At 65.5% G+C, this 57,671-nt stretch carries 46 protein-coding genes and 1 tRNA gene (2 of these 47 cut by a window edge); 27 read left to right on the forward strand and 20 right to left on the reverse strand.

What is annotated here, in order from left to right; translation table 11 throughout:
- The 5 genes from EYW47_RS17640 to EYW47_RS17660 all read right to left on the reverse strand — a co-directional run.
- Positions 1-100: the 5' end (the start) of a ribose-phosphate pyrophosphokinase gene (locus EYW47_RS17640; protein WP_133196317.1), read on the reverse strand. It extends 857 nt beyond the left edge of the window; only the first 100 of its 957 coding nucleotides appear in the window; it begins with the start codon at positions 98-100; the stop codon falls past the left edge of the window.
- A 63-nt stretch (positions 101-163) separates the two neighbouring features.
- Positions 164-240: transfer RNA gene (locus tag EYW47_RS17645), tRNA-Gln, on the reverse strand.
- Positions 241-290: 50 nt separating this feature from the next.
- Positions 291-1,172, reverse strand: a complete 882-nt coding sequence (gene ispE / locus EYW47_RS17650) for a 4-(cytidine 5'-diphospho)-2-C-methyl-D-erythritol kinase (protein ID WP_133196131.1) — start codon at positions 1,170-1,172, stop codon at positions 291-293.
- A 61-nt stretch (positions 1,173-1,233) separates the two neighbouring features.
- A complete protein-coding gene (gene lolB, locus EYW47_RS17655) occupies positions 1,234-1,929 on the reverse strand; it encodes a lipoprotein insertase outer membrane protein LolB (protein WP_133196132.1) in 696 nt (231 codons plus the stop codon).
- Positions 1,929-3,800 carry a tetratricopeptide repeat protein gene (locus EYW47_RS17660; protein ID WP_133196133.1) on the reverse strand — a complete coding sequence of 624 codons (1,872 nt, stop codon included), beginning with the start codon at positions 3,798-3,800 and terminating at the stop codon, positions 1,929-1,931. The genes lolB and EYW47_RS17660 overlap by 1 nt, the downstream gene beginning before the upstream one ends.
- A 131-nt stretch (positions 3,801-3,931) precedes the next feature.
- On the opposite strand from EYW47_RS17660, the gene mutM reads away from it, so the two are divergent.
- Both mutM and mutY read left to right on the forward strand, forming a co-directional pair.
- Positions 3,932-4,762: a bifunctional DNA-formamidopyrimidine glycosylase/DNA-(apurinic or apyrimidinic site) lyase gene (gene mutM, locus EYW47_RS17665; protein ID WP_133196134.1), complete on the forward strand. Its 831-nt coding sequence runs from the start codon at positions 3,932-3,934 to the stop codon at positions 4,760-4,762.
- A 15-nt stretch (positions 4,763-4,777) separates the two neighbouring features.
- Entirely contained in the window at positions 4,778-5,899 is a 1,122-nt protein-coding gene (gene mutY / locus EYW47_RS17670; RefSeq protein WP_133196135.1) for an A/G-specific adenine glycosylase, read from the forward strand.
- A 42-nt stretch (positions 5,900-5,941) separates the two neighbouring features.
- Here the strand turns inward: mutY and EYW47_RS17675 are convergent, their stop codons facing one another.
- From EYW47_RS17675 to kdsD, 11 genes are all read right to left on the reverse strand, one after another.
- On the reverse strand, positions 5,942-6,580 hold the full coding sequence (locus EYW47_RS17675; protein WP_133196136.1) for an LON peptidase substrate-binding domain-containing protein: 639 nt from the start codon (positions 6,578-6,580) through the stop codon (positions 5,942-5,944).
- Positions 6,581-6,620: 40 nt separating this feature from the next.
- Positions 6,621-7,514 (reverse strand): RNase adapter RapZ, encoded by an 894-nt coding sequence (gene rapZ, locus EYW47_RS17680; protein WP_133196137.1) that lies wholly within the window; start codon positions 7,512-7,514, stop codon positions 6,621-6,623.
- Between the two features lie 215 nt (positions 7,515-7,729).
- The gene (gene hprK / locus EYW47_RS17685; protein WP_027795920.1) at positions 7,730-8,698 is read right to left on the reverse strand and encodes an HPr(Ser) kinase/phosphatase; all 969 of its coding nucleotides are present in this window, start codon (positions 8,696-8,698) and stop codon (positions 7,730-7,732) included.
- 64 nt (positions 8,699-8,762) lie between these two features.
- Positions 8,763-9,290 (reverse strand): PTS IIA-like nitrogen regulatory protein PtsN, encoded by a 528-nt coding sequence (gene ptsN, locus EYW47_RS17690; RefSeq protein WP_133196318.1) that lies wholly within the window; start codon positions 9,288-9,290, stop codon positions 8,763-8,765.
- A gap of 358 nt (positions 9,291-9,648) precedes the next feature.
- Complete coding sequence (gene hpf / locus EYW47_RS17695; protein ID WP_133196138.1) at positions 9,649-10,005, reverse strand: ribosome hibernation-promoting factor, HPF/YfiA family; 357 nt, start codon at positions 10,003-10,005, stop codon at positions 9,649-9,651.
- A gap of 177 nt (positions 10,006-10,182) precedes the next feature.
- Entirely contained in the window at positions 10,183-11,703 is a 1,521-nt protein-coding gene (locus EYW47_RS17700; protein ID WP_133196139.1) for an RNA polymerase factor sigma-54, read from the reverse strand.
- Between the two features lie 340 nt (positions 11,704-12,043).
- Positions 12,044-12,811: an LPS export ABC transporter ATP-binding protein gene (gene lptB / locus EYW47_RS17705; RefSeq protein ID WP_133196319.1), complete on the reverse strand. Its 768-nt coding sequence runs from the start codon at positions 12,809-12,811 to the stop codon at positions 12,044-12,046.
- A 20-nt stretch (positions 12,812-12,831) separates the two neighbouring features.
- Positions 12,832-13,524, reverse strand: coding sequence for a lipopolysaccharide transport periplasmic protein LptA (gene lptA / locus EYW47_RS17710; RefSeq protein WP_133196140.1), 693 nt, complete (start codon positions 13,522-13,524; stop codon positions 12,832-12,834).
- A 33-nt stretch (positions 13,525-13,557) separates the two neighbouring features.
- On the reverse strand, positions 13,558-14,160 hold the full coding sequence (gene lptC / locus EYW47_RS17715; RefSeq protein ID WP_133196141.1) for an LPS export ABC transporter periplasmic protein LptC: 603 nt from the start codon (positions 14,158-14,160) through the stop codon (positions 13,558-13,560).
- The gene (locus EYW47_RS17720) at positions 14,160-14,726 is read right to left on the reverse strand and encodes a KdsC family phosphatase (RefSeq protein ID WP_133196142.1); all 567 of its coding nucleotides are present in this window, start codon (positions 14,724-14,726) and stop codon (positions 14,160-14,162) included. Before EYW47_RS17720 ends, lptC begins: the two co-directional genes overlap by 1 nt.
- Positions 14,726-15,712, reverse strand: coding sequence for an arabinose 5-phosphate isomerase KdsD (gene kdsD, locus EYW47_RS17725; RefSeq protein WP_133196143.1), 987 nt, complete (start codon positions 15,710-15,712; stop codon positions 14,726-14,728). Before kdsD ends, EYW47_RS17720 begins: the two co-directional genes overlap by 1 nt.
- Positions 15,713-15,956: 244 nt before the next feature.
- Between kdsD and EYW47_RS17730 the strand changes: the two genes are divergently transcribed.
- The 13 genes from EYW47_RS17730 to EYW47_RS17790 all read left to right on the forward strand — a co-directional run bounded on the left by EYW47_RS17730 (position 15,957) and on the right by EYW47_RS17790 (position 34,330).
- Positions 15,957-17,969 carry a monovalent cation:proton antiporter family protein gene (locus tag EYW47_RS17730; protein WP_133196144.1) on the forward strand — a complete coding sequence of 671 codons (2,013 nt, stop codon included), beginning with the start codon at positions 15,957-15,959 and terminating at the stop codon, positions 17,967-17,969.
- A gap of 130 nt (positions 17,970-18,099) precedes the next feature.
- A complete protein-coding gene (locus EYW47_RS17735) occupies positions 18,100-18,666 on the forward strand; it encodes an adenine phosphoribosyltransferase (RefSeq protein WP_133196145.1) in 567 nt (188 codons plus the stop codon).
- Between the two features lie 114 nt (positions 18,667-18,780).
- Positions 18,781-19,395, forward strand: coding sequence for a LysE family translocator (locus EYW47_RS17740; RefSeq protein WP_133196146.1), 615 nt, complete (start codon positions 18,781-18,783; stop codon positions 19,393-19,395).
- A 31-nt stretch (positions 19,396-19,426) separates the two neighbouring features.
- Positions 19,427-20,296, forward strand: a complete 870-nt coding sequence (locus EYW47_RS17745) for an NUDIX hydrolase (RefSeq protein ID WP_133196147.1) — start codon at positions 19,427-19,429, stop codon at positions 20,294-20,296.
- Between the two features lie 70 nt (positions 20,297-20,366).
- The gene (gene purU / locus EYW47_RS17750; protein ID WP_133196148.1) at positions 20,367-21,245 is read left to right on the forward strand and encodes a formyltetrahydrofolate deformylase; all 879 of its coding nucleotides are present in this window, start codon (positions 20,367-20,369) and stop codon (positions 21,243-21,245) included.
- A gap of 257 nt (positions 21,246-21,502) precedes the next feature.
- Entirely contained in the window at positions 21,503-22,828 is a 1,326-nt protein-coding gene (locus EYW47_RS17755) for an MFS transporter (RefSeq protein ID WP_133196149.1), read from the forward strand.
- A gap of 75 nt (positions 22,829-22,903) precedes the next feature.
- Positions 22,904-24,298 carry a NarK family nitrate/nitrite MFS transporter gene (locus EYW47_RS17760; RefSeq protein WP_133196150.1) on the forward strand — a complete coding sequence of 465 codons (1,395 nt, stop codon included), beginning with the start codon at positions 22,904-22,906 and terminating at the stop codon, positions 24,296-24,298.
- 221 nt (positions 24,299-24,519) lie between these two features.
- A complete protein-coding gene (locus tag EYW47_RS17765; protein ID WP_133196151.1) occupies positions 24,520-28,245 on the forward strand; it encodes a nitrate reductase subunit alpha in 3,726 nt (1,241 codons plus the stop codon).
- Positions 28,242-29,795 carry a nitrate reductase subunit beta gene (gene narH, locus EYW47_RS17770; protein ID WP_133196152.1) on the forward strand — a complete coding sequence of 518 codons (1,554 nt, stop codon included), beginning with the start codon at positions 28,242-28,244 and terminating at the stop codon, positions 29,793-29,795. The genes EYW47_RS17765 and narH overlap by 4 nt, the downstream gene beginning before the upstream one ends.
- A 13-nt stretch (positions 29,796-29,808) precedes the next feature.
- Positions 29,809-30,501: a nitrate reductase molybdenum cofactor assembly chaperone gene (gene narJ / locus EYW47_RS17775; RefSeq protein WP_133196153.1), complete on the forward strand. Its 693-nt coding sequence runs from the start codon at positions 29,809-29,811 to the stop codon at positions 30,499-30,501.
- Positions 30,498-31,181 (forward strand): respiratory nitrate reductase subunit gamma, encoded by a 684-nt coding sequence (narI, locus tag EYW47_RS17780; RefSeq protein WP_133196154.1) that lies wholly within the window; start codon positions 30,498-30,500, stop codon positions 31,179-31,181. Before narJ ends, narI begins: the two co-directional genes overlap by 4 nt.
- Positions 31,182-31,549: 368 nt before the next feature.
- On the forward strand, positions 31,550-33,589 hold the full coding sequence (locus EYW47_RS17785; RefSeq protein WP_133196155.1) for a type IV pili methyl-accepting chemotaxis transducer N-terminal domain-containing protein: 2,040 nt from the start codon (positions 31,550-31,552) through the stop codon (positions 33,587-33,589).
- A gap of 54 nt (positions 33,590-33,643) precedes the next feature.
- Complete coding sequence (locus tag EYW47_RS17790; protein WP_133196156.1) at positions 33,644-34,330, forward strand: response regulator; 687 nt, start codon at positions 33,644-33,646, stop codon at positions 34,328-34,330.
- Positions 34,331-34,411: 81 nt separating this feature from the next.
- On the opposite strand, the gene EYW47_RS17795 is transcribed toward EYW47_RS17790, so the two are convergent.
- Together EYW47_RS17795 and uvrA are read right to left on the reverse strand one after the other, a co-directional pair.
- Positions 34,412-35,497: an AI-2E family transporter gene (locus tag EYW47_RS17795; protein WP_133196157.1), complete on the reverse strand. Its 1,086-nt coding sequence runs from the start codon at positions 35,495-35,497 to the stop codon at positions 34,412-34,414.
- 136 nt (positions 35,498-35,633) lie between these two features.
- The gene (gene uvrA, locus EYW47_RS17800; protein WP_133196158.1) at positions 35,634-38,525 is read right to left on the reverse strand and encodes an excinuclease ABC subunit UvrA; all 2,892 of its coding nucleotides are present in this window, start codon (positions 38,523-38,525) and stop codon (positions 35,634-35,636) included.
- A 306-nt stretch (positions 38,526-38,831) separates the two neighbouring features.
- Between uvrA and EYW47_RS17805 the strand changes: the two genes are divergently transcribed.
- From EYW47_RS17805 to EYW47_RS17830, 6 genes are all read left to right on the forward strand, one after another.
- Complete coding sequence (locus tag EYW47_RS17805; protein WP_338117829.1) at positions 38,832-40,034, forward strand: MFS transporter; 1,203 nt, start codon at positions 38,832-38,834, stop codon at positions 40,032-40,034.
- 188 nt (positions 40,035-40,222) lie between these two features.
- Positions 40,223-40,768, forward strand: coding sequence for a single-stranded DNA-binding protein (locus EYW47_RS17810; RefSeq protein WP_133196159.1), 546 nt, complete (start codon positions 40,223-40,225; stop codon positions 40,766-40,768).
- 285 nt (positions 40,769-41,053) lie between these two features.
- A complete protein-coding gene (hcp, locus tag EYW47_RS17815) occupies positions 41,054-42,721 on the forward strand; it encodes a hydroxylamine reductase (protein WP_133196160.1) in 1,668 nt (555 codons plus the stop codon).
- Positions 42,722-42,794: 73 nt separating this feature from the next.
- Complete coding sequence (locus EYW47_RS17820; RefSeq protein ID WP_133196161.1) at positions 42,795-43,862, forward strand: 2Fe-2S iron-sulfur cluster binding domain-containing protein; 1,068 nt, start codon at positions 42,795-42,797, stop codon at positions 43,860-43,862.
- 152 nt (positions 43,863-44,014) lie between these two features.
- Positions 44,015-44,707 carry a helix-turn-helix transcriptional regulator gene (locus tag EYW47_RS17825; protein ID WP_133196162.1) on the forward strand — a complete coding sequence of 231 codons (693 nt, stop codon included), beginning with the start codon at positions 44,015-44,017 and terminating at the stop codon, positions 44,705-44,707.
- The gene (locus EYW47_RS17830; RefSeq protein ID WP_133196163.1) at positions 44,704-45,672 is read left to right on the forward strand and encodes a threo-3-hydroxy-L-aspartate ammonia-lyase; all 969 of its coding nucleotides are present in this window, start codon (positions 44,704-44,706) and stop codon (positions 45,670-45,672) included. Before EYW47_RS17825 ends, EYW47_RS17830 begins: the two co-directional genes overlap by 4 nt.
- Before the next feature lie 112 nt (positions 45,673-45,784).
- Here the strand turns inward: EYW47_RS17830 and EYW47_RS17835 are convergent, their stop codons facing one another.
- Positions 45,785-46,681, reverse strand: a complete 897-nt coding sequence (locus EYW47_RS17835) for a LysR family transcriptional regulator (RefSeq protein ID WP_133196321.1) — start codon at positions 46,679-46,681, stop codon at positions 45,785-45,787.
- A gap of 192 nt (positions 46,682-46,873) precedes the next feature.
- Between EYW47_RS17835 and EYW47_RS17840 the strand changes: the two genes are divergently transcribed.
- The 5 genes from EYW47_RS17840 (at position 46,874) to EYW47_RS17860 (ending at position 55,740) form a co-directional block, all read left to right on the forward strand.
- Positions 46,874-48,217 carry an MFS transporter gene (locus EYW47_RS17840; RefSeq protein WP_133196164.1) on the forward strand — a complete coding sequence of 448 codons (1,344 nt, stop codon included), beginning with the start codon at positions 46,874-46,876 and terminating at the stop codon, positions 48,215-48,217.
- A gap of 274 nt (positions 48,218-48,491) precedes the next feature.
- Positions 48,492-49,139: a response regulator gene (locus tag EYW47_RS17845; RefSeq protein WP_133196165.1), complete on the forward strand. Its 648-nt coding sequence runs from the start codon at positions 48,492-48,494 to the stop codon at positions 49,137-49,139.
- A 95-nt stretch (positions 49,140-49,234) separates the two neighbouring features.
- A complete protein-coding gene (locus EYW47_RS17850; protein WP_377785277.1) occupies positions 49,235-49,915 on the forward strand; it encodes a response regulator in 681 nt (226 codons plus the stop codon).
- Positions 49,916-50,278: 363 nt separating this feature from the next.
- Positions 50,279-51,019, forward strand: coding sequence for an aquaporin (locus EYW47_RS17855; protein ID WP_133196167.1), 741 nt, complete (start codon positions 50,279-50,281; stop codon positions 51,017-51,019).
- Positions 51,020-51,039: 20 nt separating this feature from the next.
- Positions 51,040-55,740 (forward strand): ATP-binding protein, encoded by a 4,701-nt coding sequence (locus EYW47_RS17860; RefSeq protein WP_133196168.1) that lies wholly within the window; start codon positions 51,040-51,042, stop codon positions 55,738-55,740.
- A gap of 246 nt (positions 55,741-55,986) precedes the next feature.
- On the opposite strand, the gene EYW47_RS17865 is transcribed toward EYW47_RS17860, so the two are convergent.
- Positions 55,987-56,928 (reverse strand): LysR family transcriptional regulator, encoded by a 942-nt coding sequence (locus EYW47_RS17865; protein ID WP_133196169.1) that lies wholly within the window; start codon positions 56,926-56,928, stop codon positions 55,987-55,989.
- Positions 56,929-57,406: 478 nt separating this feature from the next.
- On the opposite strand from EYW47_RS17865, the gene EYW47_RS17870 reads away from it, so the two are divergent.
- Positions 57,407-57,671, forward strand: partial view of a porin gene (locus tag EYW47_RS17870; protein ID WP_133196170.1) — the start only. 878 nt of this gene lie beyond the right edge of the window; 265 of the gene's 1,143 nt are visible here — the first part of the coding sequence; it begins with the start codon at positions 57,407-57,409; its stop codon lies beyond the right edge, outside the window.

Consider the following 57,671-nt stretch of genomic DNA (forward strand, 5'->3'; position numbering starts at 1 on the left):
TAGCCTTACCGAGGGGGATACCGAGGATCTTGACGACTTCCTGTGCAAGCGCGGGATTGGCGTTGCCAGTAAAAACCATCAGGCCGTCATGGCTGCTCATCATGCACCTGCTGCGGACTTGGGGGGCGAGAGGAATTACTTGGGTGAACTGCTTTAGAATTTTTGGCAGGGGAGGAAGGACTCGAACCCTCGCATGCCGGAATCAAAATCCGGTGCCTTAACCAACTTGGCGACTCCCCTACACTCAACTTCGAGCCTGACTGACCGGTAGGACGATCAGCCACGCAAAACTATGCCGCGAAAGCGAAGAGTGGATGCTTGTCCAGGCTCGATGCGACTGCGCTTCTCCAGTCTGCCGGAAGCCGCGCTTGCGCCGCTTCTGCTTCAGCCCGACTGGCGAACGCTGCGAAAACACTTGCGCCCGACCCGGTCATCCGCGCGGGTGCGATGTTTTCAAACCATCTCAGCACCTGCGCTACTTCCGCGTATTTTCCTGCGACAACCGCTTGCATATCGTTTCGGCCGAAACTGTCTGGCCATCCGTTCTGCGCTGCTTGCTGTGCAAGAAAGACTGCTATTGTGCAGGTCCTTGTGTCCCTTGTCAATGACTTTTCTGAAAAAATTTCAGCAGTAGGAACATGAACCCGCGGCGTCACGACCAAAAAATGACGCGGGGGCAATTGTACAGCCTCCAGCGCCTCGCCGACACCCTCCGCGAACGCATTTTTTCCGAACACGAAGAACGGCACATCGGCGCCCAGTTTGAGCGCGAGCGCCTGCAGTTCCCCGCGCGGCAAGTTGAGCTTCCACAGGCGATTGAGCGCGAGCAGCGTGGTGGCCGCATCCGAGCTGCCGCCGCCAAGACCCGCGCCCATCGGCAGACGCTTTTCGATGTCGATCTCGACACCCTCGTTCGTGCCGGTATGTTGCTTGAGCAACGTTGCGGCGCGCACGGTGAGGTCGTGTTCAGCCGGGACGCCGTCGACTTCCGTCGTACGCGTGATGCGGCCGTCGAGGCGGCGCGTGAAATGCAGCGTGTCGCCCCAGTCGAGCAACTGGAAGACGGTCTGCAGGTCGTGATAGCCATTGGGCCGACGGCCCGTGATGTGCAGGAAGAGATTGAGTTTCGCGGGCGCGAGGCAGTCGCGCAGCGAGTCCTGAGTTTCGGTCATGATACTGGGCGCCCAACGGCGGCAAGCGTTTCGCGCCTGCCGCCGCTCAAGCGCGATTCCTTTACTGGTCGAGCACGAGCTTGATCTGGAGCGGCGGATCTTCGCGCGTGAGGTTCACGCGCTTGACGCCGGTGGCGGGTGCGTCTGCGTAAGCGAGATAGTCGATCGTCCAGCCGTCTTGCTGGATCTGCGCGAGACGTTGCGGATCTTTCGGATCGGGCGTGGTCTGCGCGCGCGAGGTGGGCGCAACCGATGGCTGCAGCCAGTAGCGCAAGCCCTCCACGGGCAGCGCGAAGCCGAGCGCCTGCTGCATCAGCGTGCTGACGTTATCCGCGGTGAGCGGCTGCTTGTTCGGCAACTCGAGCATGGCCTCGGCCGGCGACGATGTGACGACGGCGAGCGTCTGCCCAAGCGGATTGAGCAGTTCCAGCGTCACGGTCGAGTCGGTTTCGCGCCAGTCGAAATTGCCGTAGGCATTGCGCTGCTGGCCGTTCTGGTCGTTGTACTGGACGGCGAAGCGGCCATGATAGGCGCGGCTCGTTTGCGCGGTGAGCGACGTCGTGGCGCGTGCGGTGGACGGCTCGTGCGGCAGTTGCGTCGCGCAGCCCCCGAGCGTGATCAACCCGGTGAGCAGCGCGGCCGCCGCCACGCCCAGCGCCGGCCGCCGGATCACGCCGCCGGCGATCCGGCGTGAGACAGAACTCGCAAATACGGCGGCAGTGGCGGCGGGGCGGCGATGCAGGGGAAATTCAGCCATCAGAGATCGTTGACCTGGAAGCGCTTGAGCGTCTTCAGGAGTGTGTCGTTATCGGGTTCGAGCTTGCGCGCCTCGCGCCAGGCCTGGAGCGCGCCGGCCTGGTCGCCGTTCTTCCACAGCACCTCGCCGAGGTGCGCGCCGATCTCGGCGTTCGGCTGCAGGTCGTAGGCCTTGCGCAGCAGCTTGATGGCGTCGGCGTTGTCGCCCAGGCGGTACTTCACCCAGCCCACGCTGTCCATGATGAACGCGTCGTCCGGGGCGAGCGCCGAAGCTTTTTCGACGAGCTTGTCCGCTTCCTGCAGGCGCAGGTTGCGGTCCGCGAGCGAGTAGCCGAGTGCGTTGTAGGCCTGCGGGTTGTCCGGCTGCGATTTGATCAACTGGCGCAACTGCGTTTCCATGACGTCGTAATGGCCGTTCTTTTCGGCGGCCATGGCGTAGTCATAAGCGAGATCGGGGTCGTCCGGGAAGTCGGCGGTGGCCTTGGCAAGGCGCGCCTCTGCCTCCGAATAGCGCTTCGCGTCGAACAGGATGGCGGCGTCCGTGCGGGCGATCAGCGCCTGGTCGCGCGGGTCGTCGGCCTGGATGCTCGCGAGCTGACGGCGTGCGTCGTCGACCTTGCCCTCTTTGTCGAGCATCTGCGCACGCGTGATTTGCGCGGGCACGTATTGCTGGCTGTTGGGCTGGATCTTGTCGAGCCACTGCTGCGCTTGCGCATTGTCCTTCTGCTCGGCCGCGAGCTGCGCAAGATAAATGTAGCCTTGGCCCGGATCCGCGCCCGGCGTTTTCTCCGCCACCTGCGAGTACTGCATCAGATATTGCCTGGCGTCGTCGTACTTCTTCTGCTGCACGTCGATGAGCGAAAGCGCCATCAGCGGCATCAGGTCCGTCGAGCTGGCTTTGTGCAGGATTTCGAACTGCTTTTTCGCGTCGTCGAGCCGGTCTGCGGCGAGGTAGGTTTGCGCAAGCGCAAGACGTCCTTCGCGCGACTTCGGATTCTGCTGAACATATTTTTCGATCGACGCGACGCCTTCCTGGCGCTCCTCCGGTCCCATCTGCGCGAGCATCAGCGCCGCGGGCAGGTAGTCGGGCTTGATCGCGAGCGCCTGCTCGAACGCTTTGCGCGCCGCGGGCACGTCGTCGACGAGCAGTTCCTGGCGGCCGAGGGCAAGCTGCGCCTCGGGGCGGTTCATGTCGTCCTTGAGCAGCGCCTTGAGCGTGTCGAGGCCGCCCGCACGATTCGGGCCGCGCGAGAGCAGCAGTTGCAGCGAGAGCAGCGCCTGGCCGCGGCTGTCGGCCGGCACGCGGGCCAGCTCGCGCGCAAGCAGCGGCTGCGCGTCGGCGGGCTTGCCGGAGAGCACGAGCAGCGATGCGTCGAGCTGCGCAGCGCGCTCGGAATCCGGCGCGTACTGTTGCCAGAGCTGCACCGCGGTGAGCGCGTCGGTGGGGCTTTGCGCAGCAAGCGCGATTTCCGTCGCACGCTGCGCCATGCGCGGGTCGTGCGTGTCGCGCGCGAGCGCGAGATAGGTCTGATAGGCCGGCGCCGGCTGGTCGCGCTGCAGCGCGATTTCGGCCGCGAGCACCTGGAAGACGATCTGGCTCGTGAGCGGTGCGCCTGGCAGGTCCTTCATCTCATCGGGCGAGGCGGGACCGAATGCATCCGGCATGGTGACGGAAGTGTCGTCCGTGTCGGGGGCCTGATCCTGTGCATACGCGCTCGACGCGCTCAGCGCCCACGCCGCGAGCGCCGCCGCCGCGATCAGGCGCCGGGGGCCGAACGCGCGCAGCGGCGACGCCTCGCGCAGACGCGGCGCTGCCGCTTTCGACTCGTGTGGCGAGCGCTTCGCAAACAGCTTTACGAAAGACAGTTCCATGGAATTCCGTCGAATGTTTCGGTCGATTGTAACGCGCTGGATACAATACGCGCACAACGATGCCGCAAGTTGCAGACCAGCCCTGCTACGCTCGCCGGAACATTTCAGCACAACCTCACAAGCCCTTAGACATGCCAGAGCTGCCAGAAGTTGAAGTTACCCGCAGGGGCATCGAGCCATGGGTCGCGGGCCGCCGTGTCGAGCGCGTCGACGTGCGCAATCCGGCCCTGCGCTGGCCCGTGCCGGCCACGCTCGCACGTACGCTGCGGGGCCGCACGATCCGTTCCGTGGGCCGACGAGGCAAGTATCTGCTATTCGAGGTCGATGAGGGCTGGTTCATTGTCCATCTTGGCATGACCGGGACGCTGCGCGTGTTACGTAATCTTCCAAAGCCGCCGGCGGCGGAGAAGCACGATCACGTCGACTGGCTCTTCGACGACTTCACACTGCGTTTTCGCGACCCACGCCGTTTCGGCGCCGTGCTCTGGCATCCGCGCGAGGCCGGCGATGTGCTGGGCCATCCGCTCCTTGCGAATCTCGGCATCGAGCCTTTCACGAGCGCGTTCTCGGGCGCACTGCTGTTTCGCGAGACGCGTGGCCGCAAGGTTTCCGTCAAGCAGGCGCTGCTCGCCGGCGACATCGTGGTGGGCGTTGGCAATATCTACGCGTCGGAAAGTCTTTTTCGCGCGGGCATCCGGCCAACCACGGCAGCGGGCCGCGTCTCGCTCGCGCGCTACGAATTGCTCGCGGACGCCGTGCGCGCCGTGCTGGCCTCGGCGATCGAGAAGGGCGGCAGCACCTTGCGCGACTTCGTCGGCAGCAACGGCGAAAGTGGCTACTTTCAGCTCGAATATTTCGTTTATGACCGCGCGGGCCAGCCTTGCCGCGTATGCGGCACGCCGATCAAGCAGATCGTGCAGGGCCAGCGGTCCACTTATTTCTGTCCGCGCTGTCAGCGCTGATTGGCAAGCTCTTCCATGTATCTCTCATCCGCTTCTACCGAAAAGCTCGCCCCGGGCACTTATCCCAACCACCTGCTCGCGAGCTTCGCCCCGCGCCTGATCGCATGGCAGCGCGAGCATGGCCGCCACGATCTGCCATGGCAGAACACGCGCGACCCCTATCGCATCTGGCTCTCGGAAATCATGCTGCAGCAGACGCAGGTTTCCACGGTGATTCCGTATTACGCGCGATTTCTCGAACGCTTTCCCACTGTAGAGGCGCTTGCCGCCGCTCCCATCGACGACGTGATGGCTCTCTGGGCCGGCCTCGGCTACTACTCGCGTGCGCGCAATCTGTATCGATGCGCGCAGGTGGTGGCCGGGGAGCACGGCGGCCAGTTTCCGTCGACGGTTGAAGGGCTCGCCGATTTGCCTGGCATCGGCCGCTCGACGGCGGCGGCGATCGCGTCGTTCGCGTTCGGCGCGCGCGCGACGATCCTCGATGGCAACGTGAAGCGCGTGCTTGCGCGCGTGTTCGGCGTGGAAGGCTTTCCCGGTGAGAAGCGCGTGGAGAACGCAATGTGGACGCTCGCCGAGTCGCTCGTGCCTGGCGCCGATGCAAGCGATGCGGACGTGAGCGCCTACACGCAAGGCCTGATGGATCTCGGCGCGACGCTGTGCACGCGCGGCAAGCCCGATTGCGAGCGCTGCCCCTTCGCGGGCGATTGTGTGGCGAAGACGACGGGCCGTCAGCGCCAACTGCCCGCCGCGCGTCCGAAGAAGGCGGTGCCCACGCGGCGCACGTGGATGCTCGTGCTGCTCGACGGCGATGCGGTGATGCTCGAGAAGCGCCCGCCTACGGGTATCTGGGGCGGCCTGTGGAGCCTGCCCGAGGCGGCTGGCGAAGCGGCGCTGGCTGAGCGCGCGCAGATGTTCGGCGCGACAGCGAAGGCCTCGCCGCTCGCGCCACTCACGCACACGTTCACGCACTTCAAGCTCGACATCGAGCCCCGCGTGGTCGAGTTCGAGCACAAGGGCGCCGTGCTTGCGGCGAACGAGGGGGAAACGGTGTGGGTCACGCTGCGCGAGATCGACGCCTATGGCGTGCCCGCGCCGGTGCGCAAGCTGCTCGATAGCCTGTGCGGCTCGTTAATTTGAGGCAAAAGCGCAGGCGCGGAGCGCGGCGCGAGGAAAGCCTCGTTACAGCAGCTGATGCTGCTGCATGTAGTGATGCACGACGTCGATGCGCGCACCGGCGTCGTCCAGTTCCATCAGTTTCTGTCGCGCGCGCAGCGCGATCGGCAGGACTTCCGCGAGTCGGTTCGACACCCACGACGGATCGTCGAAGCGGAACGGCTCCGCGAACGGCAGGCTTGCCGGGTCGCGCTCGCGTATCGTCGCGATGATGCGCTCGAGCACCTCGGCGCACGCGCCAAAGCGCGCGAGACGCTCAGAGCCTTCGAGCGGGATGTCCTCGGGCAGCGGCTCGGCCATGCCGACCAGCAAGCCGTCGGCTTCCGAGCGATGCGAGAGCAGCCTGAAGCGCCGCGTGCCATGCGCGCGGATGAGCAGCATGCCGAACGTTTCGACGTCGCACTGTTCGATTTCAGCGAGACAGCCCACGTTTTCGGGCACGGCTGCGGTTTCATCGGGCTGTGCGACTTCGGCGCCGCTCTTGAGCAGGCACACGCCGAACGGCGTGTTCTCGCGCAGGCATTCGCGCGCCATGTCCAGATAACGCGCTTCGAAGATCTTCAGCGGCAACAGGCCGCCGGGGAAGAGCACCGTATGCAGCGGAAAGAGCGGCAAATCGGCAAGCACGGCAGGAGAAGAGGACATGGCGCAACGCTTTCAGTTAAGGCCGCGCTTGCGCGGCCAGTTAGGCGATCAGCCGGGACGATTCTCCGACGTCGAGTGGCGCGTCGCGATGACGCACGATGACGTTCGACTCGCCGACAAAGCGCGTGGCGAGCGTCTGGGCAATGTAGACCGAGCGATGCTGGCCGCCGGTGCAGCCGATTGCGACGGTCAGATAGCTGCGGTTGTCGTCGCGAAAATGCGGCAACCATTTCGCGACGAACGCGTAGATGTCGTCGATCATTGTGTGGACGGCCGGCTGCGCATTCAGAAACTCGATCACGGGCTCATCGAGCCCGGTGAGCGGCCGTAGACGGGCGTCGTAGTGCGGGTTCGGCAGCGTGCGCACGTCGAACACGAGGTCTGCGTCGAGCGGCACGCCGCGCTTGAAGCCGAACGATTCGAAGGTGAGCATCAGCGAGCCGCGCCCGCCTTCGACAAACACCTTGATCCACTGGCGCAGCGAGTTGGCGCTCAGGTTGCTCGTGTCGACCTGATGGCCGAACTCGGCGAGATTCGCGACCAGCTCGCGCTCGTGCTCGATCGCCTCTTCAAGGGACTTGAGCATGCCGACGTTGGCGTCGTGCGTGACCGACCCGGAGAGTGGGTGGCGGCGGCGCGTCTCCGAAAAGCGCTGAATGAGCGACTGCGTGCTCGCATTGAGGAACAGCACGCGCACGTCGTGTTCGCGCGCGAGATCGCGAATCATCTCCGGCATATCTTCGAACGAGGAACTCGAGCGCGCGTCGATTGCAACCGCGAGACGCTCATAGCCGTCTTCGGAGAGATATTGGGCGAGCTGTGGCAAAAAGCGCGGTGGCAGATTGTCGACGCAAAAGTAGCCGACGTCTTCGAGCGCGTTCAGCGCCACTGACTTGCCGGAACCCGAGATGCCGGTGATCAGGATGATACGCATGGGAAAGTGGATGAACCCGATTGGGTCATCATAGCATCCGATCTGCGCCGCGGTGATGACGCTCCCGAGGCACATCGCGCGTCACGGGCTCGCGCACTGGGCCGGAAAGCGGTGGATAAGCGGTGAAAAAGCGGCCAGGCGTGCCCCCCAGAGCGCGACGACGGCCGTGTTTGCGGGAAGTACGCGGCGTGCGCGGCAGGACGCCGCGCGGCGCGTCAGATCAGCTTGCCGGGGAACTGGCTGTCCGGGTCCTGCATGGCGAGGCGCTGGCGGTCCATGAAGTCGCGTAGGGTGTCGATGCCGCGCAATTGCAGGATGGTGTTGCGCACGGCGGCCTCGACGAGCACGGCCAGGTTGCGGCCCGCCGCCACCTGAATCGTGACCTTGCTGATGGGCAGGCCGAGCACGTCCACCGTCTGGCTTTCCAGCGGCAGGCGCTGGAATTCGCCGTCGGGCCGGCGCACGAGCTGCACGATGAGCTTGAGCTTCATCTTCCGGCGCACTGCGGTCTCGCCGAAGATCGTCTTGATGTCGAGCAGACCCAGGCCGCGTACTTCGAGCAGGTTCTGCAACAGCGGCGGGCAACGGCCTTCGACGAAATCGGGGCCGAGGCGCACGAAGTCCACGGCGTCGTCGGCCACGAGGCCGTGGCCTCGGCTGATGAGCTCGAGACCCAGCTCGCTCTTGCCCAGGCCCGAGTCGCCGGTGAGCAGCACGCCCATGCCGAGAATGTCGAGGAACACGCCGTGCAGCGTCGCGCGCGGCGCGAGGATGCGTGACATGTACAGGCGCAGGCTGTCGATTACCGTCGCCGCTGACATCGGCGTGGTGAAGAGCGGCGTGGAGGAGCGTGTGCAGCGCAGGACCAGTTCGGGCGGTGCGGTCATGCCGTCGGCGACCACGAGGAACGGCGGCTCGAGCGCGATGAGCTCGGCCATGTGGCGCGAGCGGTCTTCGTCGGTCTGGCGCTGGTAGTAGTGGATCTCGGCGTCGCCGAGCACCTGGATGCGGTTCGGGTGGATCAGGTTCAGGTGGCCGACGAGGTCGGCACTGGCCGTCGCCGTTGCCACCGTCTCGGCCGAAAAGCCGCGTTCCCAGCCTTCGTGCCCCGTCAGCCAGCTGAGTTTCAGCGTGGTGGCGTTGTCGTCGAAGATGCTTTGGGCGTTGATGCTGGAAGTGTCCATGAGTCCTGGCGCAAAATGCGCAAAAAGCCACGAAAAGCCGCGCGTTACATCAACACGCGTTACATCAAGCTTGCCACTGGGTGAGCAGTCGATGCAACGTCTCGCGATCTTCTTCCGTGTGCAGCCGCTCGCGCGTTTCGCGATCCGACAGCAGTTGGGCGATCTCGGACAGAATTTCAAGATGCTGCTGCGTGGCCTGTTCCGGCACGAGCAGAAAGATGAGCAGCGAGACGGGCTGGCCGTCCGGTGCTTCGAAGGGAATCGGCTCGGCCAGGCGCACGAAGGCGGCGAGCGGCTGCTTCAGGCCCTTGATGCGCCCGTGCGGAATGGCCACGCCTTCACCGAGGCCGGTGGAGCCGAGGCGCTCGCGCGCGAACAGATTGTCGGTAACCGTGCTGCGGGCAATGCCGTTCTGGTTTTCGAAGATCAGGCCAGCTTGTTCGAAGACGCGTTTCTTGCTGGTAACGGACAGGCCGACGACGACGTTCTCGATGGGAAGTATTTTGGCTAAACGATTCATGTTGGCAGGCGAAAACGTGGCCTGAATGCTCCTCACACCGACATCAGGCGCAGTTGATGCGCGAGGCGGCATGCCGTTGCGCGCAAGAGAAACCCTGCGCAGCCGGCGCCTCGCCTGGCTCAATCAGCGCGGTGCCGGGACCGTGGGGACGTATTACCCCGAAAGCGACTGGACCATTATAGAACAAGCGTACTGGCCGATGGTGCGATGCGCCATGCATCGGCGCAACCATTGTTGCGTGGTTGCACCCCTGAGCACCGTTCGGTGCCGCTCGTTCATGCCTGGCACCCATCGAAAAGCTCGTCAAAAAGCTCATCAAAAAAAGCCGCCCGGCAAGGGCGGCTTCGTTTGCGGTCTGTTCGGGACCGCGTCTGCACTTTCGATCGTGCCTTGAAGCGGGGCCGCATCCGCAGCCCCGGCATTCAGCGCATCACTGCGGCGGGACTTCGATCGGGGCGGCCGGTTGATACTTCAGCGACTCGTGCTGATGCCCTTGCAGGCGGTCCTTGTGACGCACGACCTGACGATCGAGTTTGTCGACCATGAGATCAATGGCGGCATACATGTCGCCGTTTGCGCTCTCCACGAAAATATCCTTGCCTTTCAGATGAAGGTTCACTTCAACCTTCTGTCTCTTGTCCTTTTCCTTATGGTTGTCGACCGAGAGGACCACATTGCCATCGATGACCTGATCGAAATGTCTTAGCACCCTGTCCAGTTTGGTGATCACGTATTCTCGCAACGCTGGCGTTACTTCGAGATGGTGTCCACTGATCTTCAGATTCATAGTGCTTCTCCAGGCTATAGGCCGCGTGACGCGTGAAGCGCGGCTGTGCCGGTCGACTGACTTGCCCAGGTCGTACGGCTCCCCGAAAGGCCGTTACGAGGGGCTAGCTCGGCCGGCCCTATCCGCCAACTGGCGCCGCGGCCGGAAAATGCCCATTCCGTTAAGACCGGAACAGGCCTAAAGAGACTTGCGCAGGTTGACCGCCGGGATCTTCAGCGCTTCACGGTATTTCGCGACGGTCCGTCGCGCGACCACGAAGCCCTGTTCCGCCAGCAGTTCGGCTATGCGGCTGTCCGAAAGAGGGGATTTGGTGTTCTCGGCTCCTATGAGTTGCTTGATGAGAGCACGGATGGCGGTAGACGATGCAGCGCCTCCGGTGTCCGTTGAAACGTGCGATCCGAAGAAGTACTTAAATTCAAGTGTCCCGAATGGAGTCAGCATGTATTTACCGGTTGTCACACGCGAGACAGTTGATTCGTGTAGGCCCAGCGTATCAGCAATCTCCCTCAAAACCAAGGGGCGCATGGCAATCTCGCCGTGCGCGAAGAAGTTCTTCTGACGCTCGACGATCGCCTGCGCGACGCGCAGGATCGTTTCGAAGCGCTGCTGGATGTTCTTGATGAGCCAGCGCGCTTCCTGCAACTGCTGCCGCAGCGACCCGCTGCCCGGGTCGCCCCGGTTGTTGCGCAGGATGTTGGCGTACAGGTGGTTGATGCGCAGCTTCGGCACCACCTCCGGATTGAGCTCGGCGTGCCAGTTCTGGCCCGTCTTCTTCACGATGATGTCCGGCACCACGTAGTCGGCTTCGGCCTTGCCGTACGCCGCGCCCGGAAACGGCTCGAGCGAGCGGATCAGCGTATGCGCTTCGCGTAACTCGTCGTCGCCGGTCTTCAGTTGCTTGCGCAAGCGCGTGAAGTCGCGCGCGGCGAGCAGTTCCAGATGGTGCGACACGATCTCGAGCGCGAGCGTGCGTGTGGGCGACGAATTGACGCGCAGCAATTGCAGCTTCAGGCATTCCGACGCCGAGCGCGCACCCACGCCCGCCGGGTCGAAGCTGTGCAGGAGCGCCAGCGCCGCGTTCAGTTCGTCGGCATCGACTTCCAGCTCTTCCGGGATATCGGCAAGGATTTCCTCGCAGGTCGCCGAGAGATAGCCGTCGTCGTCGAGCGATTCGATCAGGAACGTAATGAGCGCGCGATCACGCTGGCTCGCATTGGTCTCGCGCAGTTGCGCCGTCAGATGGTCGCGCAGCGTGGTAGTCGATTCGTGGACTTGCAGCGGTGGCAGGTCGTCCTCGTCGGAGGCGCTGCCGGAGCGGCCGCCGTAGTCGTCGAGGTTCCACTGGCTGGCCTCGCCGTTCGCATCGCCGCCGAGGCCGTCGTATTCGTCTACGCCTCGCGGTTCGCCTTCGCCGCTTTCACTGCCGCTGCCCGACGACGTCGTGCCGTTGCCCGCGCCCTGCATCGGCTCGGCGCCCGCGGGCGTGGGCGGCTGGGCGATCACCGAGCCGTCCGCTGCCACGCGCAATGGGCTCGCGATCCAGTCGTCCTCGTTCTCGAGCAGGGGGTTCTGCGAGATCGCTGTGGCGACCTCTTGCTGCAGCTCAAGCGTCGACAGCTGCAGCAGCCGGATGGACTGCTGTAGCTGCGGGGTCAGCGCGAGATGCTGCGAGAGGCGGAGTTGGAGGCTGGCTTTCATGGCGGTGTGCGATTCATTGTAAAGAGTTTGCCACGCTCGCGATACCAGGCAACATTCGCGAAAACGCGTGTGCTCTGCGGTGGTGCGCGGGCTGCCGCAGGGACGAATTTGGTGCGCAAACAGGTGCGCGCGAGGCGCTCGCGCGCGAGCCTGCGCCTTTAGTAGCGCATGTGCCTCATTGGGCAATCACCAACGGGCAAACACAACAGAAAACTCAGGGGATTGGGGGCGAGGCGGACGATAGCTCGCCGGCCGCGCGTGGCCGGCGAGCTATTGCCCGGGTACGGCGAGCGGCATCCGGGGCGCGGGTCGTGTACCCGGCCCGCCCCGGATGGGCGTGTCACATGCGGAAGTGTTCGCCGAGATAGACGCGGCGCACGTTCTCGTTCTCGATGATCTCGCCGGGGGCGCCCGCGGCGAGCACGCTGCCGTCGCTGATGATGTACGCGTGGTCGCAGATGCCGAGCGTCTCGCGCACGTTGTGGTCCGTGATCAGCACGCCGATGTTGCGCTGCTTGAGGAACTTCACGATCTTCTGGATTTCCAGCACGGCGATCGGGTCGACGCCTGCAAACGGCTCGTCGAGCAGGATGAAGCTCGGATCGGTCGCGAGTGCGCGCGCGATTTCGACGCGGCGGCGCTCGCCGCCCGACAGCGAGAGCGCTGGATTGTCGCGCAGGTGTGCGATCTGGAGCTCGTCGAGGAGCGCGTCCGAGCGCGTGGCGATGGCGTCCTTCGACAGGCGTTTGCCGTGCTCGTCGGTCTGCAGCTCCAGCACCGCGCGGATGTTCTCTTCCACGGTGAGCTTGCGGAACACCGAAGCTTCCTGCGGCAGATACGAAAGGCCGAGCGCCGCGCGCTTGTGAATCGGCAAGAGGCTAATGGACTCGCCGTCCAGATCGATCTCGCCCGCGTCGAGCGGCACGAGGCCCACGATCATGTAGAACGACGTGGTCTTGCCGGCGCCGTTGGGCCCGAGCAGCCCGACCACTTCGCCGCTCTTCACGTCGAGCGAAACGTCCTTGACGACGGTGCGCGAGCCGTAGCGCTTCTTGAGGTTGCGTACGACGAGCGAGCTCGTCTTGCCTGCGGCCGTGCGCTGATGGATGGGGGAGGCGGTGGCGGTATTCACTGTTGCGGCGCTCCCTTGAGTGTCGTGGAGGGCACGAGCGTGGCCGACGCCCCGGCGAGCGGCTGTGCGCCGCCATTGCGCGGCGAAAGCGTCGCGCGCACGCGGCCCTTCGGGTTGCCGGGGCCGGCGACGTCCGAGCCCGACTTCGCGGTATAGAAGTCGTTCTGGCCGTCATAGGTGATGACGCTGCCATGCACCGTGTCCATCACCGTCGAGAGGCCTTGCAGGCGGCGCACCGTCGCGCGAGTCGTGAGCGTGGTGAGATCCTGCTTGCCGTCGTAGTCGATGCGCTCTGCCGTGCCGTCGACGTATTCGTCGATGCCTTCGCGCTTCTGGCGGAAGTAGGCGAGGTTGGCGTCCGGCGTGCCCGGCGCCACCGTGCCGGTCGCGTACTGGTAGCCCTGCGGGTCTTGCGTGACGACGAGCTTGTCGGCCTTGATCAGGATCGTGCCTTTCGTGGCGACCACATGGCCCGTGAAGATGGTCTGCTGCTTCAGGTCGTCATACGTCATGTTGTCCGCTTCGATGTTGAGCGGCTTGTCCTTGTCGGCGCGTTCGGCGTGCGCGGCGGGCGCCATGCACGCGAGCGGGATCGCGGCTGCGAACGCGGCCAGCGTCGCGATCGCAGCGCGGCGCCAGCCCTGCGCGAGCGGGCGGTCGGACAAAGGTCGTAGAAGCGAATCGTTCATGCAGTCGTGCCTTGGGGTGGACGGCCCGTGGGATCAGGACGAGCCGCCGGAGTCAGCCGGGGCGATCGCGCCGCGGACGTTGCCGAAGAGCTGGATGACCCGGGTGACGTTGTTGTAGTTCATGCCGCTGGTGGCCGTCATGACCGACGGGCCGCGACGAAGTTTAACCGGCTTTTCGGTCAGGATCACATCGTCGTTCACGAGCACGCGGAAATGCTCGGAATCAGCCTGCATATCGGGATCGCCGGCGCCGGCGGCACGCAGGATGCGCGCGTTGTCGTACAGGTCGACGATCGAGGCGTCGCCGTTGACCGTGCCGCGCTTGCCCGTGGCCGTGACCACCGGCTTGCCGGGCTGGAACGCGCGCACCGCGGGCATCGTGAGGTCGCTGTTCGAGTCGTCCTCGTAGTGCACCATGTGCACGGCGGTGAGACGGTATTGCGTGGAGCCCGACTGGTCGAGCTCGGACACCGAGAAGTTGTCGGCGAAATAGTCGGGCGTGTGCGTGAGCGGGCGCGGCGGGGCTTCGTTCTCGCGCGGCTTGACGGCCTGCATCAGCCACCAGGTGAAGCCGGCAAGCATGGCCACGCAGACGATCGGCACAAGCGAGGTGAGGCTGAATCGCGACTGTCTCATCAGGACTCCGCGGCGCGCGGGGAGGATGAGGCGCAAGCGGCCGCGAGCATGGCGTCGTAGTGACCCTGGGCGCGCAGGATCAGGTCGGTGACTTCGCGCACGGCGCCATGGCCGCCGGTTTTGTCGGTGACCCAGTGGGCGCGCGCGAGCACTTCCGGATGCGCGTTCGCGGGAGCCGCGCCAAAGCCGCATTGGAGCATGACGGCGAGGTCGGGCCAGTCGTCGCCCATGTAGCCGCATTGCTCGCGTGTGATGCCGGTCTCGGTGAGCAAGGCTTCGAACGCGACGCGCTTGTCCTCGACGCCCTGATAGAGATGCGTGATGCGCAGTTCCTTCGCGCGCACGGCGACGATCTCCGAGCGGCGCCCGGTGATGATGGCCGTGTCGATGCCCGCTTCGCGCAGGAGCTTGGCTCCATGGCCGTCGAGCGAGTTGAAGTCCTTCATCGTGTCGCCTGCGCCCGTGAACAGCAGGCCGCCGTCGGTGAGCACGCCGTCGACGTCGAAAATCATCAAGCGCACGCGCGCGGCGCGCGCGTTCGCATCAAGCCCGGGGGCCGCATTCATCAGATCACCTTCTTGGAGAACAGGTCGTGCATATTGAGTGCGCCGATGAGCGCGCCTTCGGCGTCGACCACCAGCATCTGATTGATGCGATGGCGCTCCATCAGTTCCACGGCTTCCACTGCGAGCCGGTCGGGACCGATGGTGCGCGGGCCTTTGGTCATGACCTGGGCGATCGGCAGGTCGCGGAAATCGCCCGCGCGCTCGAGCACGCGGCGCAGGTCGCCGTCGGTGAAGATGCCGGCCACGCGGTTCTCTTCGTCGACGATGGCGGTCATGCCCATGCGTTTGGCGGTGAGCTGGAAGAGCGCGTCGCGCACCGTGGCGTCCGCGCGCACCTTCGGAATGGCGTCGCCCGTGCGCATCACGTCGTGCACGTAAGTGAGCAGGCGCCGGCCGAGCGCGCCGCCCGGGTGCGAGCGCGCGAAGTCGTCGGCGCCGAAGCCGCGCGCGTCGAGCACCGCGACCGCGAGCGCGTCGGAGAGCGCGAGCGCCGCCGTCGTGCTCGCGGTGGGCGCGAGATTCAGCGGGCAGGCTTCCTTCTCGACGCCGGCGTTCAGATGCACGTCGGAGAGCTTGCCGAGCGTCGATTGCGGGCGGTTGCCGGTCATGCCGATGAGCTTCGCGCCGATGCGCTTGACGAGCGGCAGGATGGCCACGAGCTCTTCCGACTCGCCGGAATTGGACAGGCCGATGAAGACGTCGTCGGCGGTCACCATGCCGAGGTCGCCGTGGCTTGCTTCGGCGGGATGCACGAAGAACGCGGGCGTGCCCGTGGAGGCGAGAGTGGCCGCGAGTTTGCGGGCAATGTGGCCCGATTTGCCGATGCCGGAAACGACTACGCGTCCGCGGCAACTGAGGATGAGATCGACCGCGCCGACGAAGTCGTCGTCGAGCTGGTCGCGAAGCCCGCGCACGGCGTCAGCTTCGATGTCGAGCACGTCGCGAGCGAGCTTGAGCGCCCGGTCGCCATTGATTTTCGCTATCATTCGCGGAGTATAGCAAAGGCGTATGCGCGCCGCGCCGGCGCCCACAGCGTGAAAGTCCCGGCTTTTGCTGTCTTTGCACCTCTCTTCCGCAGTACTTCCTCAAGGGCCTGTTATTAGCGGGAACAGGCCCTGGATCCCGATTTGCGCCGATCATGGACTCGACCGGCGCGGGCAAAATTCGTGTTGCTGGCAACGCACGGTCAATAACGCTTCGGCAACGTATGGAACGAGGACGCTTCACACGATGATCTCCCCGCTGGAAATGACGTTGTTCCTGCTGCTCGCCTCGGTGGTTGGCGTCGTGCTGTTCCGTTATCTGAACCTGCCGCCGATGCTCGGCTATCTCACGGTCGGCATTCTGGTCGGTCCGCGCGCGCTCGGCATCGTGCCGGACACAGCGGGGGCGAAGAATCTGGCCGAGTTCGGCGTCGTGTTCCTGATGTTCTCCATCGGCCTCGAGTTCTCGCTCACGAAGCTGCGCGGCATGCGGCGCGCCGTGTTCGGCCTGGGGCTCTCGCAGGTCATGGGCACGATCGCCGTTGCGCTCTTGCTCGGGCTCGTGCTCCAGCCGTGGGTGCACATCACCTGGCAGGCGTGCGTCGCGCTCGGCGGCGCGCTCGCCATGTCGTCCACGGCCATCGTGAGCAAGATGCTGGCGGAGCGTCTGGAGATCGAATCCGAGCATGGCCGCAATATTCTCGGCGTGCTGCTGTTCCAGGATCTCGCCGTGGTGCCGCTGCTCATCGTCATCGCGGCGTTCGGTGGTTCGTCGGCATCGCTCGTCGAATCGCTTGGCATGGCCGCCATCAAGATCGTGCTCGCGCTCGGCATTCTGCTCATCGTCGGGCAGAAGTTCATGACGCGCTGGCTCACCGTGGTCGCGCGGCGGCGTTCGCAGGAGCTGTTCGTGCTGAACGTGCTGCTCATTACGCTGGGCGCGGCCTTCATCACCGACAAATTCGGCCTCTCGCTCGCGCTCGGCGCGTTCATCGCGGGCATGCTGATCGCCGAGACGCCGTACAAGCATCAGGTGGAAGAGGACATCAAGCCGTTTCGCGACGTGCTGCTGGGCCTGTTCTTCGTGACCACGGGCATGCTGCTCAATCCGCACGTGATCTGGCAGCACCCGTTGATGGTGGCCGCGTTCCTGATCGGGCCGGTCGTGCTCAAGGCCGTGCTCATCACGGCCCTCACGCGCCTCTTCGGCGCCTCGCCGGGCGTGGCGATGCGCACCGGGCTCGGTCTCGCGCAGGCCGGCGAATTCGGCTTCGTGCTGCTGAACCTCATTCTGGACAAGCATCTCGTCGATCCCACGCTGCTTCAGGCGATCTTGGCCGCGATGCTGCTTTCGATGCTGCTCGCGCCGTTCCTGATCCAGAACGCGGACCGCATCGTGCTGCGCCTGTCGTCCACGGAGTGGATGCAGCAGTCGCTGATGATGACGCGCATCGCCACGCAGAGCATCAAGCAGAGCGGCCACGTGATCATCTGCGGCTACGGCCGCGCGGGGCAGAACCTCGCGCGCATGCTCGAATACGAAGGGCTCTCGTACGTGGCGCTCGACCTCGACCCCGACCGCGTGGCCGCGGCGGCCGCGGCGGGCGAGTCGGTGGTGTTCGGCGACGCGGCGCGGCGCGAGTCGCTGGTGGCGGCGGGCATCCACCGTGCGGCGGCGGTGGCGATCACCTACGCGAATACGCAGTCGGCGCTGCGCGTGCTGCACCACATCCACGAACTGGAGCCCACGCTGCCCGTGATCGTGCGCACCGTGGACGACGCCGATCTCGAGCGCCTGCTCGCGGCCGGCGCGACCGAGGTGATTCCCGAGATCGTGGAGGGCAGCCTGATGCTCGCCTCGCACATGCTCGTGGTGATGGGCGTGCCGATGCGCCGCGTGGTGCGGCGCGTGGAGGAAATGCGCGACGAGCGCTACAGCCTGCTGCGTGGCTATTTCCACGGCACCGACGATGCAGGCGAGGACGGTCACGAGCAGGTGCGGCTACAATCCGTACCGGTCGACGCGCGCGCCGAGGCGGTGGGCCGCACGCTCGCCGATCTGGGCCTGTTCGACCTTGGCGTGGAGGTGACGGCGATCCGCCGGCACGGCATTCGCGGCGTGGAGCCCGACCCTTCGACGAAGCTGCGCGAAGCGGACATCGTCGTGCTGCGCGGTCTGCCCGAGCAACTGGCGCAAGCCGAGGAGCTCCTTTCGCGCCATCGCAAGACGGGCGCCGCCGGCGCGGGCGCGACGGCTTGAGCGACGCCGCCGCGGTGCGCAACCGCGCTATGCCACCGCAGTGCGCCGAAAGATGCGGTGCAACGCTTTAGGGGTCCTGCCCCGATTATCCGAATCCTGTTCTTTATTCTCGCCATTACCCGGAGAAATCATGTCCAACGCACCTGCGAACGCGAGCGCCGAAGCCTCACAGTTCGTCAACAGCCTGATCCGCACGGTGCCCGACTGGCCTCAGCCGGGAGTGCAGTTTCGCGACATCACGCCGCTCATTGGCCACCCGAAGGGCCTGCGCGTGTTGATCGACCTGTTCGTCGAGCGTTATGTCGATGCGAAGCTCGATTACGTGGCGGGCCTCGATGCTCGCGGCTTCATCATCGGGCCGATCGTCGCGTACGAACTGAATGTGGGCTTCATTCCGATTCGCAAGATCGGCAAGCTGCCGTACAAGACGGTTTCCGAGACCTACAAGCTTGAATATGGCGAATCCACTGTCGAGATCCATGAGGACGCTTGCCGCAAGGGCGACCGCGTCGTGATCGTCGACGACCTGATCGCCACGGGTGGCACCATGCTCGCGGGCAAGCTGCTGCTCGAGCGCCTTGGGGCGACGGTGGTGGAGGGCGCGGCCATCATCGACCTGCCGGACCTGGGCGGCTCGAAGCTGCTCACCGAAGCGGGCCTGCCGCTCTTCACCGTGACCGCGTTTGGTGGTCACTAAAGTGGCCACTGAGCGGCCCCTAAGCGGCCACTGAGCGGTCATTTCAAGCGGCCAACTTCGCGGTCGCCGCGTGCCCCTCGAGCGGCCACCGATTCCACGGATACCCTTCACGCCATGCCCAACTTCGCGCTGTTTCTCGCCACCTCGATTGCCATCACCTTCGCGCCCGGCCCCGACAACCTGCAAGTGCTCGCACGCGGCATCTCGCAGGGCCGCGCGGCGGGACTCGTCGCCGCGCTCGGCTTTGCCGCGGGCGTGACGTTTCACACGACGCTCGCGGCGCTCGGCATTGCCGCCGTGCTGCGCTCGTCGCCGCTCGCGTTCCAGATCCTCAAGCTCGCGGGCGCCGCATACCTCATCTGGATCGGCGTGAAGGCGCTACGCAGCCAGGGCCTGGCCGCCGCCGGCGACAAGCCGCGCCAGCCGCTTTCCGCGATCTTTCGCCAAAGCGTGCTCGGCAACGTGATGAATCCGAAGGTGACGCTTTTCTTCGTCGTGTTCCTGCCGCAGTTTGTCGATACGCACGGCGCGCAGAGCGTCACGCTGCAGATGCTCGAGCTCGGTCTCGTGTTCATGGCGCAGACCGTCGTGGTGTTCTCGGTGTTCGGTCTGTGCGCCGGCACCATCGGCGGCTGGCTCAAGCGCCGGCCGCGCGCGGGCCTGTGGCTCGACCGGCTCGCCGGGCTCACCTTCATCGCCATCGGCATGCGCATCGCGCTGCGCGACTGACGCATCCGCACGACGCCTGGAGCTTCACGAGATGACCTTGCCTTGCATCACCGACGCGCGCCGCTTCGACGCGAGCGCGCATCTGCCGTTTTTCTTCGGCGACGAACGCGTGGGCTGGATTCGCCGCGGCGACGTCGCGCTGCTCGCACGCTGGCCCGATGTCTTCGAGATCGCGGATACGGGTAAAAGCGCGCGCGTCACGCTCGCCGCGAAGTTCGACAACGTGACTGCACGTAGCGCCGCGCTGGGCGCCGTGATCGGCGCGCTCGCCGCCGAGGGCCGCATTCCCGGCTGGCGCGACGAGACCTACGCGATCCGCAACGCTTTCGACGCGCCGCCGCTCGCCTTTATCGAGCGCGCCGCCTCGCGCTTCTTCGGCACGATGACGTATGCGGTGCATTTGAACGGCGTCGTAGAATACGCGGGCTCTGCTTCGCCCCGCGCGCCGCAGTTGTGGATCGCGCGGCGCAGCGACACCAAGGCCACCGATCCCGGCATGCTGGACAACGTCGTGGCGGGCGGCATCGGCTGGGGCTTCGGCATCGAGGCCACGCTCGTGAAGGAGTGCTGGGAGGAGGCGGGCATTGCCGCCGAGCTTGCTGCGCGGGCCAAAGCCGGCCGCACCGTGCACGTGCTGCAGTCGCTGCCCGAGGGCACCCAGGCCGAGCAGATCTTCGTCCATGACCTCGCGCTGCCTGAGGACTTCGTGCCGCACAATCAGGACGGCGAAGTCGGCGAGCACCGCCTCGCGCGCATCGACGAAACCGCGCGCTGGATCGAAGAGGGCAAGATGACGGTGGACGCGAGCCTCGCGACGCTCGATCTGCTGTTGCGCCGCCAGTGGATAGACGAAGACGCGTGCGAGGGCATCGCCGCGATCTTCGAGCCGCCGACGCTGTGAAAGGGCGCCGGTTTTTGTATTTGGAAAGCCCTTCTAGATCACCAAGAATTTGACGGGAGTTACCTGGGTCATGTCGACCGATCACAGCTTCATTCTCAAACTGTCGTGCGCCGACCGGCCGGGCATCGTGCATGCCGTGTCGGGTTTTCTGTTCGAGCGCGGCAGCAACATTCTCGATTCGGCCCAGTTCGGCGACAGCCACACGGGCGAGTTCTTCATGCGCGTGCACTTCTTGCAAGTGGGCGGCGATCCGGGCAAGGAGGGGCTAGAGGGCCTGCGTGCCGCGTTCACGCCGCTCGCCGATGAGTTCGGCATGCGCTGGGAGCTGCACGATGCGAACGTGAAGCCGCGCGTGGTCATCATGGTCTCGAAGATCGGCCACTGCCTGAACGATCTGCTGTTCCGCTACCGCACCGGGCAGCTCTCCATCGAGATTCCCGCGATCATCTCGAATCACAAGGAGTTCTATCAACTCGCGGCGAGCTACAACATTCCGTTCCATCACTTCCCGCTGCTCGGCGGCAGCGAGGCCGACAAGGCCGCGCAGGAAGCGCGTGTGCTCGACGTGGTGAACGGCGAGCGCGCCGACCTCGTGGTGCTTGCGCGCTACATGCAGATTCTCTCGCCGCAGCTGTGCGATGCACTCAAAGGCCGTGCGATCAACATTCACCATTCGTTCCTGCCGAGCTTCAAGGGCGCGAAGCCGTACTACCAGGCGTTCGACCGCGGCGTGAAGCTGATCGGCGCGACGGCGCATTATGTGACGTCCGATCTCGACGAAGGCCCGATCATCGAACAGGAAGTCGAACGCGTCGATCACAACATGACGCCGGACCAGCTCACGGCAATCGGCCGGGACGTGGAATGCGTGACGCTCGCGCGCGCGGTGAAGTGGCACGTCGAGCATCGCATCGTGCTCAACGGGCACAAGACGGTGGTGTTCCGCTAATCCGCTGTCGTCAGAGCTCTCGTTGCTGCGACAACTTGCCGTAGCGTGTCACGCGGCACGCTACGGTGTTTCGAACTATTCTTATTGCACGACGGCGTAACCGCATCTGCGCGGCCCTCTCCTCCACGCCGTCCTATTCCCTCGTACTACTCCTTAAGACTTAGCGGCGGATCGTCGCGTCCTACCTGCGAGTAATAGTCTGCGGGCGCTGTGCTTCCTACTCTTGTTACGTCAATCCAACAAGAAGAGGAAACACCATGAAAGCCGCCCCATCCCCACCGGCGGACACCGTATCAGACAGCCGCGCCTGGCGCGTGCTTGGATCGAGCACCTTCGCGTTCACGATCTGCTTTGCCGTCTGGATGATGTTCGCAATCCTCGGCATTCCGCTCAAGAAGCAACTCCATCTCACCGATACCGAATTCGGTCTCATCGCCGCGATGCCGGTGCTCACCGGATCGCTCGCCCGCGTGCCGCTCGGCATCTGGACGGACCGCTTCGGCGGCCGGATCGTTTTCTTCCTCACCATGATCGCGACGATCGTTCCGATCTGGCTCGTGTCGTATGCGACGCAACTGTGGCAATTCCTCGTGCTCGGCCTGTTCGTGGGTTTAGCGGGTGCCTCGTTCTCCGTCGGTACGCCCTATGTCGCGCGGTGGTTCCCGAAGTCGCGCCAGGGCTTCGCCATGGGTATCTTCGGCGCGGGCAACTCGGGTGCGGCGCTCAATAAATTCGTGGCGCCGGTGCTGATCGTCGCGGCCGGCACGTGGACCATCGTCCCGAAGGTCTACGCGGTTGCGATGCTCGTCACCGCACTGTTGTTCTGGGTGTTCTCGGCAAGCAATCCCGCCCATCTCGTGAAGGGCTCGACCAGCGTGGCGAGCCAGATGCGCGTGCTCGCCGACCCGCGTGTGCTGCGCTATTCGCAGTACTACTCGGTGGTGTTCGGCGGCTACGTGGGCCTTTCGCTGTGGATGCCGCAGTACTACGTGAACCAGTACGGCTTCGGCATCGAGCAGGCGGCCTTCCTCGCGGCGTGCTTCTCGTTGCCCGGCGGCGTGCTGCGCGCGATCGGCGGCTGGCTCTCCGACCGCTATGGCGCCTATCGCACGACGTGGGCCGTGATGTGGGTCTCGCTCGGCTGCTTCTTCCTGCTGAGCTACCCGCCGACCGACTTCGTGATCCACAGCGCGCATGGCCCGCTCGGCCTGCACATCAGCACGGGTCCGGTGTTCTACACGGTGCTCATGTTCATCGTGGGCATCGCGATGGCGGTGGGCAAGGCCTCGGTCTTCAAGTTCATCGGCGACGAATACAGCGAGAACATCGGCGCGGTTTCCGGTGTGGTGGGTCTGGCCGGCGGCCTCGCGGGCTTCATCCTGCCGATCCTGTTCGGCCTGCTGGTGGACCTCACCGGCGTGCGCACCACCTGTTTCATGCTGATGTTCGGTGCCACCGCGGTCAGTCTGCTGTTCATGCACTTCTCGTTCCGCCCAGAGGCGGTCGCACATGGCCGCGCAATGCTGGAGCGCAAGGAGGGAGGCGAAGTGGTTTCGCTGAAGGAAACGTCGCAGTCCGAATGACTGGCCAGCCGAGGCTGGGTCAACCCGGATGATTTCACGCGCCGCGTGTGCGGCGCCTACTGTACGAGCACTATCATGTCCAAATATCTTCTGACCAAGTGGGAGCCCGAGAACACCAGGTTCTGGGAGGCTTCCGGCGAGCAGATCGCCACCCGCAACCTGTGGATTTCGATTCCCGCGCTGATGCTGGCGTTCATTGTGTGGTCGCTGTGGAGCGTCACGGTCGTCAATCTCGACAAGGGCGGCTTCCACTTCACCAAGAACGAGCTGTTCTGGCTCACGGCGCTGCCCGCGCTCTCGGGCGCCACGCTGCGCATCTTCTACTCGTTTCTCGTGCCGATCTTCGGCGGCCGCCGCTTCACCGCGATCTCCACGGCGAGCCTGCTGATTCCGGCCATCGGCATGGGCTTCGCGCTGCGCGATCCGTCCACCTCGTATTCGACGCTGCTCGTGCTCGCGCTCCTGTGCGGCCTGGGCGGCGCGAACTTCAGCTCGTCGATGGCGAACATCAGCTTCTTCTTCCCGAAGGCGCGCAAGGGTTTCGCCACGGGCCTGAATGCGGGCATCGGCAACCTGGGTGTTTCGGTCGTGCAGTTCGTCACGCCCATCGTGATCTCGACGGCCGTGTTCGCGGGCCTGCTCGGTGACGGTCAGGCTTATGTGAAGGACGGCGTCGAACACAGCATCTGGCTGCAGAACGCAGGCTTCGTGTGGGTGCCGCTCATCATCGTGTCGTCGATCGCCGCATGGTTCGGCATGAACGACATCGCCGACGCGAAGGCATCGTTCAGCGAACAGGCCGTGATTTTCCGCCGCGCGCACAACTGGATCATGTGCTTCCTCTATGTCGGCACGTTCGGTTCGTTCATCGGCTTCTCGGCGGGTCTTGCGCTGCTGACCAAGGCTGAATTCCCCGCAATCAACCCGACCGCCTGGGCCTTCCTCGGGCCGCTCGCCGGTGCGCTGACGCGTCCTGTCGGCGGCTGGATCTCGGACAAGCTCGGCGGCGCACGCGTGACGCTCTGGACCTTCGTCGCGATGATCGTGGCCGTGATGGGCGTGATCACCTTCCTGCCGGGCGGCGCGCTCGGCGGTGCCGAGGGCAGCTTCGTCGGCTTCCTCGCGATGTTCGTGGTGCTGTTCGCACTCACCGGCATCGGCAACGGCTCGACCTTCCGGATGATTCCCGTGATCTTCCTCACGCAGCACCAGCGCGCGGCCGAGGGCAAGGGCGCGCCGGCACAGCACAGCGCGCTGGCCGAGGCAGGCAAGGAATCGGCAGCGGTGCTCGGCTTCGCAGGGGCGATGGGCGCGTACGGCGGCTTCTTCATCCCGAAGAGCTTCGGCACCTCGCTCGACATGACCGGCTCGCCCGTCATGGCCCTCGTGTGCTTCATCGGCTTCTACGTGGTGTGCGCGCTCGTGACGTGGTTCTTCTACGCACGCCGCAACGCCTCGATGCCGTGCTGAGGCAAGCAGCCGAACTAGTCCTTTGGGAGTAGCGAGGCGCGAGGGGCCTCCTCCCGATGCGCTTCGCGCACTCTCCCCTCGATGAATGGGCAGGCAAGCGTCTGCCCGCCATACTCGAAAGCGAATTTCGAAAGATTCGACGGCACGCAAATGGCACGCGCTCGAGGCGCGAGGCGGCGGATGCAGTCGATGAAAAAACATCAGCAGTCCCGGAGCATCGTATGAGTTACTTTCTGGACCGGTTGAAGTTCATGTCGCGCGTGAAGTCGACCTTCTCGAACGGCCACGGCGCAGTGGTGAACGAAGACCGCAAGTGGGAAGACGGCTATCGCAGCCGCTGGCAGCACGACAAGGTCGTGCGCTCGACACACGGCGTGAACTGCACGGGCTCGTGCTCGTGGAAGGTCTACGTGAAGAACGGCCTGATCACGTGGGAAACGCAGCAGACCGACTATCCGCGCACGCGCGCCGATCTGCCCAATCATGAGCCGCGCGGCTGTCCGCGTGGCGCCTCGTATAGCTGGTACGTCTACTCGGCGCAGCGTGTGAAATATCCGATGATGCGCGGCCGCCTGATGGACATGTGGCGCGATGCGCGCCGCACGCTCGACCCGGTCAAGGCGTGGGCTTCGATCGTCGAGGATCCCGAGAAGGCGGCGCGCTACAAGCGCGCGCGCGGCCAGGGCGGCTTCGTGCGCGCCGACTGGGATACGGCCACCGAAATGATCGCCGCGGCCAATGCCTACACCGTCGGCAAGTACGGCCCGGACCGCGTGATCGGCTTCTCGCCGATTCCCGCGATGTCGATGGTCTCGTACGCCGCGGGTGCGCGCTATCTGAGCCTGATCGGCGGCGCGTGCCTCTCGTTCTACGACTGGTATTGCGACTTGCCGCCTTCGTCGCCGCAAACGTGGGGCGAGCAGACCGACGTGCCCGAATCGGCCGACTGGTACAACTCGACCTATTTGATGGTGTGGGGCTCGAACGTCCCGCAAACGCGCACGCCCGACGCGCACTTCTACACCGAGGTCCGCTACAAGGGCACCAAGACGGTGGCGGTTTCGTCGGACTTTGGCGAGATGGTGAAGTTCGGCGACATCTGGCTCGCGCCGAAGCAGGGCACCGACGCCGCTCTCGCGCTCGCGATGGGTCACGTGGTGCTCAAGGAATTCCACGCGAGTGGCAAGTCCGCGTATTTCCGCGACTACGTAAAGCAGTATACGGACATGCCGCTGCTCGTCACGCTCGCCGAGCGTGACGGCGCGCGGGTGCCGGACCAGTTCCTGCGCGCTTCGCAGCTCGCCGGCAATCTCGACGAAGCGAACAACCCGCAGTGGAAGACGCTGGCGATCGACGCGGCCACGGGCGACATCGTCGCACCGAACGGCTCGATTGGCTTCCGCTGGGGCGAAGGCCAACACGATGGCGGCAAGAAGGTGGGCCGCTGGAATCTGGAGATGAAGGACGGCGGCAGCGGCCGCGAGATCGATCCGCGCCTTTCGCTCGTCGATCAGCATGACGAAGTGGTCGAGGTGGGCTTCCCGTACTTTGGTGGCGAACAGGGCGCGCTGCTCGCGCGCCGCGTGCCCGCGAAGCGCGTGGCGCTCGCGGACGGCACGAGCGTGCTGGTGGCGACCGTCTACGACCTGCAGATGGCCAACTATGGCGTCGATCAGGGCCTGGGCGGCCCGAACGTGGCGTCCTCCTACGATGATGACGTGCCTTGCACGCCCGCATGGCAGGAGAAACACACCACGGTGCCGCGCAAGCTCGTGATCCAGGTGGCGCGCGAATTCGCCGACAACGCCGATCGCACGCATGGCAAGAGCATGGTGATCGTGGGCGCGGCCCTCAATCACTGGTACCACAACGACATGATCTACCGCGGCATCATCAATCTGCTGATGATGTGCGGCTGTGTCGGCCAGAGCGGCGGCGGCTGGGCGCACTACGTGGGCCAGGAAAAGCTGCGTCCGCAATTCGGCTGGGCGCCGCTCGCGTTCGCGCTCGACTGGTCGCGCCCGCCGCGCCAGATGAACGGCACGTCGTTCTTCTACAACCACACGAGTCAGTGGCGCCACGAGAAAGTCCATCTCGACGAGATCCTTGGGCCGGGCGCCGATCGTGAGCGCTACAAGAACCTCTCGATGCTCGACCTCAACGCGAAGTCCGAGCGCATGGGCTGGTTGCCTTCGGCGCCGCAGCTGGGCGCGAATCCGCTCGACGTGGTGGACGCCGCGAAGCGTGCGGGTGTGTCGCCGGTGGACTATACGGTCGAGAAGCTCAAGTCGGGAGAACTGAGCTTCGCTTGCGACGACCCGGACAATCCCGCGAACTTCCCGCGCAACATGTTCGTGTGGCGCTCCAACATTCTCGGCAGCTCGGGCAAGGGCCACGAGTACTTCCTGAAGTACCTGCTCGGTACGCAGAACGCGCTCTTCGGCGACGAAGCCGACGCGATCAAGCCGTCCGAGGTGAAGGTGCGCGAGGCGGCCGAGGGCAAGCTCGACCTGCTCACCGTGCTCGACTTCCGCATGAGCACCACGTGCCTGTACGGTGACATCGTGTTGCCGACGGCCACGTTCTACGAGAAGGACGACCTCAACACGTCCGACATGCACCCGTTCATCCACCCGCTGTCCGAGGCCGTGCAGCCGTTGTGGGAGAGCAAGACCGACTGGGAGATCTACAAGGCCATCGCGAAGAAGTTCTCGGAGATCGGCGGCGAGCATCTCGGCACGCGTACCGACCTCGTCTGCACGCCGCTCATGCACGACACGCCGGGCGAGCTCGGCCAGGCGTTCGAGCCGAAAGACTGGCGCCACGGCGAGTGCGATCTGATCCCGGGCAAGACCGCGCCCGCGATGACGGTCGTGGAGCGCGACTATCGCGAGATCTACAACAAGTTCACCTCGGTCGGACCGCTGCTCGAGAAGCTCGGCAACGGCGGCAAGGGCATCAACTGGAACACCGCGCATGAAGTGGGCGAACTCGCGCACCTCACGGGCCGCCATGAGGGCGCCGGTGCGGGCGAGGGACGACCGCGGCTGGATACGGCCATCGACGCCGCCGAGATGATTCTCACCTTTGCTCCCGAGACCAATGGCCACGTGGCGGTGAAGGCGTGGGACGCGCTCTCGAAGATCACGGGCCGCGACCACACGCATCTGGCCGAAGGCCGCGAGCACGACAAGATTCGCTTCCGCGACGTGCAGGCGCAGCCGCGCAAGATCATCTCCGCGCCCACGTGGTCGGGTCTCGAATCGGAAGAGGTGAGCTACAACGCGGGCTACACGAACGTGCACGAGCTGATTCCATGGCGCACGCTCACGGGCCGTCAGCAGTTCTATCAGGATCACCGCTGGATGCTCGACTTCGGCGAGGGCTTCTGCAACTACAAGCCGGCCATCGACACCAAGACGATCTCGCCGATGCTGGGAGCCAAGCCCAACGGCGAGCACGAGCTGGTGCTGAACTGGATCACGCCGCACCAGAAGTGGGGCATCCACTCCACCTACACGGACAACCTGCGCATGCTTACGCTCTCGCGCGGCGGTCCGCACGTATGGGTCTCGGAAGTCGAGGCGAAGGAAGCGGGTCTCGTCGACAACGACTGGGTCGAAGTGTTCAACGTGAACGGCACGCTCACCGCGCGCGTCGTGGTGAGCCAGCGCGTGCCGCGCGGCATGTGTCTCATGTATCACGCACAGGAAAAGATCATCAACGTTCCAGGCGCTGAAACGAGCGGCATGCGCGGTGGCATTCACAACTCGGTCACGCGCACGGTGCTCAAGCCCACGCATATGATCGGCGGTTATGCCCAGCTGTCGTATGGCTTCAATTACTACGGCACGGTCGGCAGCAATCGCGACGAGTTCGTGATCGTTCGCAAGATGAAGAAGGTCGAGTGGCTGGAAGGCCCGATGAAGGAAGGAGCAGCATCATGAAAATCCGCGCCCAGGTGGCGATGGTCCTGAACCTCGACAAGTGCATCGGCTGCCATACGTGCTCCGTCACGTGCAAGAACGTGTGGACCTCGCGCGACGGTGTCGAGTACGCGTGGTTCAACAACGTCGAGACGAAGCCCGGCATCGGCTATCCGAAGGAATGGGAAAACCAGGAGAAGTGGAAGGGCGGCTGGGTGCGTAACCCGAGTGGCCGTCTCGAGCCGCGCCAGGGCCCCAAGCTCAAGGTGCTGGCGAATATCTTCGCCAACCCGAACCTGCCCGCCATCGACGACTACTACGAGCCGTTCACCTACGACTACGAGCATCTGCAGAAGGCGGGTCTGTCGCAGACGCCGCCCACCGCGCGCCCGGTCTCGGTGATCACCGGCAAGAAGATGGACAAGATCCATTGGGGTCCTAACTGGGAAGACGACCTCGGCGGCGAGTTCGAATCGCGCAGCCGCGACCAGCTCTTCGAGAACGTGCAGAAGGAGATGTACTCGAGCTTCGAGAACACCTTCATGATGTATCTGCCGCGCCTGTGCGAGCACTGCCTGAATCCCGCCTGTGTGGCGTCGTGTCCTTCGGGCTCCGTGTACAAGCGCGAAGACGACGGCATCGTGCTCGTCGACCAGGACAAGTGCCGCGGCTGGCGCATGTGCATCTCGGGTTGCCCGTACAAGAAGATGTACTTCAACTGGAAGAGCGGCAAGGCCGAGAAGTGCATCTTCTGCTATCCGCGCATCGAGGCGGGGCAGCCGACGGTGTGCTCGGAAACCTGCGTGGGCCGCATCCGCTATCTGGGCGTGATGCTGTATGACGCGGACCGCATTGGCGAGGCGGCTTCGGTCGAATCGACGCAGGACCTGTACCAGTCGCAACTCGACGTATTCCTCGATCCGCACGATCCGGCGATCCAGGCCGAGGCGCTGCGCCAGGGCGTGCCGCAGAGCTGGCTCGATGCGGCCGTGCGCTCGCCGGTGTACCGCATGGCGGTCGAGTGGAAGATCGCGTTCCCGCTGCATCCCGAGTACCGCACGTTGCCGATGGTCTGGTACGTGCCGCCGCTCTCGCCAATCCAGTCGGCGGCGGATGCGGGCCACATCGGCATGGACGGCGTGATTCCGGACGTCGCGAGCCTGCGCATTCCCATGCGTTATCTCGCCAACCTGCTCACCGCCGGCGACGAGAAGCCCGTGATCTCCGCGCTCAACCGCATGCTGACGATGCGCGCGTACAAGCGCACGCAGTCGGTGGACGGCGTGAACGACAACGCGCTGCTCAAGCGCGCGGGCCTCACGGCCGAACAGGTCGAGCACATGTACCGCACCATGGCGCTCGCGAACTACGAGGACCGCTTCGTCGTGCCGTCGTCGCACAAGGAAATGGTCGAGGACTCGTTCAACGAGAAAGGCAGCTGTGGCTTCTCGTTCGGCAACGGCTGCTCGGGTGGCGTCTCGGAAGGCTCGCTCTTCGGGGCGAAGCACGAGGGCAGCGTGGTGTTCGCCGACATGCCCAAGTCGCGCCGCAAGGCATCGTCGGAAAGCTGAGGAGGACAACATCATGTCGATCTATTCGGTTCTTTCAGCACTGCTCGACTACCCCGAGCAGCCCCTCATCGATGCACTCGACGAAATCGAAGGCGTGCTCGGGGAATCTCCGCACGGCGAGTTCGCGGTGCGCGAACTTGCGCCGCTCATTGCGGCGCTGCGCGAGCGCCCGCTCGTGGAGTCGCAGGAAATCTACGTGGCGACCTTCGACCGCAATCCGCGCCACTCGCTGCATCTGTTCGAGCACGTGCACGGCGAAAGCCGCGCGCGCGGCCAGGCGATGGTCGATCTGCTCGACGAATATCGCGGCTTCGGTCTCGATGTGGCAACCAGCGAGCTGCCCGACTTCGTGCCGCTCTTTCTCGAAGTGCTCGGCCTGATCGGCGAGGACGACGCCAGCACGCTGCTCGGCGAAGCGATCCACGTGCTCGCCGCGCTCGGCAATCAGCTCGAGCGCGACGAGAGCCCCTACGCCGCCATCTTCGCCGTGCTGTGCGAAATGAGCGTCGTCGAGCCGTTGCCGATCACCGGCGCGCCCGTGCGCGACATGGACGAGGCGCTCGAGCGCTTCGGCACGGGCGTCGACGGTGTCGAGCCGCTCCTGAGTCCGTTCGGCGCCGGCGCCGCGAATGCGCCGCAAGTCGTCCAGTTCCATCCGCGCGTGGCGCATGCCGCCTCGCCCGGCCGTACCAAGGAAATGCAATGAACACGTTCAACCAGTTTCTGTTCGGCATCTATCCCTACATCGCCGCTTCGGTCTTCCTGTTCGGCTCGCTCGCGCGCTTCGAGCGCGAGCAGTACACGTGGAAGGCGGACAGCTCGCAGCTGCTCTATCGCGGGCAACTGCGTCTTGGCAACATCCTCTTTCACATCGGCATCCTGGGGCTCTTCTTCGGGCACCTCGTGGGCCTGCTCACACCCGTCGCGGTTTGGGACTGGCTCGGTGTGCCGCATGCCGTGAAGCAGCTCGTGGCGATGGTCGCCGGCGGCGTGATGGGCTCGATGTGCCTTGCCGGTCTCGCGATCCTGATGCACCGGCGTTTCACGAACGCGCGCATCTCGGCGGTGACGCGCTTTGGCGACAAGGTGCTGCTGCTGTGGATCCTCGTCACGCTGCTGCTCGGGCTCACGACGATCGGTGCGTCGGCAAGCCATATGGACGGCGCCATGATGGTGCGCTTCATGAACTGGGCGCAGCACATCGTCACGTTCCGCGGCGACGCCGCGAGCTACGTGACCGATGCGCCGCTCGTGTTCCGCCTGCATCTGTTCATGGGCATGACGTTGTTCGTGATCTTCCCGTTCACGCGTCTCGTGCATGTGTGGAGCGGGCTGGCTTCGGTCACCTATCTGTCGCGGGCTTGGCAGCTCGTGCGTAGCCGCTAGGTGTGCGGCGGGGCGGGCCACCGGCCTGCCTCAAGATTTTCTTTGTGTTGTTGCCTCTGGGCGGCCGAGGGGATCGGCCGTTCTTTTGCGGGGAGCGAGCTACGTGCAAGCTCCCCCTTTTTTATGCTTGTTTGCCGCGCCACGCAAACGTCGTGCGGATCGACGCCCGGTTTGCCGCAGCGCAAGGCAGGACGCCGCCGCCCGTGACAGCGAGGGGCACGCGCATGGCACGCCCGGACGAACTGGCGCATAGTGTCGCAGTCCCCGTCCGATCCGGCTGCCGGCCGTGTTGTTTGCTATGCGTCAACCGATAATGAGGAATGCTGGCGCTTGCGCGCCGCCCTTCGTTTCCCGTGTCCTTGATGGCTATGACTCGTTCTGCCGATTCCGCCGCCCGTTTTGCACCGTCTTCGCCGGCTGGCACGGCCGCCCTGGCCGCCGCCTCGGCGGCGCCTTTCCGGCGGCGCCTCTCCACGCGCATCGTCGTGCTTTCCACGGTGGCGCTTGCGCTCGTGCTCACGATGATCGGCGGCACGCTCTGGCTCTCGTGGCAGCTCGAAGGCGCGGGCGCTGCGATCAACGACGCGGGCAGCCTGCGCATGCGCGCTAACGCGGTGGCCATCGAGCTGTGGGAGACCCGGCTGGGCAAACCTTCGCGGCTCGACGTGCAGGTCGGCCAGCTCAACGAGACGCTGCGTCAACTGCGCGAAGGCAACGCCGCTCGCCCGCTGTTCCTGCCCGACGACGTGAAGATCCGCCAGCAATTCGACCGCGTTTCAGCGGCGTGGCATGAACGGCTCGAGCCGGCCATGCAGCGCGATCGCGCCTCGGGCGTGGGCGAGCCATCGGCGTATCTCGCGCTGCTGCCCGCCTTCGTCGATGACGCCAATCACCTCGTAGTACTGATCGAGCGCGAGAACGCTCACAAGACGGCGTGGCTGCGCACCTCGCAAATCGCGCTCGCGGCGCTCTCGTGCGTGGGCACCGTGGCTATCGTCTACCTGCTCTACCTGTGGTTCGTGGTGCCCGTGCAGCGGCTGCAGGACGGCCTTGCGCGCATCGAGGCGCAGGAGTTCGATACGCGTCTGCCCGTCGATACGCGCGACGAATTCGGTCATCTCGCGCAGGGCTTCAACCAGATGGTCGCCGAGTTGCAGGCGCTGTATCAGGACCTCGCTGCACGCGTGGACGTCAAGACTGCGCAACTGGCCGCGCAGAACCGCGAGCTGCGCATCCTGTACGAAATGGCGGCCTTCCTCAATACACCGGAGCCGGTGGAGCCGCTTTGCCACGATTTTCTCGTGCGTCTGATGCGCGAGTTCGAGGCCGACGGCGGGACGGTGCGCATCGCCTCCGCCGAGGACGACAATCTGCATCTGCTCGTTGCGGAGGGCCTGCCCGAAGAGCTCGTGCGCGCCGAGCGATGCATGCCCGCGCAAGACTGTGCATGCGGCGCCGCGTCGGCGGAGGAGCCGGTGATCGTCGTCGATCTGCGCGACCTGGTGGCGAGCATGAACGCCAGGGGAGGGGCAGGCGGCGCGCAGGCCCTGAGCGACGCCGAGCGCGCGCACGCGCAGCATTGCCTGCGCGCGGGCTTCGCGAGCGTCGCGGTATTCGGCATCGTCTCGCAGAGCGAGCCGCTCGGCACGTTCTCGCTGCATTTCCGGCGCGAGCGCAACATGCCGCCTTCGGAGGTCCAATTGCTGCAGGCGCTCGGCCGCCATCTCGGCGTGGCACTGAAGAACCGGCGCCTCGCGGCGCTCGCGCGCCAGCTGGCGGTCTCGGAGGAGCGCAACCTCGTCGCGCAAGGGCTGCACGACAGCATCGCGCAGGGCCTGAGCTTTCTGAAGATGCAGGTGCACCTGCTCGACGGCGCGGCGGCCGACGGCAATCTCGACGAAGTGCGCGAGATCGTGCCGCTGCTCGCGGGCGGCGTGGAGGAGAGCTACGACGACGTGCGCGAGCTGCTCCTGAACTTCCGCTCGAAGCTCGGTCCCGGCGCGCTGCGGCCCGCGGTGGACGACACGGTGGCGCGCTTTCGGCGCCAGTCGGACGCCGAGCTGACGCTCGACTATCGCGACGAGGGCGGCCCGCCGCTGCCGGCGGATCAGCAACTCCAGGTGCTGTTCGTGCTCCAGGAGGCGCTCTCGAACATCCGCAAGCACGCCGAGGCGCAAAACGTGCACGTGAGCGTCGTCAACGGACGCGACTTCCGCCTCACCATCGAAGACGACGGCGCAGGCTACGATCCTGCGGAAATTGCCGCGCGTGGCGAAGCGCATGTGGGCTTTCACATCATGCGCGAGCGCGCCAAGCGCCTTGCCGGAGCGCTCACGCTCGACAGCGCGCCGGGGCGCGGCTCACGCGTGGAGCTCGTGCTGCCGGCCGGGAGCCGCAAGGCCGCTTGACACACCACGCTTTGCGCCAGCGTCGGCCGCATTGCCACAATTCGAATTCCACCCATGACCATCCGCATCCTGCTCATCGACGACCACACGCTGTTTCGCTCGGGCGTGAGCGCGCTTTTGCAACGCCAGCCCGACCTCGAGGTGGTGGGGGAGGCGTCGGACGGCGTCGAAGGCGTCAAGCGGGCGAAGCAACATGCGCCCGACGTAATCCTGCTCGACCTGAACATGCCCGGCCTCTCGGGCCTCGAAACGCTGCAACTGCTGGTGGAGGACCTGCCCGATACGGCGGTCGTCATGCTGACCGTCTCGGAGGATGCCGACGAACTCACCGCCGCGATGCGCGCGGGCGCGAGCGGCTTCCTGCTCAAGAGCATCGATGCCGATGCGCTCGTCGCGGCCATCCGCAAGGCCGCCGCGGGCCAGCCCGTGATCACCGAGCACATGACCGCGAAGCTCGTCGAGCAGATGCGCAAGCCGGCGGCGGCGCCGAGCGCGCCGAGTGCGCCGCGCACGAGCGGCGACACGCTCACCGCGCGCGAGCGCGACATCGTGCGCGAGCTCGCGCGCGGGGCGAGCAACAAGGAGATTGCGCGCACGCTCGACCTGGCCGAAAGCACGGTGAAGATTCACGTGCGCAACATTCTGCGCAAGCTGAACCTCACGAGCCGCGTGCAGGTAGCGGTCTATGCGGTGGGCCAGGAGGGCATGGCGGACGGCATGGGCGAGCCACGCGAGGGATGAGGCGGGCCGCCGCGCGAGGGGCGGCGGCCGGTTCGAAGCAGGGCTCGAGCGAGAGGCGGAGCAAACTGCCCCGCCGCACGCTCAAACGAGCCGCAGATAGATCAGCTCGCGCTTGATATAGGCATAAAAGATAGGCGCGGCAATCACGCCCTGGAGACCGAACGCGGCTTCCATGATGAGCATCGCGACCAGCAACTCCCACGTGCGCGCCTCGATCTGGCCGCCCACGATGCGTGCGTTCAGGAAATACTCGAGCTTGTGGATCACGATCAGGAACACGAGCGCCGTGACCGCCGCGGGCAGGCTCACAGTGAGCGCGATCGCGACGATCAGCGTGTTCGAGATCAGGTTGCCGATCACGGGCAGCAAACCGACCACGAAGGTCACCACGACGAGCATCTTCGCGAGCGGCAGCGGCGCGTGAAAGAGCGGCAGCACGATCAGCAGGAAGAGCCCGGTGAACACGGTGTTGATGGCCGAGATCTTCACCTGTGCGAACACGATGCGGCGGAACGCATCCGCGAAGCGCGCGACGCGCGTGACGAAGGCCGTCGAGAGCGGCAGCCGCGTGGCGTTCTTCTGCGCACCAATGGCGATGATCGCGCCGATGATCATGCCGATCACGATACGCCCGAAGATGCGCGCGGCGTTCTTGCCGCCCTGGCCGAGCTGGGTGGCGTGCTCGTGCATGAGCGCGATCGCCTTGAGCTTCATCTGGGCGACGTCGACGGGCAGATAGGCCGCGATGGCGTCGGGAATCTTGCCGCGCGCCTGGTCGACGAACGTCATCATCTGCGCCATCACCTTTTGCACGCTCGGCACGTCGTTTTCGAACTGCTCGATGACGCCCACCGTGATGCCCGTGAGTACGCCCACGATCACGATGGAAACCAGCACGACGGAGAGCCAGCGCGCGCGCTGGCTCGGCATGCGCCGCTCGATCAGCGGCGCGATGGTGTGCACGAGCTGAAAGACGAGCATCCCCGCGAGCAGCGCGCCGAGCAGGTCCAGGTGCAGCACCGCCCACAATCCGGCGAGCGCCGCCACATAGCTTCCAATCTCCACCGCCGAGAGCTTCGGCAGGCTCATGTCGCTCGTGAGCCTGACCGGCCTTGGCCGCAGGTCGCGCACCTGTTTGTCTTCAGTCGCTTCGTTGCGCTTGACCATGTTGGGTGTATTCCGTCTCCAGACCGCGGGGGCGCAAGCGCCCCCGTTCTGTTGTTGCTACGGCAACGGCTGCCACAGCAATGGCTGCCACAGCGTTGGCTGCCACAGCGTCGGCTGCCGCAGTGTTTTCTACTGCTTATTTTCCAGCGGCCGCGTCGAGCGCTGCCGCCTGGCGCTTGAGCAGCGGCGCGAGATAGCGGCCCGTGAAGCTGGCCTTCGCCTTCGCCACCTGCTCGGGCGTGCCCTGCGCCACGATCTGGCCGCCGCCCGCGCCGCCTTCGGGGCCCATGTCCACGATCCAGTCGGCGGTTTTGATGACATCGAGATTATGCTCGATGATCACCACCGTATTGCCCTGGTCGCGAAGCCGGTGGATCACCTCCAGCAAGAGCGCGATGTCGTGGAAATGCAGACCCGTGGTCGGCTCGTCGAGTATATACAGCGTGCGACCCGTGTCCCGCTTGGAGAGTTCGAGCGAGAGCTTCACGCGCTGCGCCTCGCCGCCCGAGAGCGTGGTGGCCGACTGGCCCAGGCGAATGTAGCCCAGACCTACGTCGAGCAGCGTCTTGAGCTTGCGCGCCACGACCGGCACCGCCTTGAAGAACTCGTAGGCGGCCTCGACCGTCATGTCGAGCACTTCGCTGATGTTCCGGCCCTTGTACTGGATCTCCAGGGTTTCGCGGTTGTAGCGCTTGCCGTGGCAGACGTCGCAGGGCACGTAGACATCGGGCAGGAAGTGCATTTCCACCTTCAGCACGCCGTCGCCCTGACAGCTTTCGCAGCGGCCGCCCTTGACGTTGAACGAGAAGCGGCCTGATTCGTAACCGCGCTCCTTGGCCGCCGGCACGCCTGCGAACAGCTCGCGGATGGGCGTGAAGAGGCCCGTATAGGTGGCCGGGTTCGAGCGCGGCGTGCGGCCGATCGGCGACTGGTCGACGCTGATGACCTTGTCGAAATGATCCAGCCCCTCGATGGCCTCGAACGGCGCCGGCTGCGCCGACGAACCGTACAGATGCTGCGACACCGCGTGATAGAGCGTGTCGTTGATCAGCGTGGACTTGCCCGAGCCCGACACGCCCGTCACGCAGGTGAGCAGGCCCACCGGCAGGTCGAGTGTCACGCGCTTCAGGTTGTTGCCGTAGGCCTCGACGATGCGCAGGCGCCGCTCGCCGGGTTCGATGCGCTCGTCCGGGTAGTCGATGCGGCGCGCGCCCGAGAGGTACTGACCGGTCATCGAGGCCGGGTCGTTTTCCACTTGCTGGGGCGTGCCTTCGGCGATCACCATGCCGCCGTGCTCGCCGGCGCCCGGGCCCATGTCGACCACGTAGTCGGCCATGCGGATCATGTCCTCGTCGTGCTCGACCACGATCACCGAATTGCCGAGGTCGCGCAGGTGCTTGAGCGTGGAGATGAGGCGGTCGTTATCGCGCTGATGCAAGCCGATGGACGGTTCGTCGAGCACGTACATCACGCCCGTGAGGCCCGAGCCGATCTGCGAGGCGAGCCGGATGCGCTGCGCCTCGCCGCCCGAGAGCGTTTCGGCGCTGCGATCGAGCGAGAGGTAATCGAGCCCGACGTTGTTCAGGAACATCAGCCGCGCGACGATCTCCTTGACGACTTTGTCGGCGATCTCGCGCTTGGCGCCTTCGAGGCGCAGCGTCTGGAAGTAGCCGAGCGTGTCGCGCAGCGGCCAGCCGCTCACCTCGTAGATGGCGCGCGCGTCCTCACCTGCGCCGATCCGCACGAAGCGCGCCTCGCGGCGCAGGCGCGTGCCTTCGCAGTGCGGGCAGGCCTGGTTGTTCTGGTACTTGGAGAGCTCCTCGCGCACGGCGGCCGAATCGGTCTCGCGATAGCGCCGTTCCAGGTTCGGGATGATCCCTTCGAACACGTGCTCGCGCACCGAAGTGCGGCCGCGCTCGTTGATGTAGGAGAACGGGATCTCCTGCTTGCCCGAGCCGTACAGCAGGATCTTGCGCACCTTCTCGGGCAGGTCCTCGAACGCGGTGTCGATGTCGAAGTCGTAGAACGCCGCGAGGCTCTGCAGCATCTGGAAGTAGAACTGGTTGCGCCGGTCCCAGCCCTTCACCGCGCCGGCCGCGAGCGAGAGCGATGGATGCGCCACCACGCGCTTCGGGTCGAAGAAGGTGATCTGGCCGAGGCCGTCGCATTCCGGGCACGCGCCCATCGGGTTGTTGAACGAGAAGAGCCGTGGCTCCAGCTCGGGCAGCGAGTACGAGCAGATGGGGCAGGCGAACTTCGAGCTGAACAGGTGCTGGCGGCCCGTGTCCATTTCGAGCACGATGGCGCGGCCCTCGGCGAGGCGCAGCGCGGTTTCGAACGACTCCGCGAGACGCTGCTTCATGTCGGGGCGCACCTTCAGGCGGTCCACCACCACGTCGATGGTGTGCCGCTCGCTCTTCTTGAGCTTGGGCAGCGACTCGACTTCGTAGATCTTCGCCTCGCCTTCGTTGGCGGTGCCGCCGCCCGAGCGCACGCGAAAGCGCACGAAGCCCTGCGCCTGCATGTCGTCGAAGAGCTCGGCGTGCTCGCCCTTGCGGTCGACCACCACGGGCGCGAGGATCATCAGCTTGGTCTCTTCGGGCAGCGCGAGCGCGGCGTCCACCATCTGCGAGACGCTTTGCGCCTCGAGCGGGATCTCGTGATCCGGGCAGTAGGGCGTGCCGATGCGCGCGTACAGCAGACGCAGATAGTCGTGGATCTCGGTGACCGTGCCGACCGTCGAGCGCGGGTTGTGCGACGTGGCCTTCTGCTCGATGGAGATGGCCGGCGACAGACCCTCGATCAGGTCGACGTCGGGCTTCTCCATCAGCTGCAGGAACTGGCGCGCGTAGGCCGAGAGGCTCTCCACGTAGCGCCGCTGGCCTTCCGCGTAGAGCGTGTCGAACGCCAGCGACGACTTGCCCGAGCCCGAGAGCCCGGTGATCACCACGAGCTGGTGGCGCGGCAAGTCCAGATTGACGTTCTTCAGGTTGTGGGTTCGGGCCCCACGGATACGGATTTGTTCCATGAACCTGCGGGAGAAAGGGAGGCTAAACCTGCTACTATAACGACTTTTCCAGACCGCCGTTACGGCTTGCTGACAGTCCTTGAAAGGGTCCCGAATGGCTGTGCGAGGGGCGCTGAAAGAGGTTCGACAGCGGGCGACCGGGAATGGCATCCGGCGCTCACGGGGGGAAACCCGCTTCGTTGCCGTTCAGGCAAGGCCGCCGTGGCCGCAATGAAAAGTCCGTGAAGTTCGCCCGACGTCCGTCTTTGCACGCCCGCGAGGCTCAGTGACGCGCGCGCAGCGGCGGCCCAATCAAAAAAAGCTCCGATGTCCTCCAATTCACCCGCTACTTCTTCACGCATGAGCGCGCCCGAAATGCGCGCGACCGTGTCGCTTGCCGCGATCTTCGCGCTGCGCATGCTGGGCCTGTTCATGATCATGCCGGTGTTTTCGGTCTACGCGAAAACCATCCCCGGCGGCGACAACGTGCTGCTCGTCGGCATCGCGCTCGGCGCGTACGGCGTCACGCAGTCGCTCCTGTACATTTTTTATGGCTGGGCGTCCGACATGCTGGGGCGCAAGCGCGTGATCGCCACCGGCCTCGTGATCTTCGCGATCGGCAGCTTCGTCGCGGCCGGTGCGCACGACATGACGTGGATCATCGTCGGACGGGTGATCCAGGGCATGGGCGCGGTGTCGTCCGCCGTGCTCGCGTTCATTGCCGACCTCACCTCAGAAGAGCACCGCACCAAGGCCATGGCGATGGTGGGCGGCTCGATCGGCATGTCATTCGCGGTGGCGATCGTGGGCGCCCCCATCGTGTTCCACTGGGTGGGCATGAGTGGTCTGTTCGCGCTCGTTGGCGTGTTCTCGATCCTCGCGGTCGGCGTCGTGGTGTGGATCGTGCCCGATGCACCCAAGCCCGTGCACGTGCGCGCACCGTTCGCCGAAGTCCTGCACAACGTCGAACTGCTGCGCCTGAACTTCGGCGTGCTCGCGCTGCACGCCACGCAGACCGCGCTCTTTCTCGTCGTGCCGCGCCTGCTCGTGGACGCGGGCCTGCCGGTCGCGTCGCACTGGAAGGTCTACCTGCCGGTGATGGGCCTTTCGTTTGTCCTGATGGTGCCCGCCATCATCGCCGCGGAAAAGCGGGGCAAGATGAAGGCCGTGGTGGTCTCGGCCATTGGGCTTATCCTGATCGGCCAGCTTCTGCTTGGCTCACTTGCGCATACCATTGCAATTGTGGCGTCCGTGCTGTTCGTGTACTTCCTCGGGTTCAATATCCTGGAGGCCTCGCAGCCCTCGCTGGTGTCCAAGCTCGCGCCGGGCAACCGCAAGGGCGCCGCTACGGGCGTCTACAACACCACCCAGTCGATCGGGCTTGCACTCGGCGGCGTGGTGGGCGGATGGCTGCTCAAGCACGAAAGCGCGAGCGCGGTGTTCTACGCGTGCTCGGGGCTCGTTCTGTGCTGGCTTATAATCGCGGCCTATATGAAGGTGCCGCTGAAGGTGCAACCCAAGCGGGCTTGATGGGGCCAGGCCTCAAGCAAGCGCCGCGGGCAGGGTCGCAAGCGCGCCCGCCCTCTGCTTTGAGGCGAACCAGGCGTTCGCCGCAACATTTTTCGCGAGAGGCGGACCGCGCGGCGCGCATCGCAATATGACGCCGATGCGCGAAACGCGTGGCCGCTCAAACGCAACGGAATCAACAGGAGAAACTCATGGCATCCGTGAACAAGGTGATCCTCGTCGGCAATCTCGGCGCCGAACCGGAAGTGCGCTATCTGCCCAGCGGCGACGCTGTTGCGAACATCCGCCTCGCGACCACCGACCGCTACAAGGACAAGACGTCCGGCGAGTTCAAGGAAATGACTGAATGGCACCGCGTGGCGTTTTTCGGCCGTCTGGCCGAAATCGTCTCCGAATACCTGAAGAAGGGTTCGTCGGTGTATATCGAAGGCCGCATCCGCACGCGCAAGTGGCAGGCGCAGGACGGCACCGACCGTTATTCGACGGAAATCGTCGCCGAGCAGATGCAGATGCTGGGCGGCCGCAGCGGTGGCGCGTCGGCGGGCAGCGACATGGGCGACGACGGCGGCTATAGCCGCGAGCCGTCCGCACCGCGCGGCGGCGGCCGTGCAGCGGGTGGCGGCGCACCGCGCGCGAGCAGCGGTGGTGCTGCTGGCGGCGGTGGTGGCGGTGGTGGTCGTTCGAACGCGCCGGCTGGCGGCGGCTTCGACGAAATGGACGACGATATTCCGTTCTAAAACAAAGAGCCTTTGTTTTTGCTGATTGAAGCCCGCGCTCCGCAAGGAGGCGGGCTTTTTCCTTGGGGCATCCTCACATCTGCGGCGTTTTCGCACAGGCAAACGCTTCCGCGCTTTAACCGGCTCTTTTCCTGATCCACATCACGGCAAAACTTCCTCGCCGGAGTGACCATTTAAAAGATGCGTTGAATTTGCATCTTACAAGGCCCTTCGTCGCGATCCGACAGTCGATGCGTTGCATCGACAACGCGCCAGCGCCGTCACCCACAAGGAAAGGAGAAAGCCGTGTTTTGCTATCAATGTGAACAGACCGACCACAGCAATGGAAAGCCAGGTTGCGCGTCGGCGAAGGGCAACTGCGGCAAGGACGCCACCACCGCGGACCTGCAGGACCTCCTGATCCACGCCGTCAAGGGCATCGCCCAGTACAGCGCGCTCGCACGCGGCCTGGGCCGTCCCGATCGCGAGGCCGACCGGTTCATCCTCTACGCGATGTTCACGACGCTCACCAATGTCAACTTCAACGCCGCGCGCTTCGTGGCGATGCTGCGCGAAGCCGCGCAGCATCGCGACCGCGTGAAGAAGGCCTATGAAACGCTGGCGTTCGCGCAGGGCGTCGCGGTGCAGGAACCGGCCGGCCCCGCGCGCTGGCAACCCGGCGCGAACGTTGGGGAGCTGCAGGCGCAGGCCCGGCTCGTCGGCGTGGATGCGGGGTTCGAGACACTCGGTGCCGATATCGTCGGGCTACGCGCGCTGGTGCTCTATGGCCTGAAAGGGGTTTGCGCGTACGCGCATCACGCCCGCGTGCTCGGCTACGAGAGTGAAGACGTGTATGCGGACGTGGAGGCGGCGCTCGAGTTTCTCGCGCGCGCGCCCGTGCAGGCCAACGCGCTGCTCGAGCACGCGCTCGCGCTCGGGAGCGTGAACCTCAAGGTGATGGAGTTGCTCGACGCCGCCAACACGGGCCGCTTCGGCAACCAGCAGCCCGCGGCAGTGCGCATGACGCCGGTGGCGGGCAAGGCGATCCTCGTCTCCGGCCACGATCTGGGCGACCTCGAAACCTTGCTCGAAGCGACCCAAGATAGCGGCGTGCAAATCTACACGCACGGAGAGTTGCTGCCGGCTCATGCCTATCCGAAGCTCAAGGCCTACCCGCACCTCGCGGGCAACTATGGCGGCGCCTGGCAGGACCAGCAAGCGGATTTCGCGAACTTCCCGGGTCCCGTGCTGATGACCTCGAACTGCCTGATCGAGCCGCTGCCGCAATACCGTCAACGCGTGTTCACGACGGGGCCGGTGGGCTGGCCCGGCGTGCGCCATCTCGAGCACGGCGCATTCGCGCCGCTCGTGCAGGCGGCGTTTGCCTTGCCCGGCTTTCACGAGAGCGCACCCGAGGAAACCGTCACGGTGGGCTTTGCGCGTCACACGGTGCTCGGTGTGGCCGACAAGGTGATCGACGCAGTGAAGGCCGGCCAGATCCGCCACTTCTTCCTGATCGGCGGCTGCGATGGCGCCGCGCCGGGCCGCAACTACTACACCGAGTTTGCCGAGGCCGCGCCTGACGATACCGTCGTCATGACGCTCGGCTGCAACAAGTACCGCTTCAACCGGCATGCGTTCGGCGACATCGGCGGCATTCCGCGTCTGCTCGACCTCGGGCAATGCAACGACAGCTATTCGGCCATCCGCATTGCCGTCGCGCTCGCCGATGCCTTCGAGTGCGGCGTGAATGACCTGCCGCTCACGCTCGTGATTTCGTGGTTCGAGCAGAAGGCCGCCGCAGTGCTGCTCACGCTGCTAGCGCTCGGCATTCGCAACATCCGTCTCGGGCCGACCTTGCCGGCCTTCCTCACGCCGGGTGTGCTGCAGATCCTCGTCGAGCAGTTCGGCATCCAGCCGATCGGCGATGCGCACGCCGATCTCGCCGCCGCGCTCGCGCGCAAGGCCGCGTGAATCGCATCGGCGTTTTGTCGACGTTCACGCCGATGTTCACGCCGTTGTTCAATGAAGTAGCGCTGAGGCATTCATGAGCCATCGAATCGAAATCACCACGCGCGACGGCCAGGCGTTCTCGTTCGCGTGCGAGCCGGAGCAGGACGTGCTGACGGCGGCTGCGGCAGCGCAGATCACGCTGCCGTCACAGTGCAGGCGCGGCAGCTGCGGCGCCTGCCACGCGAGCGTTGTCGAGGGCGACTACGCGCTCGGCGCGCACAGCGCCGACGCGCTGCCGCAGAGCGATCCGCACGCGGTTCTGCTGTGCTGCACGACGCCGCGCAGCGACTTGCGCATCGTGGCGCCCTATGACGGCGCGAAGGTGTTGCTGCGGCCGGTGGCAGTGCGCCGCGCGCGTATCGTCGCACTGGAGACGATCGCGGACGACACGCGCCGCCTCGAACTGCGCCTCGAGCCCGACGACGTCTACGGCAGTGCCGCCGAGTTCGAAGCGGGCCAATTCGTCGAACTGGAATTGCCCGCGGGGCTCGAGGGGACCGGGGGCAGCGTACGCCGGCCGTTCTCGCTGGCCAACACGAGCAACTGGGACGGGCGGCTAGAACTGCTGATCCGGCTGCGTCCGGACGGCGTGTTCTCGTCATATCTGCGTGAGCATGCACGGGTGGGCGATGCGCTCAGCGTGCACGGGCCGCAGGGTGGCTTCGGCCTCTTCGCCGAGAGCCTGCGCCCGCGCTGGTTCGTGGCGGGCGGCACGGGGCTCGCGCCGGTGCTCTCGATGCTGCGTCGCATGGCCGAGTATCAGGAGATGAACGACGCGCGCCTCATCTTCGGCGTGAACCGCGAGAGCGAGCTTTTCATGGTGGATGAGCTCGAACGGCTGCAAGCGGAGCTTGCGCAGTTGCGCGTCGAGCTTTGCGTTCGCGATCCCGGCGATGGGGGCGATCCAGGCAATGGTGGCGCGGCGTGGCGAGGCTTTCGCGGCACGCCGGTCGATGCGCTGCAGGCCGCGCTCGCCGCGGCCGACGTGTCACCCGATCTTTACGTATGCGGTCCGCCCGGCATGGTGAGCGCCGCGCAGGCGGTTGCGGCGGCGGCAGGCGTGCCTGCCGCACAATTTGCGAGCGAGCGCTTCGCAGTGTGACGCACAGCCTCATGTTTCACCTTCAACCTCGCCAGCGTGCGAGGTTTTTCTTATGCGCGGCCGTCGCGCGCCGGGCACCGCTCGCAGGGCATGACCCGCATTGCCGTGAATCATCGATTGACATTTTGTCATCAAATGCCAAAATGTCAGACATGGCAAAACATTCAAAAGCGCTCCAGAGCACGCTCCCGGGCGCGAACTCAAGCGAAAACCGGCTGCTCCTGCGCGAGGGCCGCAAGATCGTCGAGGCGCTCGGCCAGACGCTTGCTCCGCTCGTCGAGGTGGTGCTGCACGATCTGACGGCGCCCGAGCATTCGGTCGTCGCGATCTCGAACAATCTCTCGGGCCGCGAGGTTGGCGATGCGGCCACGGAAATGGGCCTCGCCCGCATCACCGATTCCGGCTTTCCCGAGGTCGTGGCCAATTATCCGAACCGCTTTCCCGACGGGCGCCCGGTCAAGAGCACGTCCATCGGGCTGAAGAACAGCGCGGGCGAGTACATCGCAGCCATCTGCCTGAACATGGATGTGTCGCTGCTGGGCGCGGTCACGGCGGGCCTCGGCCAGCTGATGCAGACGGATGCGGCCGCGCCTGTCGCGGAAACGCTGGGGCCGGGCGGCAGCGGCGAGGCGCGCGAGAGCGTGCGCGCGGCACTCGAGCGCTTTGCCGCCGCACGTAACACCACACCCGTCGGCATGACGCTCGCGCAGCGCCGCGAAGCGGTGCGCGAGCTGGCCGCGAGCGGCCACCTGAACCTGCGCCACGCGTTGGCCGAAGTGGCGCGCACGCTCGGCGTGGCGCGCTCGACCGTTTACACCTACCTGCCCAGCGAGCACCGACCATGAGCACACTGCCGATTTCCTTCGATGACGTCGCCGCCGCGCACGAGCGCATTCGCGGCGTCGCGCACCGCACCCCCGTCATGACCTCGCGCACGGCGAATGCCCTAGCCGGCGCGGAGTTGTTCTTCAAATGCGAGAACCTTCAGCGCATGGGCGCCTTCAAGTTCCGCGGCGCCTATAACGCCATCGCGCAGTTCACGCCGCAGCAGAAGGCGGGCGGCGTGATCACGTTCTCGTCGGGCAATCACGCGCAGGCCATCGCACTTTCGGCGCAACTGCTGGGCGTGAAGGCCGTGATCGTGATGCCGCAGGATGCGCCCGCCGTGAAGGTGGAAGCGACGCGCGGCTATGGCGGCGAAGTCGTCTTTTACGACCGCTACACCGAGGACCGGGAAGCGCTCGGCAAGCGCCTCGCCGAAGAGCGTGGCCTCACGCTCATTCCGCCCTACGACCATCCGCATGTGATGGCAGGGCAGGGCACGGCGGCGAAGGAGCTGTTCGAAGACGCGGGCGAGCTCGACGTGCTGCTCACGCCGCTTGGCGGCGGCGGGCTGCTCTCGGGATGTGCGACGGCGGCGCATGCGCTCGCGCCGGGCTGCACGGTGATCGGCGTCGAGCCCGAGGCGGGCAACGATGGCCAGCAGAGCCTGGAGACGGGATCGATCGTTCACATCGACACGCCGAAGACGATTGCCGACGGCGCCCAGACCCAGCATCTGGGCGGCTATACGTTCGCAGTGATCCGCGAGCGCGTGAGCGAGATCGTGACCGTCAGCGATGCTGAGCTCGTCGAGACGATGAAATTCTTCGCGAGCCGCATGAAGCTCGTGGTCGAGCCCACGGGCTGCCTCGCTGCCGCGGCTGTCCTGCAGCGCAAGGTGGATGTGCGCGGCAAGCGCGTGGGCATTGTGATCTCGGGTGGGAATGTCGATTTGCTGCGTTTCGCGGAGCTGACGAGCGCACCGTGATCCGGGGGAGCGCGGCGCGCGGCTCGATGCGCAGGCCGCGCATACGCTTAACCGATGGGCGGCGCGCTCCGGCCGGCACAGCGCTTCGGAGAACCAGGCGCCGTGTCGCCGGCTAGCCGAGCAATGTCGCGAACGCCGCGCGCGCGTTCGTCACGTGCGCGCTTTCGCCGGGACGCCCCGGCAGCAGATGGAACTCGGCCGCCGGCAGCGCGGGCAAGCCGAACGACGCAGGGCAGGCCACGAGCCCCTCGCCGAGCGCCGATTCGTTCAGGCAGGAAATCCCGAGACCCGCCTGCAGCGCGAGCTGCAAACCGGCGACGCCCGACGCCGAATGTGAAATCAGAAACGGAATGCGCGCGCGCTCGAGCAGCTTTACGACGTAGCGTTGCAACAGGCACGTGGAGGGCAGCAGCACGAGTGGCCACGGCGGCGCGAGCGCCGCATGCTCGCGCAGCGTCTCGCGCGCACCGACCCACAGCAACTGCTCTCGCCGGATCGCCGGGTTCCTGCGCGCGTCTGCCTTTGGCCCGGCGCGTTTGCCGCGCGTGTCCACCATGCGCAGGGCAAGGCCGATGTCGAAGCCGTTGTCTTCGGCGCTGCTCTCGATCACGGCGCTCGGCAACACGGTCACATTGAGCCGCAGGCGCGGATGCTGGCTCGCGAAGCGCCGGATGATCGCGGCCACATCGTGCGGCCGGAAGTAGTCGGTGATGGCGATGCGCACTTCGCCGTCGAGCGAGCGCCCGAGCATGTCGTCGAACGCGGCGTCGCACATCGCCACGATGCGGCGCGCGTGATCGACGAGCTTGGTGCCTGCCGGCGTGGGCGCGACGCCCTGCTTGCTGCGCACGAACAGCGGCTGGCCGATGCGCTCCTCCAGCTTCTTCAACTGCTCGCTCACCGAAGACTGCGAGAGAAATACGCGCTCAGCGGCGGCCGAGACGCTGCCTGCCTCCGTGACGGCGAGAAAGGTGCGCAACTGCGCGAGGTCGAGTCCGCGTGCGTTCATGTCGTGACGTTCAATGCCGTTGCCGGCGGTAGCGAGATTCTCTACGAGGCCGAACAAGGGCTTCGCCGAAAGCTCCTTTCATACAGACTCGATGTTTCGGATTTTCCGATCGTATCGATTGAATATTCCCGCTTTTCCGATAGATGGTGCGCTCGTAGCATGGCCGCAGTCAATCCTTTTCTGGAGGTCATCATGAGGGACGCGAAGGAGCGGGAAGCGTCGCATCGCTGGAAGGTGCTGGGCGTTGGCGTGGCGGCGAACGCCAGCTTTGCTGCGGCTTTCTCGGGCATCCCGGCGACGGCGGTGTGGATCCGCTCGGATTACCGTATCGATACCGGCACACTCGGACTGCTGCTCGGCATGCTCGGACTCGGCATCGTCTTGAGTGAATTGCCGTGGGGGCTGCTCACCGACCGATGGGGCGACCGGCGCGTACTGCTCACGGGACTCGGTTCGACCGCGGTTGCGCTGCTGGCCATGACGGCCTGGTGCGTGCCGGAGGCCGCGCATGTGCCAGATGCGCATGCGCTTGGGGCAGGTTTTCTTGCCATCGGCTTGCTCGGCGGCAGCGTCAACGGTTCGAGCGGGCGCGCGGTCATGGCCTGGTTCGGCCCCGGCGAGCGCGGTCTCGCCATGAGCATCCGGCAGACGGCCGTGCCGGCCGGCGCGGGAGTCGGCGCACTGTTGCTGCCAGCACTGGCCGCACGGGCAGGTTTCGAGTGGGTCTATGGCGCGCTCGCGGCCATGTGCATTTTGTCTGCATTCCTGACGATATGCTGGGTGCGCGAACCGGAAGCATCCGCGCTGCGCGCACCGGCGCGCGCAGGACAGCATGAAATGCCGCGCATGCGCTCGCCGCTGCGCAGTGCTCAGGTTTGGCGCATGGTGGGCGGCATCGCGGCGCTGTGCATGCCGCAAGTCGCAGTGATCTCGTTCGCAAGCGTCTTCCTGCACGACTTCGGCCATGCGGGCAGCGCCGCGACCGGTGCGACGCTCGTGGCAGTGCAAGTCGGCGCAGCATGCATGCGCGTCTGGAGCGGACGCTGGACCGACCGGCGTGGCAATCGCAACGCCTGGCTGCGCGCGTGCGCCGCGCTAAGCGTTGCGCTATTCGCGTTGCTCGCTGCAACGACGGCGCTGTTTGCGCACGCGGGGCGCTTCGTGCATGCGCCCCCGCTGCTCGGCGACGCTCGCTTCGTGCTCGTCGCGCTGCTCGTGCTGGGTGGCATTGCGGCTTCGGCATGGCACGGCGTCGCTTTCACCGAGCTTGCCACGCTCGCGGGCCATGCTCGCGCGGGGACGGCGCTTGCGATGGGCAACACTGGCGCCTTCCTGGCATTCTGGATCGCGCCTTCGGCGATTCCGATGCTGCTATCAGTATCCGGTTGGCCCGCCGTCTGGTTTGCGGCAGCCGCATGTGCGGCGCTGGCGTGGCCCGCCTTTGCGCGCGCGTTATGCCCATCAGATGCCGCCGGCGAAACCGTCTCGCTTTCGCACAAGCCAAAGCGGCATGCGAGTGCAGGGGCGACCGTTTAACCGTCGCCGCCTGCGGCATTGTCCGACATGCCACAAGGTCCGCGGTGTATCCGCTCCAGAAATCTCTCATTTGATTCGCATAACTGAATCAAAATTTACGGTTAAAGAAGGTTTGACGTTTCGGAAATCTCTGATTCAGGGAATCGTTAATCGATGTTCAGATGACGGCTCCAGAAAGAATACGCTTCGCGCAACAAGCCCTCGTGAGCCCGGCTGAAAGATCGGGCAAGCATAGGCCGATCCGATATCCCTACTACATCGAGAGAGAGCCAACTTGAAACTTCGAGTCGTCCTTGCCGACGATCATCCCTTCGTTTTACTGGGCGTTCGCTCGGCGCTTGAGGCTGCGGGAGACATCCAGGTCGTCGGCGAAGCGTCCGGTCCGAGCTCGCTTTTGCACACGCTCGAATGCGTGCCGTGCGACATCGTGCTGACCGACCTCACCATGCCGTGCGACACGGGCGATGCGGAAGACGGTTTGCATCTCGTGCGGCGCCTGTGCCGCGACTGGGCGCACTGCCGCATCGTCGTCCTGACCAGTATCACGAACGTCGCCATCCTGCGCGCAGTGATGGACACGGGTGTCACAGCGCTCATCCGCAAGAGCGAGCCCATCGACGAACTCACTGGCGCGGTGCGTGGCGCGGGCAGCGGTCTGCGCTATGTGAGCCCCCCGATCCTCGCGGAACTGGCTGCCGCAGGGGCCGAGCGTCCGGAGAGCACTCGCGTGCCGCGCCTGTCGCCGCGTGAGTCGGAGGTGGTCAGGCAGTTCGTTCATGGCCGTACGATCACTGAAATTGCCCGCGCGCTGGATCGGGACGTGCGCACCGTGAGCCGCCAGAAGCGTGACGCCATGGCGAAGCTCGGCGTGAACAACGATGCTGGTCTTTTCGCCTTTGTGCGAGCCCACGGACTCCTATGAACGCGCCGTCGACCACTCAGGCCCGTGTCTGGCCAGCACACCTGACGTCCGGGTTCGGCCGCGAGAGCGGCGTGCGCAGCCTGCAGGAGCTTTCGCTGCCAGACGTGGACGACAGGGCGCTACCCGTGCGTGTCATCGTCGCGGATGATCATCCGCTCGTGCTGTTTGCGCTCGACAACCTGATCGCCACATTGCCGAGCGTGCGGATCGTCTCTCGTGCGCAATCGGTCGCGCAGCTGTTTCAGGAGGCCGCGCGGCATGAATTCGATCTCGTGCTGATGGACCTCTACATGCCGGGCGAAGGACGCGAGGAAGGGCACGACGCGATCCGCAGCTTCCAGAGCGAGCATGCGGGCAAGCCCATCGTCGTGCTCACCATGGAGAACGATGCCGCGGCGCTGCGCAGTGCGATCGAACTCGATGTCGAGGCGGTGCTCAGCAAGCGCGACCGCATCGACCTGATTCCCGTCGCCATCGCCTCGGCAATGGCGCATGAGCAATATGTCGGCCCCGTCGTGCGCGATCTGCTGGAAAAGGCGTCGCGCGCGCAGCGACGCGCGCATGTGCATCAGGTGCTGTCGCGGCGTGAGTTCGAAGTCTTCACGCACTATGCGGCGGGGCTCGGTGTGACCGAAATTGCCGGCCTGCTCGGGCGCAGCGTCAAGACCATCAGCGCGCAGAAGTGCGCGGCCATGAAAAAGCTCTCGCTCAACAGTGACATCGAGCTGTATCGATTCGCGATCGAGTGCGGTGTCGTCCAGGACGAGACGCCGTGACAAGGGCGCCGCGCGCGTCACGGCTGTGGCGCGCGCGGTCCGTCAGTTTCTCCGCAGCCACGGGTGCGCGGTGCTCGCAACTTTCTGAGGCGGTTCGCGCGAACCCAACGGGCGGCACATGTCGTCGTCTGTAGGAATTCGTTGCGCTGCGTCCTGTGGCGCTGTCCGACTTTTAAGAGTTGTCCTATCCGGCGATGAGAGTCCTCTGATCATAATTTCCTATTCGACGCGCGAATAGTCGGACAGCGCGACTCTCATTCGATCCCGCCTCTGACATCGCTGGCGAGCCGCTCTGCACGTAGGCCTGTAAAAGGGTTGCGCACCGGTTTGCACGTCGCATCGGCAGGGCACGGAGGCAATGCGATGAAGCTCGGTAGGCGTTTGGCAGTTGAAGGCGCAGGCACGGCATGGCTCGTGTTCGTGGGCTGTGCGAGCGCCGCGCTCAACGCAAGCGTGCCTGCGCAGGGCTGGAACGTCTTCGAGATGGCTGCCGCCTTCGGCCTCGCGCTCGCCGTCGCGAACTACGCATCGGGGCGCGTGTCGAGTGCGCATTTCAATCCCGCAGTCACGATCGGCTACGCAATTTCCGGCCGCTTTCCTCCTCGCGATGTCGCACCGTATGTCGCCGCGCAGACCGCGGGTGCGCTCGCGGGCGCGGCGCTGCTCGCCGCCGTCGCGTCTGGCCGGCCGGGCTTCGCCTTCGTGGTCTCCGACTTCGGCAGCAATGGCTACGACGAGCATTCGCCTTCCGAGTACGCGTTCGCCGCGGTGTGTGCCGTCGAATTGATCATGACGTTCGCATTCGTGTTCGTCCATCTCGTCGTGACGGATTCGCCGCAACGTCGCGCTTCGGCGCCCGCCGCGCTGGGGGCGTGCTTCGCGGCCATCTACCTGATCGCGATTCCGGTGAGCAACGGCGGTATGAATCCGGCCCGCTCGACGGGCCCCGCGCTGTTTGTCGGCGACTGGGCGCTCGATCAGCTCTGGCTCTTCTGGGCGGCGCCGATGCTGGGCGGCATGATTGCTGGCGTTTGTCACAGGCTGTTTATCCGACGTCGCGTGCGTCCGAATGCGAGCGCGGAAGGGGCGCTCGGCGACGCTTGAGAGCGCCGCCCGACGCCCTTATGAAAGTGACGTTGCCCGTCCTGCAGATTGCTCAAAGTGCGCCGCAACGCATGCCACGCTCGTCGCGGCGTTCGCGTTTCATCTGGCCCTGGACCTGCCGCTCGCTTGCGCCGGTGCTCGCGCACATGTTCCGTTTTGCGCGGCTGGCGTGCGTCCTGGTTTGTGTGACGGTGGGCGCGCTTGCACACGCGGGGCAAGCGCAGGTGGCAGAGTCAGGCGGGCCGGCCGGGTCCGCGCTGCCCCAATCCGGACCGGTGGCCGCTTCCGCAGCCCGGGCGGCCGAATCCGGCGGTTTTCCCCCGGTACTCACGGTCGGCGTTGTCGCGGGAGGGTGGCCGCCGCTCGAGGTGCTCGACGGCAACACGCTGAGCGGTTTCAGCGCCGACTACCTGCGGCTCGTCGTGGGCTCGCAGGTGAAGCTCGTGCCGCGCGTCTACCCCAATATGACCGCCTTGCTCGCGGGCGCGTGCGCAGCCGAAATCGACCTGGTCATGAGCCTCGCACGCGCACCGCAGCGAGAGCGCTGTCTCTCGTTCACCGTGCCTTATCTGAGCGGCAACGTTGCATTCGTTACGCGCGTGGGCAACGAGGCGATCGCCACCACGGCGCGCCGCTTTGCCCGTGCGCGCATTGCCGTCGAAAACGGCTATGTCCTCGAGCCGTTATTGCGCGAGCGCTTTGCTCAAGCGGAGATTCTGTCGTTCACGAACACTGGCGCTGCCATACACGCCGTCGCGCAGGGCAGCGCCGATGTCTACGCCGGTTTCGCGCCGGCCGTGCGCTATCAGCTCATCCACCATGACGCCTACCGCGGCCTGCGCGTCGCCTACGAGGAGCGCATCAAGGTGCGCGAGCTGCGCTTTGCGGTGCCGGTCTCCAAGGTAGCGTTGCGCGACCAGCTGAACGTGGCTGCGGGCGGCGTGCGTCCCACTGCCGCGTCTGCGCTGCGCGCGCGCTGGCTCGACGGCGGCGAGGGCGCTGGTCACGGCGCGCAGTTGCGCTCGCCGCCATTCGATCTCGACGCCGGCGAACGTGCATGGCTGCGCTCGCTGCCGCCATTGCGGGTCGGCTTCGACGCGGGCTGGCTGCCCTTTAGCTACGCGAGCCGCCGCGGATATACCTCGGGCATGGCGAACGACTACCTCAATTATCTGAGCCGCAAGCTGGGCGTGACCTTCGAGCGCGTGCCGGTGACCAACTGGCCGGATGCGGACAGTGCGTTCCAGCGTGGCGAATTCGCCCTGCTCGCGACCATGGTGGACGATGGCGGGTTACCCGAGAACACGCTCTACACTCAGGCCTTCGAACACTATCCGCTCGTGATCGTCGGGCGCCGCGACGAGCCGATGGCGCGCAGCCTGAGCGACTATGTCGAGCGCCGCGTGGTGCTGGCGCCGCATGCGCCGGCGGCGCACGTGCTGTTTGGCGCGGCACAGCCCATTCGCGTGCTGCGTGTCGCCACGCTCGAGCAAGGGCTCGCGCTGGTCCAGCGCAATGATGCCGACGTGCTGGTAGGCGACGCTGCGGCACTCGACGGACCGCTCAGCCGCCAGTACATCGAAACGCTCAAGGTGGTGGGCGCGATCGGCGCGGATGGAGCGACAGCCTTCGCGGTGCGCACCGACCTCGCGCCGCTCAAGACGCTCATCGATCGCGCACTCGACGCGATGTCACCCGTCGAGCAGCAGGAGATCCGCAACCACTGGACGGCTGTGGCCACCGAGCGTAGCGGCGGGTGGAGCGTGAATGCGCTGCGGCTCCTGCCGCTCCTGATCGCGTTTGGCGTGGTGCTGCTCGTCACGCTGCGCGCCTACGTGCTTCTGCAGCGCGAAATGCGCCGGCGCCGGCGTGCCGAGCAGGTGCTCGCGAAGCAGGTCGAACTGCAGGACACCATGACGGAGATGATTCCCTATCCGCTTGGCGTGCGCGATCTCGAAAATCGCTACCTGGCGGTCAACCGCGCATACGAAGAGATGACCGGCGTGCGGCGCAGCGAAGTGCTTGGCCGCACCGGCGCCGCGGTGGCGGCGTGGGGCGCGGAAAACAGCCTGCGCGTGGAAGATCTCTACAGAAAGACGGTCGAGGAGGGCAAGGGCCAGCGCGTCGAGTTCGCGTTCGATGGCCCCGGCGGCACCGGCGGACCCGACGGCGAGAAGCGCCACGGCATTTTCTGGACCCGGCTGTGCCGCGATGCGCGCGGCGCGCCCTTGTGCGTGCTAGGCACGATGATCGACATCACCGAGATTCGCCGCGCCGAAATGCGGGCGCGCGCCTCCGAGCGGCTGCTCTCGGACGTCACGCGCTCGCTGCCCGCCATCGTGTTCCAGTTGCGGCGCGGGCCTGATGGCCGATACGCGTTTCCGTACCTCGGAGGCGACACGGAGCGCTTGCTCGGCGACGCCGTCACGCAACTCATGCGAGCGAGCGCGCTCGACCTCGCGCGCGTGAATCCCCGCGACCGCGCGCGGCTTGCTACGGCGCTCGAGCGCTCGGCGCGCCTGCTCATGCCGGTGAACACCGAGTTCCGCTTTCACGGCGCGGCCGGGCTGCTCTGGGTGCGCGCGGAGTTTGTGCCGCGCCGCACGGAAGATGGCGCGGTCGTCTGGAGCGGCTACGCAGTGGATGCGAACGTCGAGCATGCCCGCGCCGACGAGCTCGCGCGCGCACGCGACCTTGCCGAGGCCGCGTCGCGCGCAAAGGACGACTTCCTCGCGATGATGAGCCACGAGATCCGCACACCCATGAACGGTGTGCTCGGTCTCGTGGAGGTGCTCGAGCGGACGCCGCTCAATCCCGATCAGACCCAGATGGTCGGCATGGTGCACGAGTCGGCAGGCGCGCTGCTGCAGATCCTCGACGATTTGCTCGACTACTCGAAGATCCAGGCCGGGCGCCTCGTGATTGCGTCCGAGCCGTTCGGCATGCGCGAGCTCGTCGACAACGCCGTGGGCTTGCTCGCTGGGCGGGCGCACGAGAAGGGGCTCAAGGTGCGCGTGGGCGTCGAGGCTGGCGTGGCGGCGCTGCTGCGCGGCGACAGCGTGCGCCTGAGGCAGATTCTGTTCAATCTGCTCAGCAACGCGATCAAGTTCACACCGCATGGCGAAGTGAGCGTGAACGTGGCGGCGCGCGACGTGGCGGGTCCGCGCGGCAAGCCAACGCGCCAGCGTGTCGCAATTACGGTGTCCGATACGGGCATCGGCATCGCGCCGGAAGCGCAGGCCCAGCTCTTCGAGCCTTTCGTGCAGGCGGAGACGTCTACTACGAGGCGCTTTGGCGGCACGGGCCTCGGCCTGACGATCAGCCGCAAGCTCGCGGCCCTGATGGGCGGCACGCTCGAGCTGCACAGCGAAGTTGGCCGGGGCACCCGTCTCACGCTGCATATCGAATTGCCGCTCGAAGCGCGGGCCGGTCACGCGAATGGCTTGCGCGGCAAGCGCGCGCTCGTGATTTGCGACGATGCGCGCGTTGCCGGCGCGCTCATGCATTTCGGCGTCTCGCTCGGCATGAAGATGACGCGTCTCGAGTCGGGCCCGTGCGTCCTGGCCGCGATGCGCAAGCTGGAGGCGCACGGCGGCGTCGATCTCGTGTTCGTCGCGGAAGCGCTCGCGGGCGCGCTCGACGGGCATGGCGCACCGGTCATCCGCCTGACGGACAATCCCAAGCCGAGCGGCTACCGGGTGGTGGAGAGCGGTGTGCGGGTGAGCGTCAATCCGCTTTCGTGGCGCGGCCTGGGCGCGGCTTGTGCGATGGCGCTCACTGGCCTGCCCGCGGTCGCGGCGCGGCCCTCGCTCGCGGCGGAAACCGCCCTCACGGCGCCCGATCGCGAGAAGGAGCGCTCGGCGGGCCGCCTGATTCTCGTCGCAGAGGATCACCCTGTGAATCAGGAGCTGATCCGTCATCAGCTCGCGCTGCTCGGCTTCGCGTGCGACGTGGTCGACGATGGCGCACAGGCGCTGGATGCGCTGGAGAAGGAGCACTACGGTTGCCTGATCACCGATTGCCATATGCCGAACGTATCGGGCTACGACCTTGCACGCAGAGTGCGCGAGATCGAAGCGGCCGGGACGGGCAAGGCGCGCGCGACGGGCAAGGCTGCGGGCAGCGTGCCGCGCCTGCCGATTCTCGGCATTACGGCGAACACGGCGCCCGAGAACTTGCGCCTGTGCCGTGAGGCGGGCATGGACGACTGCCTCATCAAGCCCACGCGCGTCGCGACGCTGCGCGATCAGCTCGCGCGCTGGTTCGGCGCCGAGAACGCGCTGCGCACGGCGCACGAGCACACGGTGCCGAATCAGGGCGCCAGCGCAGTGATGTGCGACGCGGCTGCGCTGCAGGACGAGGCCGTCGAGGCGGCCGTGGCCGATCCGCTCGACCTCGCGCATATGATCCAGGTGTGGGGCAGCGAGGCCACGGTGAAGACCTTGCTGGGCTCGTTCGTCAGCGCGATGCGCGACGACCTGGACGCGCTGCCGGAGTTGCTGGAGGACGTCGATATCGCGCGCTTGCGCGAGTGGCATCACCGGCTCGCGGGTGCGGTGGGCGTGCTGCATTATCCGGCGCTGCTCGCGGTGCTCGAAACCTGGCGTCGTCACATGAACACTCATACGCCGGAGCAATTGCGCGACGAGGGGTTTGCGCTCATGCGCACCTGTCACGAGATGCTCGACGGTATCGAGCAACAGGCCGCGCTGCTCGCCTGAAGCACGCATTCATCCTGATGTGCCCCAGTCGAACGCGAAACTGGCAGTTTTGCCAGAAAAGAACGAGAGTTCGCTAAGGTCCGCTGGAGGCCTGAGGTTAGACCGCCCGGACAGCGGGTGAGCAGCAGGCGAAAAAAAACGCGGCCGAAGCCGCGTTCAAGCTTGGAGACCCTTCGATGAAGAGTCACTTCTCGCAAAAAGAAGCATAGTGCGCGCGCCGTCAGAAATCGAGACAAAAACGATCAATTAATTATTACCGGAAGTGTCGATAATCGTCTGGCGAGAAGCGTCCTGGTCGCGGAACCAGTCGACCGTGAAGTCGACGAACGAGCGCGTTTTCGCGGGCACGTGGCGCCGGCCTGGATAGACCAGCGAGAGCTCCTTGTCGGCGTCGCGAATTTCGTAGTCGGCGAGCACTCGCACGAGCGTGCCTTGCGCCAGATCCGTGGCCACCTGGCTCGCTGGCAGGATCGTGATGCCCATGCCGGTCAGCGCGGCCTGACGCAGCATCACCGAATTATTGACGGCATAGGCCGGCTCGATCCGCACCAGCTCGCGCACGCCTTCGGTGCTCGCGAAATGCCATTCGTTACCGTGAATGTCGGTGGAAGGTGCGAGCAGCGTATGGTGCACGAGCTCGTGCGGATGGCTGGGCACGCAGTGCCCGTCGAGGTAGGCCGGCGAAGCCACCGCGACCGGCGTAACGGTGACGAGCGGACGCCGGATCAGCGTGCCGCCACTGACCTGGCGTGGCGCCACAATGCCGACGTCGAAGCCTTCTTCGATCAGGTCGACGGGGCGGTGCAGCAGCGTGAGAGCGAGCCTGACTTGCGAGAATGCGGCCAGATACTGCTTGAGTAGCGGCGTGAGGTCGTGCAGCGAGAACGACGCATGCGCGACCACGCGCAGTGTGCCCGAGGGCACCGAAACGCCGTGTGCGATCTGCGTTTCGACGCGTTCCAGATCTTCGAGCATGTGCCGGCATGCCTGGGCATAGGCGCTACCTGCTTCGGTCAGCGAAATGCTGCGCGTATTGCGGTTGATGAGGCGCGTATGGAGATGCGCCTCGAGCAGCGCAACATAGCGCGTGACAACGGCGTTCGAAAGATTGAGGCTTGCGGCGGCGCGACCGAACGAGCCATGATCGGCGACGCTCGTGAACACGCGCATCGCCTGGAGCTGATTCATGGTTTTGGGCCGCATCGATATGGGACTGACAGGATTTGCAGCGTTGGGGCGATATTCGCCCACGCACAGACGAGGCTCACCGCAGGCCTGCAGCGCGAGCGTTGCCGGATAGTACCGACAGGGATTGCCCCAGGGAATGAGACAGTTCCTAAACCGCTATTTGTCTCGAATTAATGGTGTTGCCTCGTGGCAACGCTATATCGAGATATAGCGCGATCCTTTCCTGTACGTGTGAATTTGAGATTGAGCGGGCGCTTTGACGGTCAAGCGATTGCGGGGTGTGCCGCTGGGGTATTCGACTTCCTCGAAAAGGCTTTTGCCATAGCGCGGGATGGCCGCCTTGAAAGTGACGACCATAAACTTTGGTCTGCATATCAATGCGGCGCTGTGTTTGCGGTGCCGAGGGATCCAGTAAGCCGGCACGGCGCCGGCTGCGGCGTCCACTTTTTGCCGAAAGGCTTTGCATCGAAGGAAGTCTATGAAAAAGAGTCTCGCTATTGCGGCCGCAGTCGCCGCGACATTTGCATCGGCGTCATACGCGCAAAGCAGCGTGACGCTCTACGGTATCGTCGATGCCGGTTTTACGTACACGACCAACGTGAACAACAACGCGAACTACGCGTTGACGAGCGGCAACATTCAAGCGAGCCGTTGGGGCTTGCGTGGCGTTGAAGATCTCGGTGGTGGCTTGAAGACGATCTTCACCCTCGAAAGCGGCTTCAACATCGCGAACGGCCAGCAGA

This window comes from Paraburkholderia silviterrae, from assembly GCF_004353915.1.
GTDB classification, from domain to species: domain Bacteria; phylum Pseudomonadota; class Gammaproteobacteria; order Burkholderiales; family Burkholderiaceae; genus Paraburkholderia; species Paraburkholderia silviterrae.

What these genes read in the sequence shown, in the direction of transcription:
- ispE (WP_133196131.1), bottom strand. Translation starts at nt 1,172, where the DNA reads ATGACCGAAACTCAGGACTCGCTGCGCGACTGCCTCGCGCCCGCGAAA.
- lolB (WP_133196132.1), bottom strand. Translation starts at nt 1,929, where the DNA reads ATGGCTGAATTTCCCCTGCATCGCCGCCCCGCCGCCACTGCCGCCGTA.
- EYW47_RS17660 (WP_133196133.1), bottom strand. Translation starts at nt 3,800, where the DNA reads ATGGAACTGTCTTTCGTAAAGCTGTTTGCGAAGCGCTCGCCACACGAG.
- mutM (WP_133196134.1), top strand. Translation starts at nt 3,932, where the DNA reads ATGCCAGAGCTGCCAGAAGTTGAAGTTACCCGCAGGGGCATCGAGCCA.
- mutY (WP_133196135.1), top strand. Translation starts at nt 4,778, where the DNA reads ATGTATCTCTCATCCGCTTCTACCGAAAAGCTCGCCCCGGGCACTTAT.
- EYW47_RS17675 (WP_133196136.1), bottom strand. Translation starts at nt 6,580, where the DNA reads ATGTCCTCTTCTCCTGCCGTGCTTGCCGATTTGCCGCTCTTTCCGCTG.
- rapZ (WP_133196137.1), bottom strand. Translation starts at nt 7,514, where the DNA reads ATGCGTATCATCCTGATCACCGGCATCTCGGGTTCCGGCAAGTCAGTG.
- hprK (WP_027795920.1), bottom strand. Translation starts at nt 8,698, where the DNA reads ATGGACACTTCCAGCATCAACGCCCAAAGCATCTTCGACGACAACGCC.
- ptsN (WP_133196318.1), bottom strand. Translation starts at nt 9,290, where the DNA reads ATGCCGCCTCGCGCATCAACTGCGCCTGATGTCGGTGTGAGGAGCATT.
- hpf (WP_133196138.1), bottom strand. Translation starts at nt 10,005, where the DNA reads ATGAATCTGAAGATCAGTGGACACCATCTCGAAGTAACGCCAGCGTTG.
- EYW47_RS17700 (WP_133196139.1), bottom strand. Translation starts at nt 11,703, where the DNA reads ATGAAAGCCAGCCTCCAACTCCGCCTCTCGCAGCATCTCGCGCTGACC.
- lptA (WP_133196140.1), bottom strand. Translation starts at nt 13,524, where the DNA reads ATGAACGATTCGCTTCTACGACCTTTGTCCGACCGCCCGCTCGCGCAG.
- lptC (WP_133196141.1), bottom strand. Translation starts at nt 14,160, where the DNA reads ATGAGACAGTCGCGATTCAGCCTCACCTCGCTTGTGCCGATCGTCTGC.
- EYW47_RS17720 (WP_133196142.1), bottom strand. Translation starts at nt 14,726, where the DNA reads ATGAATGCGGCCCCCGGGCTTGATGCGAACGCGCGCGCCGCGCGCGTG.
- kdsD (WP_133196143.1), bottom strand. Translation starts at nt 15,712, where the DNA reads ATGATAGCGAAAATCAATGGCGACCGGGCGCTCAAGCTCGCTCGCGAC.
- EYW47_RS17730 (WP_133196144.1), top strand. Translation starts at nt 15,957, where the DNA reads ATGATCTCCCCGCTGGAAATGACGTTGTTCCTGCTGCTCGCCTCGGTG.
- EYW47_RS17735 (WP_133196145.1), top strand. Translation starts at nt 18,100, where the DNA reads ATGTCCAACGCACCTGCGAACGCGAGCGCCGAAGCCTCACAGTTCGTC.
- EYW47_RS17740 (WP_133196146.1), top strand. Translation starts at nt 18,781, where the DNA reads ATGCCCAACTTCGCGCTGTTTCTCGCCACCTCGATTGCCATCACCTTC.
- EYW47_RS17745 (WP_133196147.1), top strand. Translation starts at nt 19,427, where the DNA reads ATGACCTTGCCTTGCATCACCGACGCGCGCCGCTTCGACGCGAGCGCG.
- purU (WP_133196148.1), top strand. Translation starts at nt 20,367, where the DNA reads ATGTCGACCGATCACAGCTTCATTCTCAAACTGTCGTGCGCCGACCGG.
- EYW47_RS17755 (WP_133196149.1), top strand. Translation starts at nt 21,503, where the DNA reads ATGAAAGCCGCCCCATCCCCACCGGCGGACACCGTATCAGACAGCCGC.
- EYW47_RS17760 (WP_133196150.1), top strand. Translation starts at nt 22,904, where the DNA reads ATGTCCAAATATCTTCTGACCAAGTGGGAGCCCGAGAACACCAGGTTC.
- EYW47_RS17765 (WP_133196151.1), top strand. Translation starts at nt 24,520, where the DNA reads ATGAGTTACTTTCTGGACCGGTTGAAGTTCATGTCGCGCGTGAAGTCG.
- narH (WP_133196152.1), top strand. Translation starts at nt 28,242, where the DNA reads ATGAAAATCCGCGCCCAGGTGGCGATGGTCCTGAACCTCGACAAGTGC.
- narJ (WP_133196153.1), top strand. Translation starts at nt 29,809, where the DNA reads ATGTCGATCTATTCGGTTCTTTCAGCACTGCTCGACTACCCCGAGCAG.
- narI (WP_133196154.1), top strand. Translation starts at nt 30,498, where the DNA reads ATGAACACGTTCAACCAGTTTCTGTTCGGCATCTATCCCTACATCGCC.
- EYW47_RS17785 (WP_133196155.1), top strand. Translation starts at nt 31,550, where the DNA reads ATGACTCGTTCTGCCGATTCCGCCGCCCGTTTTGCACCGTCTTCGCCG.
- EYW47_RS17790 (WP_133196156.1), top strand. Translation starts at nt 33,644, where the DNA reads ATGACCATCCGCATCCTGCTCATCGACGACCACACGCTGTTTCGCTCG.
- EYW47_RS17795 (WP_133196157.1), bottom strand. Translation starts at nt 35,497, where the DNA reads ATGGTCAAGCGCAACGAAGCGACTGAAGACAAACAGGTGCGCGACCTG.
- uvrA (WP_133196158.1), bottom strand. Translation starts at nt 38,525, where the DNA reads ATGGAACAAATCCGTATCCGTGGGGCCCGAACCCACAACCTGAAGAAC.
- EYW47_RS17805 (WP_338117829.1), top strand. Translation starts at nt 38,832, where the DNA reads ATGTCCTCCAATTCACCCGCTACTTCTTCACGCATGAGCGCGCCCGAA.
- EYW47_RS17810 (WP_133196159.1), top strand. Translation starts at nt 40,223, where the DNA reads ATGGCATCCGTGAACAAGGTGATCCTCGTCGGCAATCTCGGCGCCGAA.
- EYW47_RS17820 (WP_133196161.1), top strand. Translation starts at nt 42,795, where the DNA reads ATGAGCCATCGAATCGAAATCACCACGCGCGACGGCCAGGCGTTCTCG.
- EYW47_RS17825 (WP_133196162.1), top strand. Translation starts at nt 44,015, where the DNA reads ATGGCAAAACATTCAAAAGCGCTCCAGAGCACGCTCCCGGGCGCGAAC.
- EYW47_RS17830 (WP_133196163.1), top strand. Translation starts at nt 44,704, where the DNA reads ATGAGCACACTGCCGATTTCCTTCGATGACGTCGCCGCCGCGCACGAG.
- EYW47_RS17835 (WP_133196321.1), bottom strand. Translation starts at nt 46,681, where the DNA reads ATGAACGCACGCGGACTCGACCTCGCGCAGTTGCGCACCTTTCTCGCC.
- EYW47_RS17840 (WP_133196164.1), top strand. Translation starts at nt 46,874, where the DNA reads ATGAGGGACGCGAAGGAGCGGGAAGCGTCGCATCGCTGGAAGGTGCTG.
- EYW47_RS17855 (WP_133196167.1), top strand. Translation starts at nt 50,279, where the DNA reads ATGAAGCTCGGTAGGCGTTTGGCAGTTGAAGGCGCAGGCACGGCATGG.
- EYW47_RS17860 (WP_133196168.1), top strand. Translation starts at nt 51,040, where the DNA reads ATGAAAGTGACGTTGCCCGTCCTGCAGATTGCTCAAAGTGCGCCGCAA.
- EYW47_RS17865 (WP_133196169.1), bottom strand. Translation starts at nt 56,928, where the DNA reads ATGAATCAGCTCCAGGCGATGCGCGTGTTCACGAGCGTCGCCGATCAT.